Genomic DNA, 46155 nt, shown 5'->3' with positions numbered 1-46155 from the left:
AGTTTGAAAGGAACCGGCGTCTCCGTCAAATGTGCGAAAGAATTTGTACGTTATCGATCGACGACAAGGCGGCGGTGCTGGAAAAAGAGGTCCAAAGCCTCAAGGTCGGGTTCAAGCGCGAGAGATTTCTCTATTATTTCATTATTCAAGGCCTCGTTCTGGGCCTAATTGGCCCGTATGTTCCGGGCTATGTTTTTACTGCTATGATCGTTATTGCCCTGTTGTTTTCTATCGGGCTGGCTAAGTATCTCGATTTTCCGTGGATCGTGCTGCATTTGGAGAAGTGGGAGCAGCTTCTCTATGAGGCTGCCCAGAAGCGATTGCTAGGGAAGCAGCCCGAGGAACCGCAAAATGAGCCTATCGAAAATGGGAACGATCCGTCCTGATCGTTAGACCGGCAGCGCCCCGCGCCCGTCCCGCAGCACCAGCACCTTGTTCAGCATGGCGGTAAAGTCCGTGTCGGACTCCATGTCGATTTTCATCGCAACCGAACGTCGTGTTTGGGCTGCCTGCCGCCAGTGCCCGAGACCGTAGCAACGGCAGCTTCGTCCGCAAAGCGGTCAGACAAATGACAACCCCCTCATGGTGATCTATGAAGGGGAAATGCTGCGATCAGACGATCCCGCAGGCGCCCTCGGTCGCGTCGCCGGCGGCGGCGCGGAACAGCGCGAACATCTCGCGGCCCATGCCGTATTGATTGCCGGAAAGATCGGCCACGGCGGCTTCGCGGGCGTCGAAATCCTTGCCCTTGCACTCGATCACGCCATTCACCGCGTCGAGCCGGATCAGGTCGCCATCGCGGACGCGCGCCAGCGGCCCGCCCTTCGCCGCCTCGGGCGAGATATGGATCGCCGCCGGCACCTTGCCCGATGCCCCCGACATCCGCCCATCGGTGACAAGCGCCACCTTCAGCCCGCGATCCTGCAACACGGCGAGGATTGGGGTCAGCGAATGCAGTTCCGGCATCCCGTTCGCGGAGGGTCCCTGGAAGCGGACCACGACGATGGTGTCGTTGGTGAATTCGCCGGCCTTGAAGGCGGCCTTCACCTGTTCCTGATCGGTGAAGACGCGGGCCGGGGCTTCGACGATGTGACGCTCGGGCGCGACGGCGGAAATCTTGATGACACCGCGGCCCAGATTGCCCTGCAACTGCTTCAGCCCGCCAATCGGCGCGAACGGGTCCGAGGCCGGGCGCAGGATCTTGTCATTGAGCGAATCGCGCGGACCTTCCTCCCAGGTGACGCGGCCATCGCGCAGCTTCGGCTCGGTCATGTAGCGGTTCATGCCGCCGCCGGCGACGGTGCGCACATCCTCGTGCAGCAGGCCCGCTTCCAGCAGGTGCCTGACCATATAGCCAAGCCCGCCGGCGGCGTGGAAATGGTTCACATCGGCCAGCCCGTTCGGATAGACCCGCGCCATCAGCGGCACGGCGTCGGAAATGTCGTGGAAATCCTCGATATCGACCAGAACCCCCGCCGCCCGCGCCATGGCCGGCAGATGCAGCACGAGGTTGGTCGAGCCGCCGGTGGCCATCAGCCCGACAATGCCGTTGACGAAGGCGCGCTCGTCCAGGATCTCGCCCACCGGCAGATAGTCGTTGCCAAGCCGGGTGATCGCCGCCGCCCGTTCTGCCGCTGCCCCGGTCAGCGCATCGCGCATTTCCGTGTTCGGGTTCACGAAGCTGGAACCCGGCAGGTGCAGGCCCATGATCTCCATCAGCATCTGGTTGGAATTCGCGGTGCCGTAGAAGGTGCAGGTGCCGGGGCTGTGATAGGAGGCCATCTCGGCCTCCATCAGCTTGTCGCGCCCGACCTCGCCGGCGGCGAATTGCTGGCGCACCTTGGATTTCTCGTCATTGGGCAGGCCCGAAGGCATCGGCCCGGCCGGCACGAAGACCGAAGGCACATGGCCGAAGGTCGCCGCCGCGATCACCAGCCCCGGCACGATCTTGTCGCAGACGCCAAGGTAAAGCGCCGCATCGAAGGTGTCATGCGACATGGCGACGCCCGCCGCCAATGCGATCACGTCGCGCGAGAACAGCGACAGCTCCATCCCGGCGCGGCCCTGCGTGACCCCGTCGCACATGGCCGGCACCCCGCCCGCGACCTGCGCGGTGGCGCCTGCGCGCGCGGCGGCGGCGCGGATCAGGTCCGGGAAACGCTCATAGGGCTGATGGGCCGAGAGCATGTCGTTATAGGCGGTGACGATGCCGATATTGGGCTTGCGGCTCAGCGCCAGATCGTCCTTGTTATCCATTCCCGCATAGGCATGGGCCTGATTGCCGCAGGACAGATGCGCCCGGCGCGGGCCGTCCTCGGCCGCCCTGGCGATGCGGGTCAGGTAAGCCGAGCGCGTCTGCTGCGAGCGTTCGCGGATCCGGTCGGTCACACGGTCGATGGTCGCGTGCAGGGTCATGGCTGGCCTCCTCTGGCGGTCTTTCCTTTGTATACGTCGTTAGCGTTAACATTACAACCGGGCCGGGCCGCTCTTGTCGCAGGGCCGGGGGCGTGCCACATCGGGGCGACTGAAAGGATCCCCCATGAGCACGCTTCCCGTCATCCGCCTGCGCCCCAAGACCAAGCCGCAGGCCATACGCCACGGATTCCCCTGGGTTTTCGCCGATGAGGTGGTGACCGACCGCCGCACACGCGCCATTCAGCCGGGCAGCTTCGCGGTGCTGGAAGACCCCGAGCGGCGGCCCATGGCGCTCGTCACCGTGAACCCGAATTCGAAGATCATCGGTCGGGTCATGGACAGCGACCCCGAGGCGGTGATCGGCCCCGACTGGCTGCGCGCCCGGTTGATGCGGGCGCTGGCCTTGCGGAGCCGGCTTTACGACGCCCCCTTCTATCGGCTGGTCCATGCCGAGGCCGACGGGCTGCCCGGCCTGATTGTCGACCGTTTCGGCGATCACGCGGTGATCCAGCCTAATGCCGCCTGGGCCGATGCCATGGCGGGCGAGATCGCGACCGCCCTGCGTGAGGTGACCGGGGTTTCTACCGTGATCCTCAACGGACAGGGGCGCACGCGTGGGCTGGAGGGGTTGGACGAGCGGATGGAGGTCATTGCCGGCACCGCGCCAGACGCCCCGATCGAGGTGCCGATGAACGGTGCCATCTACATGGCCGACCTGATGGGCGGGCAGAAGACCGGGCTTTTCTATGACCAACGCCCGAATCACGCCTTCGCGCAGCGGCTGGCTTCGGGCCGGGTGCTGGATGTGTTCAGCCATGTCGGCGGCTTCGGCCTAGCCATGCTGGCGGCAGGGGCGGAACATGCGACCTGCATCGACGGGTCGGAACCGGCGCTGACACTCGCCCGCCAGGGGGCCGGGGCGATGGGGGTCGAGGGTAGGCTGGACACCATCCAGCAGGACGCCTTCGCCGCGCTTGAGGCGATGGGGGCCGAGGGCCGGCAGTTCGAGGTGGTGATCTGCGACCCGCCGGCCTTTGCGCCGTCGAAACCGGCGCTGGAGGCGGGCCTGCGCGCCTATGAGCGGGTGGCGAAGCTGGCCGCGCCGCTGGTGGCGCCCGGTGGCTATCTGGGGCTCTGCTCCTGCTCTCATGCCGCCGATCTGACCAGCTTCCGCAATGCCTCGGCGCGGGGCATCGGGCGCGGCGGACGGCGCGGGCAGCTGATCCATAACGGGCAGGCCGGGCCGGACCATCCGACCCTGCCGCAACTGGCCGAGAGCGGCTATCTCAAGGCGCTGTTCTTCCGGCTGGACGGATGATCGCGGTTCTGGACGCCAATGTCCTGTTCCCGACCGTGCTGCGCGAAATCCTGAGCGATGTCGCGGCGGCGGGGCTGTTCCGGCCGGTCTGGTCCGAACGTATCCTTGGCGAAGGGACCCGCGCGGCGGCGAAACTCGGCCCCCGCGATGCCGAGATCGCCGGGGCCGAGGCAGCGCTTCTGCGCCTGCGCTTCCCGGAAGCCGTCACGCCGGGCGACGAGGCCCGCGCCAAGGGCTTCGACCTGCCCGACCCGGCGGACCTGCATGTGCTGGCGGCGGCCTTGGAAACCGGGGCAGGGGTGATCGTCACCATGAACCTGCGCGATTTTCCGCCGCGCGCGCTGCCTGCCGGCATTCGCGCCCTTCATCCCGATGCCTTCCTGACCGATCTTTGGGCCCATCACCCCGATCCGGTCGCCGCCGCTGCCCGCGCGGCGCATGACAAGGCCAACGATCTCGGCACCGCCATCGCGTTGCGGGCGCTGATGAAACGTGCGCGGCTGCCCCGGCTTGGCCGCGCCCTGACCCGCTAGGAGTATCGCGGCTTGCTGATAACGCTAACATCGGATAGGGACTCCTCAAGCAAGGAGGTGCCCATGGTTGTCAGAACCATTCCCGTCGACGATTTCGACCTGGTCATTTTCGGCGCCACCGGCGACCTGGCCCATCGCAAGATTCTGCCCGGTCTCTATCGCCGTTTCCTCGCCGGTCAGATGCCGCCCGAGGCGCGCATCATCGGCGCTGCCCGCTCGGACCTGACCGATGAAGGCTTCCGCGAGGAAGTCCGCAAGGCCATCGACGAATTCGCCCCGAAGGTCGACCGCAGCCAGCTAGAGGCCTTTCTGGGCCAGCTCGGCTATGTCGCCATCGACGCCAAGGGCACCGGCGGCTGGGAGCAGTTGAAGGAACGGATGCGCCCCGGCGTGGTGCGGGCCTTCTATTTCTCGGTCGCGCCCTCGCTGTTCGGCGATCTGGCGCAGCGGCTCTCGGAATATGGCATCGCCGATACGGACAGCCGGATCGTGGTCGAAAAACCCTTTGGCCGCGACCTCGAATCGGCCCGCGCGCTGAACGACACGCTGGCACGGCATTTCGCCGAAAAGCAGATCTACCGGATCGACCATTATCTGGGCAAGGAAACCGTCCAGAACCTGATGGCGGTGCGCTTCGCCAATATCCTGTTCGAGCCGCTCTGGAACGCGCAATTCGTCGATCACGTCCAGATCACCGTGTCTGAAACTGTCGGTGTCGGCGGGCGCGGCAGCTATTACGACCAGTCCGGCGCCATGCGCGACATGGTCCAGAACCACCTGATGCAGCTTCTCTGCCTGACCGCGATGGAGCCGCCCTATCACTTCGATCCCGACGCCGTCCGCGACGAGAAGCTGAAGGTGATCCGTGCCCTGCAGCCGGTCGAGGAAAACGAGATCGTGCGTGGCCAGTATGAATCCGATGGCGATGCGCCGGACTATCTGGAAGATGCCGAAAACCCGGCCACCCGCACCGAAAGCTATGTCGCGCTGAAGGTGCGCATCTCGAACTGGCGCTGGCAGGGGACGCCCTTCTATCTGCGCACCGGCAAGAAGCTGCGCGCCCGCACCAGCGAGATCGTCATCACCTTCCGCGAGCCGCCGCATTCGATCTTCGATGAAAGCGGGCAGAAGCCGAACCAGTTGGTCATCCGCCTGCAACCGGACGAGGGCATGGACCTGACGGTGATGATCAAGGAACCCGGCCCCGGCGGGATGCGGCTGATGCAGGTGCCGCTGGACATGTCCTTCGCCGACGCGCTCGGTGACGAAAGCGCCGATATGCCGGACGCTTACGAGCGTTTGATCATGGATGTGATCCGGGGCAACCAGACGCTGTTCATGCGCGGCGACGAGGTCGAGGCCGCCTGGGCCTGGGCCGATCCGATCATCAAGTCCTGGGAAGAGGGCAAGAACCGCCCCGAACCCTACGACCCCGGTTCCTCCGGCCCCGAGGAGGCGCTGCGCCTCATGCATCGCGACAACCGCCGCTGGCGGGAGATCCGCTGATGTGCGCCGAGATCGTCACCTATCCCGACCGCGAATTGCTGGCCCTGTCGCTGGCCGATCGTATCGCCCAGGAATTGCGCCAGCAGCTTGAGGCCGTGGGGCCGGCAAGCCTGTGCGTGCCCGGGGGCTCGACGCCGGCACCGATGTTTCGGGCGCTGTCGGGCTTGCCGCTCGACTGGGCGAATATCACCCTGTTTCTGAACGACGAACGCTGGGTGCCGGCCAGCCATCCGCGCTCGAACTCGGCCATGCTGCGCGAGACCCTGATGAACGGGCCGGCGGCTTCGGCGGATTATCTGGACCTTTTTACCGGCGATCCGACGCCGGAAGGGGCCGCGCCCGCCCTGTCCGAGCGGCTGAAGCCGATCCTGCCGATTACCGTTCTGGTGCTGGGCATGGGCGACGACATGCACACGGCCAGCCTGTTTCCCAATGCGCGGGGGCTGGACAAGCTTCTGGCCCATGACGCGCCGCCGGTCATGGCAGCGGGGGGCGGGGCCGAGCCGCGCATCACCCTGACCGCGCCGGCCCTGCAATCGGCGCTGAACATCCATATCCTGATCACCGGCGCGCAGAAGCGCGCCGCGCTCGATGCCGCCATCGGGGCGAGCCCGCTCGACGCCCCGATTTCCATCTTCCTTCGTGACGCAACGGTGCATTATGCCGACTGACCTCGAACCGATCTGGACCCGCCTTCACAAGCTGCTTCCCTCGGGCGAGCGGCGCATCACCTCGCTGTTCGACGCCGATCCGAACCGGCCCAAGGATTTCAGCGTTCAGGCCGACGGGCTGATCTTCGATTATTCGAAGACCAATATCGATGCCGGTGCCCGCGCCGCGCTGCTGGACCTTGCCGCAGGCGTGGCCGAAAAACGCGAGGCGATGTTTTCAGGCGCGCGCATCAACGAGACCGAGGACCGTTCGGTCCTGCATACGGCGCTGCGCAACTCTGACAAGCCGCTGCTGGTCGAGGGCAAGGATATCAGCGCCGAGGTCTCGGCGACGCTGGACCGGATGGAGGCCTTCGCCAATGCCGTCCGCGATGGCAGCTTCAAGGGGCAGGGTGGCCGGATCACCGATGTGGTCAATATCGGCATCGGCGGCTCGGATCTCGGGCCGAAGATGGCCGCGATTGCGCTCTCGCCCTATCATGACGGGCCGAAGACGCATTTCGTGTCGAATGTGGACGGGGCCGATATCGCCGATGTGCTGGCCGGGCTGAACCCGGAAACGACGCTGGTGATCGTGGCCTCGAAGACCTTCACCACCATCGAGACGATGACCAATGCCCAGACGGCGATGGGCTGGATGAAGGCCACGGTCAGGGATGCCGGCGCGCAATTCGCGGCGCTGTCTTCGGCGACCGACAAGACCGCCGCCTGGGGCATCGACGGCGCCCGCGTCTTCGGCTTCGAGGACTGGGTCGGCGGGCGCTATTCCATGTGGGGACCGATCGGGTTGTCGCTGATGATCGCCATTGGCCCTGATAATTTCCGCGAGGTCCTGCGCGGCGGTGCCGCCATGGACGCGCATTTCCGCAGCGCGCCCCTGCAGCAGAACATGCCGGTCATGCTGGCCCTCGTCGGCATCTGGCACTATCAGGTGAACGGCTATCCGACCCGCGCCGTGCTGCCCTATGACAACCGGTTGTCGCGGCTGCCCGCCTATCTGCAGCAGCTGGAGATGGAATCGAACGGCAAGCGCGTGGCCATGGACGGATCGGACCTGACCGTTCCTTCCGGCCCCGTGGTCTGGGGAGAGCCCGGCACCAATGGTCAGCACGCCTTCTACCAGCTGATCCATCAGGGGATGCAGATCGTCCCCTGCGAGTTCATCGCCGCCGCGACGGGGCATGAGCCGAAGCTCGATCACCATCACAAGCTGCTTCTGGCCAATTGCCTCGCCCAGTCCGAGGCACTGATGCGTGGTCGCAGCCTAGATGTGGCGCGCGGGATGATGGCGAAGAAGGGGCTGACCGGCGCGGAACTGGAACGCCAGGCCCGCCACCGCGTCTTCCCCGGCAACCGGCCCTCGACCACGCTTCTGATCGAGCGGCTGACGCCCTTCGCGCTTGGCCAGATCGTGGCGCTTTACGAGCATCGCGTCTTCGTCGAAGGCGTGATCTTCGGCATCAACAGCTTCGATCAATGGGGGGTCGAGCTTGGCAAGGAGTTGGCGATCACGGTTGCGCCGCTTCTCGACGGCAAACCCTCGCCCGATCATGACCCCTCGACGCTGGCGCTCGCCGAGGACATCCTCAGGATGCGCGCGTCTTCGGTGTGACAAATACCTCGGGGTTGCCGGCTGACGCCATCGGTTCAAGTCAGCCGGCGACGGGCAGCGCCCCGGTCCTCAGATCGCCTTCGGGCGCATCCTCAGCCAGATCAGCGCCCCGCCCGCCAGCACCAGGAAGGGCACCATGGCCATGTTGACGGCGCTCCACCCGGCCTGTGCGTCCATCGCGCCCGAGCAGTTCATCAGCCCGCCCGATGACAGCGAGGCCAGGAAGACGCCGCCGAAGACCACCAGATCGTTGATCCCCTGCACCCGGCCGCGCTCCTCGGGGGCATGGGCGCGGGCCAGCATGGCGGTGGCGCCGATGAAGCCGAAGTTCCAGCCGAGACCCAGCAGGATCAGTGAAATATAGAAATTCCCCAGATCCACCCCGCTCAGCGCCACAGCGCCGGCGCCAGTCAGGATCAGCAGGCCAAGGCCGACAATGCGCTCGGCCCCGAAACGGTTGATCAGGTGGCCGGTGAAGAAGCTGGGGATGAACATCGCCAGCACATGCGAAAACACCACGTCGCCGGCCTGCGCCTGATCGAAGCCGCAGCCGACCATGGCCAAGGGTGTCGAGGTCATGACAAGATTCATCAGCGCATAGGAGACCATGGCGCAGATCATCGCGACGACGATGGCCGGGTTGCGCAGGATTTCGCGCGTGGGCCTGCCCTCAGGCGCCGCTCCGACAGCGCGCGGGGTCGGGCGCGGGATGTCCAGACCCATGAACAGCATCATGCCGATCAGGTTCAGCACCACGATGGCGCCATAGGTGTAAAGATGCGGGATCGCCGACAGCCCGTCGGTCAGCTTCAGCAGGCTCAGCGCCACGAAGGCCGAGGCCAGACCGCCGGCCATGACGAAGCTGATCGCGCGGGGCGCGAAAGCCTCGGGCGCGGTATCGGTTGCGGCGAAGCGATAGAAACCCTGCGCCGACATGTAGATCCCGGTCAGCAGCGAGCCGAGCAGGTAAAGTGTGAAACTGCCCTGATAAAGCGCCAGTGCCGCGATTCCGGCCCCACCCATCCCCGCCAGTGCCGCGATCTGGAAACCCGCGCGGCGGCCATGGCGCTGCATGAAGCCGGAAAGCGGTCGCGCGCTCAGCGCCGATCCCAGAACGATCATCGAGACCGGCAGCGTGGCGAAGCAGGGATTGGGCGATAGCATCAGCCCGGCCAGCCCGCCGATGGTGAAGATCATCGGCATCTGCGCGCCCATGATCGCCTGGGCCATGACCAGAACGATGACGTTGCGCCAGGCCCGGCGCATGGCGGGGCCAGCTGCCTCGGGCACACCGATGGTTTGTGTATCGGTCACATCAGCCCTTCCGGATCTGCGCCGCCTCGCGGGCACGGGCCTCGATCCCGGACCAGTCGCCCTCGGCCACCGCCTTGCCCGGCGCCACCCAGCTGGAACCGACGCAGATCACATTGGGCAGCGACAGGTAGTCATTGGCGTTTTCCGGCGTCACCCCGCCGGTCGGGCAGAAGGTCACATGCGGCAAGGGGCCTGCCAGCGCCTTCAGCGCCGGCGCCCCGCCCGAGGTCGAGGCGGGGAAGAATTTCAGCATGTCATAGCCGTATTCGTTGGCCTGCATGACTTCGGAGGCCGTCACCGCGCCGGGCAGCAGCGGCAGCGAGGCATCCTCGCAGGCGCGGATCAGCGTTTCGGTCGCGCCCGGCGCCACGGCGAAAGAGGCGCCGGCATCCTTGGCGCGGTAAACCTGTTCCGGGGTCAGCACGGTGCCGGCACCGACATGGCCGCCCGAGAGCTTCGCCATCAGCTTGATCGCGTCGAGCGCGGCCGGCGTGCGCAAGGTCACCTCCAGCACCGGCAGGCCGCCGGCGATCAGCGCCTCGCCCAGCTTTTCGGCCCGGGCGGCATCGTCGATGACCAGCACCGGGATGACCGGGGCAAGGGCGCACAGCTTGCGGGTATGTTCGGACTGGGTCTGCGGGATCATGGCCGGCACTCCTTCGGAAGGTGCCCAGAAACTGACCCGGATGGCGGTCTCATGCAACCCCGAAGCGGGCTATTTCAGCAACCCGGCCTCGCGATAGTAACGCTCGGCCCCCGGATGCAGGGGGATGGCGATCCCGTCGAGCGCATGTTCGCGCTGGATGCGCCGGCCGATAGGATGGCCGACCTGCAACTGGTGCATGGTATTGTCGTTCCAGAGCACGCGGGTCATGGCATGGATCAGGTCCTCGGGCTGCTCGGCGGAAGTTACCCAGAGCGCGCCGACGGTCAGGGTCGGGATTTCGGTCGCGATGCCGCGATAGGTGCCCTGCGGCACCGTGCCGCGCAGGAAGAAGGCGCCGGACCGGGTCAGGGTATCGGCCACCGCGCCGTCGATGGGCACCAGCGTCACATCGGCCTGCCCGGCCAGCTGGCTGATCGCCGGGGCCGGATAGCCGCCGACGAAGAAGAAAGCGTCGAGCTTGCCCTCTCGCAGGGCCACGGCGGCGCGGGTCGCGGGCAGGTGCATCAGGGTCAGGTCTTCGTCGGCGATGCCGGCGGCATCCAGCACAAGGCGCGCGTCGACCAGTGTGCCCGACCCCGGTTCGTCCAGCGAGACCCGCTTGCCGCGCAGATCGGACAGGTTCCGGATGCCGGCATCAGCGCGGGCGACGATATGCAGCGTCTCGGGATAAAGCGTGGCAATGGCGCGCAGGTTCTCGATCGGCGGCAGGCCGGCGAAGTTTCCGGTCCCGGTCTGCGCCCAGTGGGCGACATCGGCCTGGGCAAAGCCCGATTCCAGCCGCCCCCGACCGATCGATTCGACATTCTCGACCGATCCCGCCGTGGCGATGGCCGAGGCCAGCAGCCCCGGCACCCCGCAGGCCCCGCCTTCGGCACAGGGTGCGCCGCCCGGCGGGTTCGAGATCGCCGCCGCGATGATCCCGCCAATCGGGTAATAGGTCCCGGCGGTCGAGCCGTTGCCGATGCGGAAAAAGGTCAGCTCGGCCTCCTGCGATGCCGCGCCGCCCGCCGAGAGAAGCAGGGCCAGTGCGGCAAGCGGGGCGGCCAGCCGGCGCATCAGTTCTTCAGCCCCGTTTCCCGAAGCAGGCCCTTGCGCTTGGCCTCGTAATAATAGCCGCGCGCATACCATTGCACGGCCTCCTCCTGATTGCCGTCGGCAACGAGATAGGCGCCGCGCAGGTAGCGCCCGGCAAATTGCAGGTTGGTATCTGCATCCAGAAGCCCCTGCGGCGAACCCTGATAGCCCATGGTCCGCGCCGTCTGCGGCAGGATCTGCATCAGCCCGTAATAGGGGCCGTTGCGGGCATGGGCGCGATAATCCGATTCGCGCTGGATCACCCGATGCAGAAGCGAGGGCGGGATCTGGTGCTGAGCGGCCCAGTAATTGATCTTGCGCCGCATCTCCGGGGTTTCGCCCGGATGCAGCCCGCTGGTGCTGACCGTGGCCGGGAGGATTACTTCTTCGCGGGCGTCGCTGCCGCCACCACATGCGGCCAGCAGCAGAAGCCCCAGAAGGGCGGCACCGCGGCCAAGCATCCGCCCGGCCGCGCGAAGGCCGCAGCCGTCAGACATGAATGGCCCCGTCGCCAAGCGCCAAGGCCGCCTCGCGCACCGCTTCCGAGGTGGTCGGGTGGGCATGGCAGGTCAGGGCGATATCCTCGGCCGAGGCGCCGAATTCCATGGCGACACAGATCTCGTGGATCATCTCGCCGGCACTCGGGCCGATGATATGGGCGCCCAACACGCGGTCGGTCTCGGCATCGGCCACGATCTTCACGAAACCGTCGCCCTGGAACATCGCCTTGGCGCGGGCATTGCCGAGGAAGGGGAATTTCCCGACCTTGACCTTGCGCCCGGTTTCCTTCGCCGCCGCTTCGGTCAGACCGACGCTGGCCACTTCCGGCGTGGTGTAGATGACGCCGGGGATGACATCGTAATTGACGTGCCCGGCCTTGCCGGCGATCACCTCGGCCACGGCCATGCCCTCATCCTCGGCCTTGTGGGCCAGCATCGGGCCGGGGACCGCATCGCCGAGCGCGTAGATGCCGGGCACGTTGGTCGCCCAGTGCTTGTCCACCGCGACCTGTCCGCGATCGGTCAGCGCGACGCCGACCTTGTCGAGGCCGAGCCCGTCCAGATAGGGCCGCCGGCCGGTCGCCAGCAGCACCACCTCTGCCTCGACCGAATGTTCGCTGTCGTCCTTGCGCAGCTTGTAGGTCACCGTCGCCTTGCCGTTCTTGGCCGTGGCCGATTGCACGGCGGCACCGAGAACGAAGTCCAGCCCCTGCTTGGTCAGGGTCTTCTGCAACTGCTTCTGGATCTCGGCATCCATGCCGGGGGTGATGGCGTCGAGATATTCGATCACCGTCACCTTCGCGCCGAGCCGGGCATAGACGGAACCCAGTTCCAGCCCGATCACGCCGGCACCGATCACCACCATGCTGGCGGGAACCTTCGGCAGCACCAGGGCGCCGGTCGAATCGACGATCACGGCACCGGCATTGTCCACCTCGACGCCCTTCAGCGGCGTCGGCTCCGAGCCGGTGGCGATGACGATGTTCTTCGCGTCATAAGTCGTATCCCCGACCTTGACCTTGCCGGGCGCCTCGATCTGGCCCCAGCCCTTGATCCAGTCGATCTTGTTCTTCTTGAACAGGAACTCGATGCCCTTGGTATTGGTCTCGACGGTTTCGGCCTTGTAGCTTTGCGTCACCGTCCAGTCGACCGAGGGGACCTCGCCCATCAGGCCCATCTTCTCGAAATTGTGGCCGGCCTCGTGATACATGTGCGAGGCGTGCAGCAGTGCCTTGGACGGGATGCAACCGACATTCAGGCAGGTGCCGCCAAGCGTGGCGCGGCCTTCGACCACGGCGACCTTCTGGCCCAGCTGGGCGGCGCGGATGGCGCAGACATAGCCGCCGGGGCCGGCGCCGATCACGATGAGGTCATAGCTGGACATTCGGGTCTCCTTCAGAACTCGGCCGCCCCGTTCCGGCGGCATCTATCACGCCTGTGCATACACAAGCCGCGCGCCGTAATCACCCGGAAAAATGCGGATCGCAGCGTATATCCGCTGGCTAGAACAGTGCCGCGAGGATCATCGCCATGGTGGCGAGGAACCCCACCCCCCAGATGATCGAGCGCCAGGGCGTCCAGCCGAAGGCATAGGCCGGGACATATGCCGCGCGGGCCAGCAGGTGCAGCCAGGCCATGCCGGCGGTAAAGCCGCTGCTCTGGCCGGAGAGGCTGACCACGGTGACGGCGATGGTCAGGAAGATCAGCGATTCGAAATGGTTGTTCACCGCCCGCCTGAGCCGCCCTGTCAGGGGCGCGAATTCCGGCGTGGTATCGCGCGGCCCGGCATTCCATTTCGCGCCGACATCGCCATTCATCACCAACGCCGCTGCGCTGATCTGGACGGCTTGCAGCAGCGCGGCAAGCGCGAGAACCGTCAGCTCAGAGGTCATGTCTTACCCATGATCTGCGGGGTTTGCCGGCGCGGGGGATTGGGCCGCACCGGGTGGTCTCAGGCGGTTTCCAGCGCATGCGCATCTGCCGCCGACACTCCGGCCTGCGAATTGAACACGCCTGCGGCGCCGCTCAGATATTCGCGCGCCTTCTTGGCGTCATGGACCTCGAACAGCGCCCAGGCACTGGTGCCGCTTTCCCGCCAGAGCTGCAGCAGCGACAGGGAATTGTTGCCGCGATCCTCGGCATCGGCGTCGAAGGCCGACTTGAACTTGGCATAATCGGCAACGGTGTAATGAATGAGCATCTGCATGGCGATCAGTCCTTTAACATGGCGGTGCCGGTCAAGCCTGCATCCGCGGCCTTGGTTCGGGTCGAATCTCTGTGCTCGAAGATAGCCCGATAGCCCCCGGCAAGATCAATCCCATGCGTTAACGAAGGCCGCAGCGTTTCGGTTGCGTCTTCGCCTTCAAACATGCAGCAAAACGGCGAATGATCTGATAGAACAATCGGCCAGAGGAGGAGCATGATCATGACCGGCAAGATGATGTATCAGGAGCTGACGGTGAATTCGCTGATCGACCACGCGGCGCGCTTTCACGGCGGCACCGAGGTGGTCTCGGTCGAGACCACGGGCGAGGTCTCGCGCAGCAATTGGGCGGGGGTGGCGGAACATGCGCGCCGGCTGGCCTCGGCGCTGGATCGGCTGGGCGTGTCGCCCGGTGCGCGTGTCGGCACCATCGCCTGGAACAACCGCCGCCATCTGGAGATCTATTTCGGCGTGGCCGGCGGCGGGCGGGTGACCCATACGATCAACCCCCGCCTGACGCCCGAACAGGTCGCCTATATCGCCAATCATGCCGGGGACGAGGTGATCATGTTCGATGCCACCTTCCTGCCGCTGGTGGCCCCGATCCGCACCCATCTGGATACGGTGAAGCATCTGGTCATGCTCGGCCCCCGCGACGAAGTGGCGGCGCGGATCGAGGGGATGCTGTTCTATGACGAATTGCTGGAAACCGGCGACCCGGATCATCCCTGGCCCGAGATCGACGAGCGTGCGCCGGCGGCGATGTGCTATACCTCGGGCACGACCGGCAATCCCAAGGGGGTGCAGTATTCGCACCGCTCCATCGTGCTGCATTCCATCGGCGGCAACCAGCCGGACGGGCTGGCGCTGTCCGCGCGCGACAGCGTCATGCCGGTGGTGCCGATGTTTCATGTCAACGCCTGGGGGGTGCCCTATATCGCCGCTCAGGCCGGTTCGCGGCTGGTGCTGCCGGGGCCGAATCTGGACGGCGAAAGCCTGGCCCGGCTGATCGAGGCCGAGGGGGTGACGATCTCGCTCGGCGTGCCGACGATCTGGATGGGGCTGCTGGCGGGGCTGGAAAAGACCGGGGCCTCTGCCGACAGCATGACCCGCACCGTGGTTGGCGGCTCGGCCCTGCCGCCCTCGATGATCCCGGCCTTCCGCGACAGGTATGGGGTCGACCTGATCCATGCCTGGGGAATGACCGAGACCTCGCCGCTTGGCACGCTGAACCAGCTTCTGCAGAAGCACGAGCACCTGTCGCCTGACGAACAGGCCCGTATCCGGCTGGGGCAGGGGCGCCCGCCATGGGGGGTCGATCTGCGCATCGTCGACGAGGCCGGCACCGCCCTGCCGCATGACGGCCAGACCCAGGGCGCGCTGCAGATCCGTGGCCACTGGATCGTCGAAGGCTATTACGGTCACGACGAAAGCGCCCTGACCGGGGATGGCTGGTTCGATACCGGCGATGTGGCGACCATAGATGCCGACGGCTATATGGTGATCCGCGACCGCTCGAAGGATATCATCAAATCGGGTGGTGAATGGATTTCCACGGTCGAGCTGGAAAATATCGCCATCGCCCATCCGGGCATCGCCAATGCCGCCGCCATCGCCGCCTTCCACCCGAAATGGGACCAACGCCCGGTGCTGATCGCCGTGCGCGTGCCCGGCGGCGAACTCAGCGAGGCGGAACTGATCGAATTCTATGACGGCAAGGTCGCCAGATGGCAGGTGCCCGACCGGGTCATCTTCGTCGATGCCCTGCCGCTCGGCGCGACCGGCAAGGTGCTGAAGAACCGGCTGCGGGAAGAATATGGCGAGGTTCTGATCGAGACGAGCTGAAAGGTTCTGCCTTTTCGATGCAATGACTTCAGTCCGTCACCCTGCGCCGGATGCAGGGTGGCGGGGTCTCATATCTCACCGCACCAAAGCGCGCTTTGAAGAAGGCGCCCAAAAACCTGCTTGCGTCAGCGCTCGGCTTTCCATTAAATGTTACGATATAACATTACTTGGAGAGAGCCATGCCAGCCAAAGGCAAGCGTTTGCCGGTCACCGTCCTGTCGGGCTTCCTGGGGGCGGGAAAGACCACGCTTCTCAACGATGTGCTGAACAATCGCGAGGGCCGGCGTGTTGCGGTCATCGTCAATGACATGTCCGAGGTGAATATCGACGCCGATCTGGTGCGCGATGGGGGCGCCGATCTGTCCCATACCGAGGAAAAGCTGGTCGAGATGTCGAATGGCTGCATCTGCTGCACCCTGCGCGACGACCTGCTGGTCGAGGTTCGCCGCCTCGCGGATGAGGGGCGCTTCGACTATCTGCTGATCGAGGGCACGGGTATCGCCGAACCCCTGCCGGTCGCCGCCACCTTCGAGTTCCGCGATGAAAATGACGACAGTCTTTCCGATGTCGCCCGGCTGGATACGATGGTGACGGTGGTCGATACCGTCAATCTGCTCAAGGATTATTCCAGTCATGATTTCATTCGCGACCGGGGCGAATCCCTGGGCGAGGCGGATGACCGGACATTGGTCGATCTGCTGGTCGATCAGATCGAATTTGCCGATGTGGTGGTGCTGAACAAGATCAGCGATGCCGGACCGCAGAGGCTGGACGCGGCGCGGAAAATTGTCGCCGCGCTCAATCCCGACGCGAAGATCATCGAGACCGATTACGGGCAGGTGCCGCAGGATCGCATCTTCGATACCGGGCTGTTCGACTTCGACAAGGCGCATCTGCATCCGATGTGGGCGAAAGAGCTTTACGGTTTTGCCGATCATGTCCCCGAGACCGAGGAATACGGCGTCTCCTCTTTCGTCTACCGGGCGCGGCGGCCGTTCCATCCGCAGAAGGTCCATGACATCCTGAATGGCCCGCTGCCGGGTGTGATCCGTGCCAAGGGACATTTCTGGATTGCCACGCGTCCCGAATGGCTGGCAGAGTTCTCGCTGGCCGGGGCGCTCAGCAGCGTCAAGCCGATGGGCATGTGGTGGGCGACGGTGCCGCAAGAGCGTTGGCCAGATCATCCGCAGGCCCGCGCCTATCTGGAGCAGCATTGGCAAGAGCCTTTCGGCGACCGGCGTCAGGAACTGGTCTTCATCGGCGCGGGCATGGACAGGGCGGCGATCACCGCCGCGCTCGATTCGGCGCTGATCGGAGATGAGTCCGCCTTCATGCCGCAGCAATGGGCCAATTTGCCGGACCCGTTCCCCGGTTGGCGGCGGGCCGCGTGATGTTGCAGCGGCGAGACCAGGCTGCTGCAGGTCATCGACGTTGCGGAGATGGCGGATTGAGGGGCGCGGTCGGGATGCAGGCCAATGGCCGCACGACGCTGCCCCGCCGTCATCGCGAAAGCGATCCCATGGCCGCCTATGACCGTTTGCCGTCAGAGCTTCGCGGCTGGCTCGCGCAGGCGGTGTTGCCCTGGTCGGCGCGATCAGCGCTTCGGGTCTGGCGCCGGGCGCTTCACCGCTGCGATGGTGACATGGTCGAAGCGCATCGTCACTTGCAACGGATCGAACGAAAGCAGTTGATGCGGGATACGCTGCGGGTCTGGGGCGAACATCACCCAGAGGCGATAGGACCGGTGTCCGATCGCGGTTGACCGGGTGCGCGAACCTCAGTCCCGGCGAAGCCCCCTTGCACCTCGCGCCGGGCAATGTGACCAATCATCGTAAGACGTTTCTGAGGGGGGCATGATGAAGGCCATCGTTTTCGATATCGGCAATGTTCTGATCGACTGGGATCCGGTGCCGCCGTTTCTCGATGCGCTCGGCAGCGAGGCGGCGGTGCGCGACTTCCTCGCCCGGGTCGATTTCAATAGCCGCAACCTGCGCGCCGATGGCGGGGCGCGTTTTGCCGATCTGGCGGCGGAACTGCCAGATCCCGAGGATCGCGCGCTTCTGGGGCTTTATCTCAGCAATTTCGCCGTCAGCCTTGTTAGGGCTGTCGAGGGGACCTGGACGCTGCTTGGCCGCTTGCGCGATGCCGGCCATCCGATCCATGCCATCACCAACTGGTCGGCCGAGACCTGGCCCGCAGGCGTGCGCGCCCATCCCCGGCTGGGAGAGGTCTTCGGCACCGTCATCGTCTCGGGCGAGGTCGGGATGTTGAAACCCGATCCGGCGATCTTCCGGCTGTTCTGCGCGCGCGCCGGGCTGGCCGCGCAGGATTGCCTGTTCATCGACGACAAGCCCGAGAATTGCGCCGGGGCCGAAAGCATCGGCATGGCGGCGGTGCACTTCACCTCGCCCGCGGCGCTTGAGGCCGATCTGCAACGTCACGGTTTGTTGTGAGGCGGGCGATTCAACCAGTGGGGGCGGCCGGTCCGGTCGCAACCTGTCAACAGACTGGATCGACATAGTTTTGTCATATAACCTTTTGAGAATCGTCATGATCCGGCCCTAACCCTGCCGCGATGCAACCGGCCTGCCTGGCCACAACGTGGAGCTTATGATGCCCTCGACCTCTCGCATGACCCTTCGTATCCTGTCCCTCGGCTGCGCGCTGCCGGCGCTGGTCGCAGGCGCGGCGCTTGCCGAACCCAGTCAGGAGTTGATCGACGCCGCCAAGGCCGAAGGCCAGTTGACCACCATCGCGCTGCCGCATGACTGGTGCGGCTATGGCGACGTGATCGCGGGCTTCAAGGCGAAATATCCTGAAATCACCGTCAACGAACTCAACCCCGATGCCGGTTCCGCCGATGAGCTGGAGGCGATCCGCGCCAACAAGGACAATACCGGCCCGCAGGCGCCCGATGTGATCGACGTGGGCCTGTCCTTCGGTCCGCAGGCCAAGGATGAAGGGCTGATCCAAGCCTACAAGGTCTCGACCTGGGACTCGATCCCCGAGGATGCCAAGGATGCCGACGGCTATTGGTATGGCGATTATTACGGGGTCATGGCCTTCGGCGTGAACACCGACCTGATCGACACCATGCCGACCAGCTGGAAGGACCTGACGAAGCCCGAATATGCCAATGCCTTCGCGCTTGCCGGCGATCCGCGCGCCTCGGCGCAGGCGATCATCTCGGTCATGGCGGCGGGCATCGCCAATGGCGGCGAGCCGGGCGAGGCCTCGGGCCAGAAGGGCATGGAACTGATGGCCGAGGTCAACAAGGCCGGCAATTTCGTGCCCGTCATCGGCAAGTCGGCGACCATCGCACAGGGGGCCACGCCCATCGTCACCGCCTGGGACTATAACCTTCTGTCCTGGCGCGACGGGCTGAACGGCAACCCCCCGGTCGAGGTGATCATCCCCTCGGACGGCGTGGTCGCCGGTGTCTATGTGCAGGCGATCTCGGCCTATGCGCCGCATCCGAACGCGGCGAAGCTGTGGATGGAATATCTCTATTCCGACGAGGGGCAGCTTGGCTGGCTGAAGGGCTATTGCCACCCGATCCGCTTCAACGATCTGGTTCAGGCCGGCAAGGTCCCGCAGGAGATGCTGGACGCGCTGCCCGAGGCCTCGGCCTATGAACAGGCGATCTTCCCCTCGCTGGAGCAGCAGGAGGCCAACAAGAAGGTCGTGACCGAGGGCTGGGACAGCGTCGTCGGCGCCGCTGTCGCAGAGTAAACCGGTTCCGGCCCCGTCCCGTCGGGCGGGGCCATCCCTTTGGTGCGAGGGCGCATGAAGCAGATCGGCTGGAACTGGCTGGGCGTGGTGCCCTTCTTCGCCTTCGCGCTGCTGTTTCTGGTATTGCCGACGATGAATATCGTCATCGGTGCCTTCCAGAACCCGGAAGGGCAGTTCACCCTCCAAAATTTGGCCGGACTGAGCTCGCCCCGGATCGTCGACAGTTTCACGATCTCGATCAAGATCTCGCTGGCAAGCGCCATTCTGGGCTGCCTGATCGGCTTTGCCATGGCGGCGGCGGTGGTCTTCGGCGGTTTGCCGGGTTGGGTGCGCGGTCCGCTGATGACGTTTTCGGGCGTGGCCTCGAATTTCGCCGGCGTGCCGCTGGCCTTTGCCTTCATCGCCACGCTCGGCCGGGTCGGGCTGGTGACAATGCTGCTGAAACAATGGTTTGGCATCAATATCTATGCGCTCGGTTTCAACCTTCTGTCCTTCTGGGGGCTGACGCTGACCTATCTGTTCTTCCAGATCCCGCTGATGGTGCTGATCATCACCCCGGCGCTTGACGGGCTGAAGCGCGAATGGCGCGAGGCGGCCGAGGTGCTGGGCGCCTCGACCTGGCAATATTGGCGCATGGTCGCGCTGCCGATCCTGTTCCCGTCGCTGCTGGGAACTTTCGCGCTGCTTTTCGCCAACAGCTTCGGTGCGGTCGCCACGGCCTATGCGCTGACCGGATCGTCGCTGTCCATCGTGCCGATCATGCTGTTCGCGCAGATCCGGGGCGATGTGCTGCAGGACCCGCATCTGGGCTATGCCATGGCCTTCGGCATGATCGTCGTGACCGGCATCGCCAATCTGGCCTATGTCATCATGCGCACCCGGGCCGAGCGGTGGATGCGATGAGACGCGTCTGGGCCTGGGGGGCCATCTTCCTTGGCGGGCTCTATTTCCTGCTGCCGCTGATCGGCACGGTGGAATTCTCGCTGAGGATGCGGCGGGGCGAGTATTCGCTGGACGCCTATGCCTCGGTCCTGGCCGATCCGGCCTTCCGGCAGACCTTCGGCTATTCGGTGGTGATGGCGGTCCTGACCATTGTGCTGGGCGTGCTGATCGTCGTGCCCACGGCCTATTGGGTGCGGCTGCGCCTGCCACGGCTGCGCCCGGTGATCGAGTTCATCACCCTTTTGCCGCTGGTCATTCCGGCCATCGTCGTGGTTTTCGGCTATATCCGGCTTTACAACACCTCGTCGCTGCTGCCGCTGACCGGAACGGCTGCGGGCACCAATCTGCTGCTGCTCTGCGGCTATGCCATGCTGGCGCTGCCCTATATGTATCGCGCCGTCGATACCGGGCTGTCGACGCTCGACGTGCGGTCCCTGACCGAGGCGGCGCAGGCGCTCGGTGCCGGCTGGGTGCGCATCATCGGCCAGTTGATCCTGCCCAATGTCATCGGCGCGGTGATGTCGGGCGCGTTTCTGTCCTTCGCCATCGTCATCGGCGAATTCACCATGGCGGCGTTGCTGAACCGGCCCGCCTTCGGCCCCTATATGCAGCTTCTCGGCGCCAACCGCGCCTATGAGCCCGCAGCCCTTGCCGTCATCGCCTTTGCCGTCACCTGGGGCTGCATGGGGCTGATGCAACTCCTCTCGCGCCTGATGGGTGTCAGAAAGACCGTGACATGAGCTTCCTCGACCTCGACCACCTGCAGAAATCCTTCGGCGCGACCAAGGTCGTCCACGACTTCGACCTGCATGTCGAGAAGGGCGAATTCGTGTCCTTCCTTGGCCCCTCGGGCTGCGGCAAGACCACGGTGCTGCGCATGGTCGCGGGGTTCGAGACGCCGAGCACCGGGCGGATCCTGATCGACGGGCAGGACGTGACCGGGCTTTCGCCCAACAGGCGGCGGATCGGCATGGTGTTTCAGGCCTATGCGCTGTTTCCGAACATGAATGTGCGCGACAATGTGGGCTTCGGGCTGAGGATCGCGCGCCTGTCCCGGGCCGAGCGTGACGCCCGCGTGTCGGAAATGCTGGCCCTGATCAAGCTGGAACAGCTGGGCGACCGCTATCCCTATCAGCTTTCCGGCGGCCAGCAGCAGCGCGTGGCACTGGCGCGCGCGCTGGCGCCGCGCCCGAACCTGCTGCTGCTGGACGAGCCGCTTTCAGCGCTGGATGCCAAGGTGCGCGTGGCCCTGCGCGACGATATCCGCGCCATTCAGCGCGAGCTGGGCATCACCGCGATCTTCGTCACCCACGATCAGGAGGAGGCGCTGTCGATTTCCGACCGCGTCGTCGTCATGCATCAGGGCCGCGCCGATCAGATCGGCACCCCGGCCGAGATCTATAACCGCCCGGCGACCCGTTTCGTCGCCGGTTTCGTCGGTCAGTTGAACATGTTCGACGCGGTGCTGCGCGAGGATGCGGCGCTGGAATTCGCCGGTCAGCGGTTCGCGCCGGCCGCGCGCCGGGTGCTGTCGCCCGATGGCACGCCGACGGGTCCCGTCACAGTCGCCCTGCGCCCCGAGGCGCTGTCGCTGACCCCCCGGCGCGAGGGCGACGCCGCCATCGAGGGCCGGGTGATCAATTACGATTTCCTCGGCTCGGTCGTTCGCGTCCGGGTCGAGGTCGCCGGCCAGCCGGTATCCATCGACATGTTCAACAGCCCCGATGCGGAACTGCCCCGGCCCGGCAGCACCGCGCCGCTTTACTTCTCGGCCGAGGAAATGCTGGTCCTGCCGAAATAGGGCGGGCGGTCAGCCCCAGTCCATCACCACCTTGCCGGCCTCGCCCGAGCGCATGGCGGCGAAGCCCGCCTCGAAATCGTCGATGGGCAGGCGGTGGGTGATCAGCGGCGTCAGGTCGAGGCCGGATTGCACGAAGGCGATCATCTTGTACCAGGTCTCGTACATCTCGCGGCCATAGATGCCCTTCAGATGCAGCATCTTGAAGATGACCTTGTTCCAGTCGATCTCGAAGCCGGTCGGCGCGATGCCCAGAATGGCGATCTTGCCGCCATTGTTCATCAGATCGATCATCTGCCGGAAGGCGGGGGCGGCCCCCGACATTTCCAGCCCGATATCGAACCCCTCGGTCATGCCCAGCCGGGCCATGACCGCCGAAAGATCCTCGGTTCTGGTGTCGATGGCATGTTCGAGGCCCATCCTGCGGGCCAGGTCCAGCCGGACCGGGTTGATATCGGTAATGACCACCTTGCGCGCGCCCGCCCGCTGCGCGACCAGAGCGCCCATGATCCCGATCGGGCCGGCGCCGGTGACCAGCACATCCTCGCCCACGCAATCGAAGGACAGGGCGGTGTGAACGGCATTGCCGAAAGGGTCGAAGATGGCGGCGATCTCGTCGGGGACATCTTCGGGGATCGGCACGACATTGCTTTCCGGCAGGCACAGATATTCCGCGAAAGAGCCGGCGCGATGGACGCCCACGCCAAGCGTGTTGCGGCACAGATGACCCCGGCCGGCACGGCAGTTGCGGCAGGCGCCGCAGGTGATATGCCCCTCGCCCGAGACCCGCTGACCGGGGCGGAAGCGGGTCACGGCGCTGCCGGTATCGGCGATCACGCCGGAAAACTCATGTCCCGTCACCAGCGGCACCGGCACCGTCTTCGCCGCCCAGGCGTCCCAGTTCCAGATATGGACATCGGTGCCGCAGATGGCGCTTTTGCCGACCTTGATCAGAACCTCGTTCGGGCCGGGTTCGGGCACCGGCACCTGTTCCATCCACAGCCCCGGCTCGGCGCGGGCCTTGACCAGGGCCTTCATCATATTGCTGCTCATGCGATCACCTTCAATTCGCGGCCGGTTTCGATGAAGGCGGCGATGGCCGCCGACAGGTCGTCATCGGAATGCGCCGCCGACATCTGGGTGCGGATGCGCGCCTGTCCGCGCGGCACCACCGGGAAGGAGAAGGCGGTGACATAGACGCCCTTTTCCATCATCCGGGCCGCGAAATCCCCGGCCAGATGGGCGTCGCCCAGCATCACCGGAATGATCGGATGGCCGGCCCCGGCCAGCGTGAAGCCCGCAGCCCCCATCTCGGCGCGGAAGCGGGCAGCAATGCCATCCAGCCGCGCTCGCAGTCCGTCGCCCGCCTCGATCAGGTCGAGCGCGGTCAGCGAGGCCGCAGCGATGACCGGCGCCAGCGTGTTCGAGAAAAGATAGGGGCGCGCGCGCTGCCGCAGCATCTCGATCACCGGGGCAGGGCCGGCGACATAGCCGCCCGAGGCGCCGCCAAGCGCTTTGCCGAGCGTCCCGGTCAGGATCTGCACCCGGTCTGCCACCCCGTGCAGGGCAGGGGTGCCGCGCCCGCCCGGCCCGGTCAGCCCGACCGCGTGACTGTCATCGACGACGACCGTGGCATCGTGCCGCTCGGCCAGATCGCAGATCGCCGGCAGATTGGCGATGACCCCATCCATGGAAAAGACGCCATCGGTGACGACGACCCGGTTGCGCGCGCCCTTGGCCTCGATCAGCCGCGCCTCAAGCTCGGCCATGTCGTTATTCGCATAGCGATAGCGCGCCGCCTTGCACAGCCGGACCCCGTCGATGATCGAGGCATGGTTCAGCGCGTCGGATATGATCGCATCCTCCGGCCCCAGAATGGTCTCGAACAGCCCGGTATTGGCGTCGAAACAGCTGGAAAACAGGATCGCGTCCTCGGTCCCCAGGAAGGCGGCGATGCGGGTTTCCAGCGCCTTGTGTTCTTCCTGGGTGCCGCAGATGAAGCGGACCGAGGCCATGCCATAGCCATAGCGATCCAGCCCGGCATGGCCGGCGGCGATCAGGTCGGGATGGTTGGCGAGGCCCAGATAATTATTGGCGCAGAAGTTCAGCACCTTGCGCCCCGGTGCCACCTCGATCCGGCCGGCCTGCATCGAAGTGATGACGCGTTCGGATTTGAACAGCCCGTCGGCACGGATCTGGTCCAGCTCGCTAGAGAGGCGTTCGGTCAGGCTCATGTCTTCCTCCGCAGATATGCGCTTGTCCTGCCCTTCTACTGCAAGGCGAAGGTTTCGGCCAAGGACATTGCGCCGCATATCGGGGGCAGGGTGCTGGACGCAGCGGGCGGCGACAGGCTAAGGCTGTCGCAGAGCAGGCGATCCGCCACGGGCAGGGGCGTCAGGGATTTCAGCAAGAGGCCGGGGCAGGGCATGACACAGCAGGTGTATCACGCAGCGCGCATTTTCGACGGCGAGACCTGGCACGAGGATGCGGCCCTGCTGGTCGAGGGGGGGCGGGTCGCGGCGGTCCTGCCTGCCGCTGACGCCCCCGCCGGTGAGTGCGTCGACGGCTGGATCGTCCCCGGCTTCATCGACCTGCAGGTCAATGGCGGCGGGGGCGTGCTTCTGAACAACGACCCCACGGCAGAAGGCATGGCCACGATCTGCCGGGCGCATCTGTCGCTTGGCACCACCGCGATCATGGCGACGCTGATCACCGACCGGCCCGAGATGACGGCGGCGGCCATCGCTGCGGCGCGTGCCGCTGTGGGCCAGCCCGGCCTGCTCGGCCTGCATCTGGAAGGCCCGCATCTGGCGCTTTCGCGCAAGGGCACCCATGATCCGGCGCTGATCCGGCCGATGAGCGCGGCGGACCTCGCCGTTCTGACCGAGGCCGCGTCGCAACTGGATCACATGATCTGCACCGTCGCGCCGGAATCGGTGACGCCTGCGCAGATCGCCGCGCTGGCGGGGGCCGGCATCACCGTCAGCCTCGGTCACACCGATTGCACTCTGGTTGAGGCCCGCGCCGCCTTCGATGCCGGTGCCCGCATGGTTACCCATCTTTACAATGCCATGAGCCAATTGGCCCATCGCCAGCCCGGTCTTGTCGGGGCGGCGCTGGATGACGGGCGGGTCTGGCCGGGCCTGATCGCCGACGGTTTCCATGTCGATGACGCGGCCCTGGGCGTAGCCCTGCGGGGCAAGGCGGGACCGGCGCGGATCTTCCTCGTCTCGGATGCGATGTCGACCATCGGCACCGATCTGCCCGGCTTCACCCTGAACGGGCGGCAGATCCATCGCCAGGGTGGCCGGCTGACGCTGGCCGATGGCACCCTTGCCGGTGCCGATATCGCCCAGATCGACGCCGTGCGTCATGTGCACCGGAAGCTGGGCCTGTCGCTGGATGAGGCATTGCGGCTCGCGGCACTTTATCCCGCGCAGGCGATGGGTCTGGGCGATATGGGCCATCTGCAACCCGGCGCGCGGGCCGATTTTCTGGCCATGACGCCCGATATTACCGCTGGCCGGGTCTGGCTGGCCGGTCAGCCCGTGGCCTGAGCGGGGGCCTAGAGAGCGACCGGCGAAATCAACGGCTTCCCGGCAAAGAAGGCCGTCAGGTTATCCAGCGCGAGTTGTGCCATGGCGCGCCGCGCCTCCTCGGTGCCCGAGGCGTGATGCGGCGACAGCGTCACATTGGGCAGCGCCGTCAGGCGCGGATCGGGATCGGGTTCCGAGGCATAGACATCCAGTGCCGCCGCCCCGAGCGCCCCGCTTTCCAGCGCCGCGATCAGCGCCGGCTCATCCACGACAGAACCGCGCGCGATATTGACCAGAAGTCCGTCCGGCCCAAGCGCCTCCATCACCGGGGCAGAGATCAGCCCCGCCGTGTCCGGCCCGCCAGCCACGGTCACGATCAGCACATCTGAATCGCGGGCCAACTCGATCAGGTCCGGCTGATGGCTCCAGTCGACCGGCTTGGGCCGGCGGTTCCAGTAACCGATCCGCATGTTGAAAGCCTGCGCCCGCAGGCCCACCGCCTGACCGAGCGAGCCCAGCCCGACAATCCCCAACCGCTTGCCCGAGACCGAGCGTTGCAGCGGAAACATTCCCTTCGCCGCCCAGTCCCCGTTGCGGACATAGGCTTCGCCTGCCACGAAAGATCGCTGCGCGGCCAGAATCAGCAGGATCGCCATATCGGCCACATCGTCGCGCAGGGCGGGCGAGGTATTGGACAGTGCGATCCCCCGCGCCGCGAATTCACCGACCGGCAGCGCGTCGTAACCGGCGGTCGCGCAACTGACCATGGCCAGTTGCGGCATGGCACCCAGCATCGCCCCGCTCATGGTCACATTGCCACTGGTCAGAAGCGCCCGGCACCTCGCCCCCTTTTCGGCGATGAAGTCTTCGGCATCCTCGGCCTTGTCGGCGCGCAGCAGCGTGAAGGCCGCCTCTGCCATTGCCATCGCGTCGCGCCTGATGGGGCTGAGAACCATGACCTCGGGCTTCTGCATCGCCATCTCCTGTAGGGCTGAAGCTGTCAGCGATTGTTGGCTTTCCGCCAGGCTTCGAATTCGGGCAAGAATTCGTCTTTGGTGCGCGGGTAAAGCCCGATGATCGGGGTGCCGGCCTTGACCTTCTCGATCACGAAATCCTCGTAGGCGGTCATCTGGACGGCCTCCTCGGCGCAGTCGTCGGCAATATCGGCCGGGATCACGATGACGCAATCGGCATCGCCGACGATGATATCGCCCGGAAAAACCGGCGCATCGCCGCAGCCGATGGGTTCATTGAGCGCGATCGCCTCGTTATTGGTCAGGTTCGTCGGGCTGGAGGGGCGGGTGTGATAGGCCGGCATCTCCAGTTCGGCAATCGTCGCGGCATCGCGGAAGCCGCCATCGGTGACGACACCGGCACCGCCGCGCATCATCAGCCGGGTGATCAGGATATCCCCGGCCGAGGCCGCCATGGCCTGCTTGCGGCTGTCCATGACCAGCACCGCGCCCTCCGGGCAGGTCTCGATGGCGACGCGCTGCGGGTGTTTCGGATCGGCGAAGACGCTCATCGGGTTGCGGTCCTCGCGCGCCGGGATATAGCGCAGGGTGAAGGCCGGGCCGACCATGTTCCTGCCCTTCCAGCCGAGGGGGTGGACCCCCTGGATGACCTGGTTGCGCAAGCCGCGCTTGAACAGCACGCTGCACAGCGTCGCGACCGAGACGCCCATCAGCTTTTCACGGGTGGCTTCGTTCATCTTCGGGCTCCTTATTGCAGATCGTCGGGCAAGACGCCCTCGGGGATGTTCTGGAAACAGACGGGGCGCAGGAAGCGGCGGATCGACAGGGTGCCAACGCTGGTCGCGCCGAAGTTGGTCGAGGCCGGATAGGGGCCGCCATGGACCATGGTATCGGCGACCTCGACCCCGGTCGGGAAGCCGTTGGCCAGCACCCGGCCCGCCTTGCGTTCGAGGATCGGCAGCAGTTTTCGCGCCTCGGTGGCGTCGCCCGCGTCCATGTGGATGGTCGCGGTCAGCTGGCCCTCGAAGCCTTTCGCGAGCATCTCCATCTCGTCGGTGCCGCTGACCCGGATCACCAGACCCAAGGGCCCGAAGACCTCCTCGCCCAGAGCATGATCCTGCAGATAGCTGGCGGCATCGGTCTCATAGAGGTTCGGATTGGCCTCGCGGCCCGCGCTTTCGGTGCTGAGAAGGGGCGTGACGCTGTTGCGGGTCTCGAATCGGTCCTGCCCGTCGCGATAGGCCTTGGCGATCCCATCGGTCAGCATGACCTGCGGGCCGACGGCTTCCAGCCCGGCCTTGGCGGCAGCGACAAAGGCGTCGCCCGCCGGGCCGGTTGCCACGACGGCGATGCCGGGATTGGTGCAGAACTGGCCCGCGCCCATGGTCAGGCTGCCGGCCCAGCCCTTGCCGATCTCCTCGCCCCGGGCTTTGGCAGCCTCGGGCAGAACGAACATCGGGTTGACCGAGCCAAGCTCGCCGAAGAAGGGGATCGGCTCGGGGCGCGCGGCGCAAAGGTCGAACAGCGCCCGGCCCCCGCCCAATGATCCGGTGAAGCCCACAGCCTTGATCAACGGATGCTGGACGAGTGCGGTGCCGACATCGCGCCGCCCGCCCTGGATCAGCGAGAAGACGCCCTTCGGCATCCCGGTCTTTTCCACCGCCGCCTTGATGGCTTCGGCGACGATCTCGCCGGTGCCGGGATGGGCGCTATGGCCCTTCACCACCACCGGGCAACCGGCGGCGAGGGCTGCGGCTGTATCCCCGCCTGCGGTCGAAAACGCCAGCGGGAAGTTCGAGGCGCCGAAGACCGCGACCGGCCCGATCGGGCGCTGGATCATGCGCAGATCCGGGCGCGGCAGGGGCTGGCGGTCGGGCAAAGCCGCGTCGTGACGGCGGTCGAGGTAATCGCCCTTGCGGATATGATCCGCGAAAAGGCGAAGCTGGCCGGTGGTCCGCCCACGCTCGCCCTGAAGTCGGGCCTCGGGGAGGCCGGTTTCCTGGGAGCCGATCTCGGTGATCGCCTCGGCGCGGGCCTCGATCTCATCGGCGATGGCGTCGAGGAAGGCGGCGCGTTCCTCGCGCGAGGTATAGGCATAGGTCCAGAAGGCCTCTTCCGCCGCTTCGCAGGCGGCGTTCACCAGATCGACCGTGCCGACAGAGAAGTCATGCGCCGGGCCATGCGCGGGCTCCGACGAAAAGCTCCGGTCCGATGCGACCCAGTCGCCAGCGATCAGGTGCTTGCCATGGGGGGTGAAGGGCATGTCTGCCTCCCTTGTTCAGAAAATGTCAGGCTCGCCGGCAGCTTTGCCGAAGTCGCGTTCGAGATAGTCGAAATCGCAACCCTTGTCAGCCTGGGTCACATGGCGAGAGAACATATAGCCCCAGCCGCGTTCGAATTTCGGCTCGGGCGGGGTCCATGCGGCGCGGCGACGTTCGATTTCCGCCTCGTCGACCAGCATGTCGAGCCGGCGGTTCGGCAGGTCCAGCCGCACCGTGTCGCCGGTTTTCAGCAGGGCCAGCGGTCCGCCGACGAAGCTTTCCGGCGCCACATGCAGCACGCAGGCGCCATATGACGTGCCCGACATCCGCGCGTCCGAAATCCGCAGCATGTCGCGATGGCCCTGCTTGATCAGCGCCTTCGGGATCGGCAGCATCCCCCATTCCGGGAAGCCCGGCCCGCCCAGGGGACCGGCATTGCGCAGCACCATCACCGTGTCGGGCGTGACCTGCAGGTTCTCGTCGTCGACGGCCTTCTTCATCTCGGGATAGCTGTCGAAAACCAGCGCCGGGCCCTCATGGACCCAGTATTTCGGATCGCAGGCGGCGGGCTTGATGACCGCGCCATCGGGACACAGGTTCCCGCGCAGCACCGCCAGCGAGCCCTCGTGATAGACCGGGTTCGACAGCGGCCGGATCACGTCGTCATTATAGACGGTGGCCCCCTCGATCCCCTCGCCCATGGTCTTGCCGGCGACAGTCAGCGCCGAGAGGTCCAGCTTTTCGGCCAGCTGCACCATCAGCGCGCGCAGACCGCCGGCATAGTAGAAATCCTCCATCAGGTAATCCTTGCCGGAGGGGCGGACATTGCAGATCATCGGCACTTCGCGACCGAGCGCGTCAAGATCGTCCAGCGTCAGATCGACGCCTGCGCGCCGCGCCATGGCGATCAGGTGGACGACGGCATTGGTCGAACAGCCCGTGGCCATGCCGACAAGGGCGGCGTTGCGCACGGCGGCGGGCGTCACGATCTTCTCGGGCGTCAGATCCTCCCAGACCATTTCCACGATCCGCCGCCCGCAATCGGCGCCCATGCGCTGATGGGCGGAATCGGCGGCGGGGATGGACGAGGCGCCGGGCAGCGACAGGCCCATCGCCTCGGTGATCGAGGTCATGGTGCTGGCCGTGCCCATGGTCATGCAGGTGCCGGCGGAACGGGCGATGCCGCCCTGCACGCCCAGCCATTCCTCGTCGCCGATATTGCCGGCGCGGCGTTCGTCCCAGTATTTCCACGCATCCGAACCCGAGCCGAGGATCTTGCCCGCGTAATGGCCGCGCAGCATCGGGCCGGCGGGCAGGAAGATCATCGGCACGCCCGCCGTGATCGCGCCCATCACCAGCCCCGGCGTGGTCTTGTCGCAGCCGCCCATCAGGACGACGCCGTCCAGCGGATGGGCGCGGATCTGTTCTTCCGTCTCCATCGCCAACATGTTGCGATACAGCATCGAGGTCGGCTTGTTGAAGCTTTCATCGACCGACAGTGCCGGCATCTCAACCGGCAGGCCGCCGGCCTGCAGGATGCCGCGCTTCACGTCCTTGATGCGTTCCGGGAAATGGCTGTGGCAGGAGTTCAGTTCCGACCAGGTGTTCAGGATGCCGATGATCGGCTTGCCCATGAAATCGGCCTCGGAATAGCCGAGCTGCATCATCCGCGAGCGGTGGCCGAAGCTGCGCAGATCGTCCGGCGCGAACCAGCGCGCGCTGCGCAGCTTGTCCGGCGTGATTCCCCCATCCCTGGCCATCGCTATCCTCCCTCCGCAATACACTCACCCTTCATGTATGCGTATTCATTTCAGCCTGTCAACGCAATATTGCCGCATTTGCCAAATTTTATGGCGATTGAATGAGTTATTGACAGCGCGGTCCGAATCATGTTGATAGTTGATGTATGCGCATACATTGCGTGTTCCGGTGCCGTGGAGGGCGCCGGTCATGTCGATCAGGCGGCCGCGCATCGGCCGAAGGGAGGAAAAGATGAAACTGACCCGCAGAGTGATCCTGTCGGCGGCCGTGGCGGCCGCGATGCTGGCCCAGCCCCTTGTCGCGGCGGCCCAGGACCTGCCGCGCAATGTGCGGCTGGTGATCGGCTCCGGCTCGACCGGGGGCGACACCTATCAGGCGGCCTCGCTGGTGGCCGATGCGCTGGCGAAGCAGCTTGGCGTGAACATCAAGGTCGATGCCGTCGGCGCGTCCGAGGCGTTCAAGGCGGTCGGGCGCGACAAGCGCGGCACCACCATCATGCTGCATCACGACCAGTCCTATCTGGCCAGCCTTTACGGCGTCGCCGGCAGCCCGGACCCGTTCGAGGGCTTCGTGGTCGGCCCGACGCTGGCGATCAACCCCGGCAATGCCTATCTGGTCGCGAAGAACTCGCCCTATCAGACCATGGCGGATGTGCTGAAGGCCGCCGAGGACGGCCAGAAGGTTCGCGTCGCCATCCAGCCGGGCGGGGTGTCGGAAATCGGCTTCTCGGCGCTGAAAAGTGCCGCGCGCGCGACCGCCCCGGGTTCCGAGGAAAACATCGTCGCGGTGAATACCGGCGATCAGGCCGACAAGAACCAGGCCATGTTCGACGGGCTGGCCGACATGATCAACGGCTCGATCCAGGCGAACGAGCAATTCGCCGAACTGCCCGACGACGACCAGAAGGCCATGCGCTTCATCTGGATCACCGCCACGCCCGAGGCGCTCGAACAGGGCCCCGAGGCCGGCGTCGGCAACATGACCCGCGCCGACATGCTGAAATATGCCTCGCCCGAGACCAGGGTGCCGCGCCCGAATGGCGAGGACTTCACCTTCGACAAGGAATTCTTCCTGATCTACAACAAGGACATGGACCCGGCCCAGATGGAGACCGTCGATGCCGCCCTGGCCCAGGTGTTCCAGCAGGACGAGCTGAAGAACCGGCTTCTGGAAGCCTTCTTCATCCCCGATTACCGCCCGCTGGCCGAGGCTTCCGCGCATCTGAAGGAAAAGCGCGACGCCTATGCCGAGATCATCGGCAACCTGACCGCGCAATAGGCGCGGGATATCGCGGGGCTGCACGCAAGCGGCCCCGCGACCTCGCGATACGGACCACCATTTTCAAAGGGGGTGCCCCATGGCAGACCTGCTCGCGGTGTCCATCGATTTCGAGACATCCCACCTGCTCTTTCCGAAGCTTATCGGCTCGATCCTGGCGCTGCTGGGGCTGGCGATCCTGATCACCCATCGCCGCGCCATCGCCCATTCCGGCGCCATGTGGGCGCAGACCTTCGCCGGCATGGACAAGCTGCGCTTCTTCGGCACGCTGATCCTGACGGTGATCTATTTCCTGCTGATGGTGCCGGTGGGGGACCGCTGGCCGAATACCGGCCTTGGCTTCCTGATCTGCTCGATCCCCTTCGTGGCGGCGATCAGCATCCTTTACATGCATGAACGCGACGCCCGCAGCCTGGTCCCGGTGCTGATCGTCGCGGTGGCCGCCCCGACGCTGGTCTGGTGGCTGTTCACCTATGTCTTCGCGCTGACCCTGCCCTGAAGGAGCCGCGACCATGTTCGAATTCATCACCCCGATGTATGTCTTCCTGATCTTCTCCGGCACGCTGGTCGGGATCATCTTCGGCGCCATTCCCGGCATGACCGCGACCATGGCGGTCGCCGTCTGCCTGCCGCTGACCTATTCGCTGGGGCTCGACAACGGGCTGGCGCTGCTGCTCGGGCTTTATGTCGGCGGCATCTCGGGCGGGCTGGTGCCGGCGATCCTCTTGGGCATCCCCGGCACGCCCTCCTCGATCACCACGACCTTCGACGGCTATCCGATGGCGCAGCGCGGCGAGGGCGAGAAGGCCCTGCGCATCGGCATCGTCGCCTCGCTGGTCGGCGGGCTGATCTCGCTTGCCGCGCTGTTCTTCTTCGCCCCGGCGCTGGCGGAATTCGCCATCAAGTTCTCCTATGTCGAGAAATTCCTGATCATCCTCTTCGCGCTGACCGTCATGGCCGCCCTGTCCGAGGACATGCTGATGGGCATCTTCTCGGGCTTTCTGGGCATCTTCATCAGCCTGATCGGCGTCTATGACGTGACCAATGGCGGCAATGGCGAATTCCGCCTGATCCCGCCCGGCACCGAATACTGGCTGGAGGGCGGGTTTTCGCTGCTGCCGGTGCTGATCGGGCTGTTCGGGCTGGCGACCATCCTTGAAGCCGCCGAGGCCGGGATGCCGAAGGGCCAGTCGCTCAAGGATATCGAGGTCGGCGCCCATTCCCGCTTCAGCAGGTCGGTCTTCAAGGGGCAGATCGGCAATCTCGTGCGCTCCTCGGGCATCGGCACCTTCGTCGGCATCCTGCCCGGCGTCGGCGGCTCGGCGGCCTCGATCCTGTCCTATACCGCGACCAAGACCGCCTCGAAGAACCCGGAAAGCTTCGGCAAGGGCAATCCGGCGGGGATCATGGCCTCGGAATCCGGCAATAACGGGCTGACCGGGGGGGCGATGGTGCCGCTTCTGTCGCTGGGGATCCCGGGCGACGCGACCACGGCGCTGCTGATCGGGGCCTTCACGCTGCAGGGCATCCAGGTCGGGCCGCTGTTCATCGGCAACAATCCGGGGACCTGGAGCTCCATCGTCATCGCCATGCTGATCGCCAATATCGCCATGTTCGCGATCATGTATTTCGCCATCCGCTGGCTGGCCATGGTGGTGGCGATCCCCAAGCACATCCTGTTCCCGGTCATCCTGATGATGTGCGTGATCGGCGCCTATACGATCAATTACGGCATCATGTTCGATGTCTGGACGCTGCTGATCTTCGGCGTCGCCGGCTGGCTGTTCACCAAGATCGGCATCGAGGTCGCGCCCTTCATCATCGGCTTCATCCTTGGCCCGGCGGCCGAGATCTATTTCGTCAAAAGCCTGGAAAGCTTCGGCACGCTGTCGATCTTCTTCACCAAAAGCTGGATCGCGGTGCTGCTCTGGGTGCTGATCGCGGGATCGGTGGCGGGGTCGGTCATGCTGGCGCGCCGCAAGGCCGCGATGAAAGAGGCCGAGGGCTGATCGCGCTTGCGCGGTCCCGCCCGGCCCGCCATATCTCGGGCCATGACCACGCGTGATCCAGACCCGAAGCCCCGCCCCCTGCCGAAAAAGCCGGGGGCGGTCACCATGACCACGGTCGGGCGCATGGCGGGCGTGTCGCAGGTCACCGTCTCAAGGGCGCTGTCGGACCCGTCCAAGGTCTCGCCCGAGACGCTGAAGCGCATCCACGAGGCGATCGAGGCGACCGGCTTCGTGCCCAATGCGCTGGCAGGCGCGCTTGCCTCGCGGCGCAGCAACCTGATCACGGCGCTGGTGCCCTCGATCACCAATATCGTCTATTCCAGCCTGCTGCACGGATTTGCCGAGATCATGCGCCAGCATGGCTATCAGATCATGGTGTCGGAGATCGGCTTCGACGCCGCGCGCGAGCAGGAGATGATCGCGACCCATCTTGCCCGGCGTCCCGACGGGATCCTGCTGACCGGCATCCATCACAGCCCCGAGGCGCGGCGGATGCTGATCGGCGCCGCCATCCCGGTGGTCGAGGTCTGGGACGTGACCGAGACCCCCATCGACTGCTGCATCGGCTTTTCCCATCACGAGGTCGGCCGCGCCGGGGCCGAATTCGCGCTCGACGCCGGCTACCGCCGCGCCGCTACCGTCACCGCCGGCGATCTTCGCGCGCAGCGCCGCCGCGATGCCTTCATCGCGCGCTACCAGTCCCGGGATTCCGGTCCTGTCGCGCGGATCGACTTCCCCCCCGGCACCGCCACGCTGGGGCAGGGCCGCGACGCGCTTGCCCGGCTGATCGACGAGCACGGCTTCACGGGCGGGGTGATCTTCTGCAGTTCCGACCAGTTCGCCCATGGCATCCTGACGGAGGCAATATCGCGCGGCCTTTCCGTCCCGCAGGACATCGCCGTGATCGGCTTCGGCGATCAGGCCTTCGCCGAACACACCTTCCCGCCCCTGACCACCATCCGCGTCGACCGCGACGCCCTTGGCCGCGAGGCCGCGAATGCGCTGCTGGCCCGCTTCGATGGCGGTGCCGAGGGGCCGGGCACCATCGACCTCGGCTTCACGCTGATCCGGCGGGGATCGGCCTGAACATGCGAAAGGATCCCACATGACCCAAACCATCATGGCCTTCGGCGACAGCCTGACCTGGGGCACGGATGTCGAGAATGACAGCCGCCATGCCTTCGAGGATCGCTGGCCCTCGGTTCTCGCGGCGGGGCTGGGCGATGGCTGTCGGGTCATTGCCGAGGGGCTTGGCGGGCGGACGACCGCCTTCGACGATCACACCGCCCCCTGCGAGCGGAATGGCGCGAAGGTGCTGCCGATGCTGCTCGGCTCGCATTCGCCGCTGGATCTGGTCGTCATCATGCTGGGCACGAATGACCTGAAATCCTTCATCAGCCCGACCATTCACGGCCCGGTCGCCGGCATGACCCGGCTGATCCAGATCGTCCGCAGCTATCCCTATGCGCGGGGCAGCGCGGTGCCGCAGATCCTGATCGTCGCGCCGCCGCATTGCGTGGAACTGGACAGTGGCGAGGCGCCGATGTCCGGGCGCGAACTGGCGGTGTCGCGGGAATTCGCCCCCGCCTATGCGGCGCTTGCGGCAGAAACCGGCTGCGGCTTCTTCGATGCGGCAACGGTGGCCCGGCCCTCGGGTCTGGACGGGGTGCATCTGGACGCGGCCAATACCCGCGCCATCGGGCAGGCGCTGATCGGGCCGGTGCGGCAGATGCTGGGCTAGATCGCCAGCCGAGGCTCTGGCAGGCCCTTCACGCCCGGGCGCAGCGCCATCAGCGCGCCGGCATCGGGGCTGTCATCCGTCTCGCCAAGCGAGGTGACGTAAAGCACATCCAGATCCGGCCCGCCGAAGCAGCATTTCGTCGGCTTCTTCACCGGCATCTCGATCACCCGGACGACCTCGCCCGCCGGAGAGATGCGCAGCAATTGCCCGCCGTCGATGGCCGCACTCCAGTAAAACCCCTCGGCATCGACGCAGCCGCCATCTGGACGACCCAGGCGGCCCGCCGTGTCGAAGAAGACGCGCCGGTTCGACACTTCGCCCTGCTTCAGATCGAAGGCCCAGACCTTGCGCACATCTTTCCAGCTGTCCGAGAGGTAAAGCGTCCCGCCATCCGGGCTGACCGCCAGCCCGTTCGAGACATGCAGCCCCTCCAAGAGCCGCGTCACCCGCCCGTCCGGGTCCAGCCGGTAAAGCGCGCCGCCGGGCACCCCGTCCGGCGCAGATTTCATGGTCCCGAAATAGAAGCGCCCGTCGCGACCCATCGCGCCGTCATTCGGGCGGTTTTCCGGGCGGTCGGCCTCGAAACTCGTCAGAGGTGCCAGCGCGCCGGTTTCCGGTGTGAAGCGGAACAGCCCGTCGGCAAGCGCAAGGACCAGATCGGGCCCTTCGGTCAGGGCGATGCAGGCCACCGCGCGGCCCATCGGCCAGACCCTGTCCTCGCCGGTCGCCGGCGCGAAGCGATGCAACGCGCCCGCCGCGATATCCACCCACCACAGAACCTGCGCGCGGTCGCACCAGACCGGCGATTCACCGATCCCTGCACCCGCTGCCAGAACCACCTCGACCTGCATCGCATCCCCTCCCCTCAATTGACAACTTCCCCGGTGTCATGCTTACAATTTGACAAATCCAGACATGGCCGCCGATGAACACGCCCACCGATATCGCCGTTTCCGCCACGCCGCTGCGCAAGCGGCGCCTCGCGGATGAGATCTATGCCCAGATCCTGCTGCAGCTTTCGACCGGACAATACCGGATCGGCGCCCGCCTGCCGACCGAGAAGGAGCTTTCGGCCAGCTTCGACGTTTCCCGCCCGGTGGTGCGCGAGGCCTTGCAGCATCTTCAGAATGACGGGCTGATCGACGCGCGGCGCGGATCGGGCACCTTCGTGCGCCGGCTGCCGCCGCATGAGATGGCCCATTACACCGAAGATGCCCGGATCGCGCAATACATGCGCGCCTACGAGGTCCGGCGCGGGCTGGAGGTCGAGGCCGCGCGGCTGGCGGCCCTGCGCATCAATCAGGCGCATCGCCGCCGCATCGGCCAGGCGCTGAGCGTGATGGAAGAGACCATGCGCGGCGGCGAAGACGGGCTGGAAGCCGACTTCCTGTTCCATCTGGAAATCGCGCGGGCGACGGAAAACGACCTGTTCGAAAAGCAGCTTCTGTTCCTGCGCCCCGACATGATGGGGACGATGCGCATCGCCTCGACCATCACCGTCAAGCGGTCGAGCGACCGCAAGGAACGCGTGCTGCAGGAACATCGCGACATCTTTCAGGCGATCAGCGCCGGCGATGCCGAACTGGCGAAGCTCTATATGCAATATCACCTCACCAGCGTGCGCAACCGGATCATCGACGACGCGAATTAATCGCGGCTCAGGGGGGCGTCGGCGAAGCTGCCACCCTGAAAGCGGTAATCGGTTTCGTCGACGGGTTCGGCCATGAAATCGGCGGGGCGGTCCTGCGGCGCGTAACCCAGGCGGCGGGCATTGGCATTGTCCCAGAAACTGCCCGGGTTGTCCGAGATGCCATAGACCACCTCGAAGCGGTAATCGGCGGTCAGGCCGGTCTCGATCAGGCGGATGAAATCGGCATGGGACTGGAAGGTCTGCAGGTGGCGCTTCGCGCTTACAACCTCGAAGCAGGAGCCGATGCGCATGCAGAACCCCCGCACCGGGGTCTTGGCGGCGTAAAGCGCGGCAAGCTGTTCCCCGAAGGCCTTGGTCAGACCGTAACGGCTGTCGGGGCAAGGCGGGGCGCTGTGATCGACGGTCCGATCGACCGGATACATGCCGACCGCGTGGTTCGAACTGGCAAACAGGACCCGGTCCACCCCATGCGCCACAGCCGCATCCCAGAGATGCGCGGTGGCCGCGATATTGGCGGGGATCAGCGCTTCCCATGTGCCTTCGGTCGGGATGCCGGACAGGTGGATGATCGCGTCCATGCCCTCGGCCAGGTCGAAGGCGACCTCGCGGCTGCTGATCGGGGTCTGGATCGCCTCGACCCCCTCGACGGCGGGGATGGGCCGGATATCGGCCAGCCGCAGATGCCTGATCTGGCCGGCGCGCAGCCGGTCGCTCAGCGCGCGGGCGGTGACCTGTCCCAGATTGCCCGCCGCTCCGGTGATCAGGATCGACTGTGGAAACGCCTTGTTGTCGGTCATCATTTCCTCCCCCAACGATTCGTATCCTTCCGCCCGATTATAGAGTTTTTGAAAGTAATTCTAATTAACAACTTTTCCAATATTGAAGTGAAGGTCTAACTAATGAACGGCGTGTGTCTTGGCGCGAAGTCAGACGGGCGGCATGATTTGTTACGTATTTGCAATGTATTGCACGGGATTTCCATTCTGAGTGTATTCCGCGCAACATCAAGATGTAATTTATATTGTCAAATATGATTGACATCTCACCCGCCCTTCCTACACTTCCCGAAAGGCTGGGGAGTAAGGCCTTTTCGACAACGGCAGAGGAGTGACGGATGCCCATGTTCTGGAAACTTGACCGTATGGCCATACCGGCCTCGGTCTCGGTGCTGGGTCTTGCCGTCGCGGCAGAGGCCCGCGACCAGCGCGGCTGGAACCTGCATGTGCCGGATTATCCCGGCTCGATCGCGATGGATGCTGGTGACCTATGTGCCGCAGATTTCGCTGTGGCTGCCCAATCTGCTGCTGGGGGACTGAATGAAGATCTCGGGTATCACGCTGACGCCGATCCAGACGCATCGGCGCACAGGTTCCATCAGTTCGCACCTGATCCTGCAGATGCATACCGATGAAGGGGTGACGGGTCTGGGCGAGATTTCGGATCTCGACATGTACCGTATGTACATGCCCGATATCGAGGCCGTGCGCATGGGAATCGAAAAGGTCGTGCTGGGCCGCGACCCTTTCGCGATCGAGGCGATGCATCGCGAGATGGCGAATTACCTGCATAACTACTTCGCCTCGGCGCCCAGCTATCCGCCCTTCACGCCCGGCTCGCAGATCGCGGCGGGCATCGACATGGCGTGCTATGACATCATGGGCAAGGCGCTGGATGTGCCGGCCTGCGACCTGTTCGGCGGCCGCGTGCGCGACGGGATCGAGATCTGCTATCCGCTGTTCCAGGTGAAGGCCGAGGCCGATTACGAACGCAATCTCGGCTATATTCAGGAGCTTCTGGATCAGGGGATTTCCCGCTTCCGTTATTATGTCGGGGTCGATTTCGACAAGGACGAGAAATTCCTGACCGCTTTGCGCGACCGTTTCGGGCAACGCGTCATCCTCAAGGCGCTGGATTTCCAGGCCCGCCATTACTGGAAGGACGTGCTGCGCGCCTATGAGTGCCTGAAGCCCTTCGGCTTCGAGGTGATCGAAAGCGTCAGCTGGCGCGAGGATCTGGCCGGCATGGCCGAGATCCGCCGCCGGGTCGAGGCCGATGTCTGCGAACATGCCTCATCCGCCGCGCAGGCGATGGCGCTGATCCGGGCGGGCGCGGTCGACATCTTCAACATCACGGTGAATTCGGGCGGCATCCTGCCGGCGAAGAAGCTGGCGCATCTGGCCGAACTCGCCGGGATCAAGGCGCTGATCGGAACCACGCAGGAGCTTTCCATCGGCACTTCGGCGCAGGCGCATCTGGGGGTGTCGATGGCCGAACTGTCCGCCGCCTCGGACCCGGTCGGGCCGCTGCTTTACGTCGAGGATATCGTGAAAAAGCGCATCCGTTTCGAGGGCAACCGCATCGTTTTGCCCGAAGGCCCCGGCCTTGGCATGGAACTGGACGAGGACGCGCTGGAAGCCCTGCGCGCGCCGCTGGTGGAATGGGACCGGGCCGCGCATGGCGCGGGCTATGTCTCGGATTGATTGGAGAAGATGATGACATTGACACTCGATGAAGCCCTGACCGGCATTTCCGGCATTCTGGTGACCCCTTACGGCGACGATGGAGAGATCGCGCCCGACCGGCTGGTCCCGATCATCGACCGCGCGCTTGGGGCCGGGCTGCACATGCCGGTTGTGAACGGCAATACCGGCGAATTCTACGCGCTCACCACGGACGAGGCCTGCGCCATGGCCGGGGCCGTCTGCGACATGGTCGGGGGCCGGGCGCCGGTGCTGGCCGGCGTCGGGCGCGGCATCCGCGACGCGGTGCGGCTGGCCCGGGCCAGTGCCGATGCCGGGGCCGCGGCGCTGATGATCCACCAGCCGCCGGACCCGTTCACCGCCCCGCGCGGCGTGGTCGATTACCTCAAGGCCATCGCCGATGCCTCGGGCGGGCTGCCGATGATGCTCTATCTGCGCAACGACGCGGTGGGCACGAAATCCATCGAGGCCTTCTGTTCCGCCCCCGGCGTCAAGGGCGTCAAATGGGCGACGCCGAACCCGATGCGCCTGGCCGAGGCGAAAGAGGCCTGCGATCCGGATATCGTCTGGGTTGGCGGGCTGGCCGAGGTCTGGGCGCCCAGCTTCTATGCGGTGGGCGCGCGCGGCTTCACCTCGGGGCTGATCAATCTCTGGCCGGAACGCTCGCTCGCGATCCATGCCGCGCTGGAGGCCGGGGATTACGCCCGCGCCAATGCCCTGATCGCCGGGATGCGCGCCTTCGAGGATATCCGCGCCGAGGAAATGAACGGCACCAATGTCACCGGCGTCAAGGCCGCGCTGCAGGCAATGGGCGACGATTGCGGCCCGACGCGCCCGCCTTCGGCCTGGCCGCTGACCGAGGCGCAGCAGGCGAAGATGCGCGGTTTTCTCAAGGCCAACGGGTTGATCTGAGCCATCGGATTGCCGCATTGCGAACGCACATGGGCCGTCGCTCCATACGGATGGCGGCCTGTGCGCCTGTTCCCGTTTCAAAACACATGCTATAGCCCCGCCGGTCGATCCTGGCCGGCTCTCGCGATATCGTGAGATGGTGACGTGGCGATAGCCTGCGCCATCAGGGAACCGTCCTGTCGCCTTCGCAGTTGAAGCGGCAACGGTTCTGCCCATCCCGCGCCGTTCAGAGCATCCGCGCAGGTTCTCGCCTGCCAGTTGAATGCGGCAGCATTTTGGCAGCTGCGACGACGAACAGAGGTATGTTTATGTCATTAACATAAATTCTGTAGTAACCGGGGGCACAGGCACGCGGCGCGATTCGCCGTCAGCAATGGATCAAGACGAGCATGACCGATCACGACACGGGCCGCGTCCCGCTGAAATTCGAGACCGACAAGGGGGCCTCGCGCTCGATCTGGATCGCGCTTCTGTTGCTGTTGCTGGTCGTGGGCTGGATGGCGAGCAGTATTTTTCTGGCCCCGCCCGCGCCCGAAGACAGCGCCGCAGCCGAGATCCTGCCGCCCCGCGTATTGGTGCGCGAATCCCATGCCGGGCCGGTGACGCTGAATTTCCGCGCCGAGGGTCAGGCCCAGCCCGACCGGGATACTGCGGTGCGGGTCGAGACCTCGGGCACGGTGATCGAGGTGCTGGCCGAGAAGGGCACCGATATCGAGGCCGGCTGGGTGATCGCGCATCTTTCCTCGGACCATGCCGAGGCGACGCTGGAACAGGCGCGCGAGGAACTGGTGCGGGCGCAGCGCGAATTCGACAATGCCAGCCAGTTGCGCGAACGCGGCGTGGCCACCAGCGACCGCGTCAGCGAGGCGCGCGCCGATCTGGCCTCGGCCCAGGCGCAGGTGACGGCAGCCGAGGTGGCGCTCGATGATCTGACCGTGCTGGCACCTTTCTCGGGCCGGATCGAGACCCTGCCGATCAATGAAGGCGAATTTGTCGCCGCGGGCGAGGAAGTCGCGCGGCTGGTCGATAACGATCCGCTGACCGTCACCATTCAGGTGCCGCAGCAATCGCTGAACCGGATCAGGACCGGGCAGATGGCCAAGGTCCAGTTCATCACCGGCCAGGAACGCGACGGCGTGGTCAGCTTCGTCGGCACCGCCGCCGAGGCCGCGACCCGCACCTTTCTGGCCGAGATCGAGATCGACAACCCCGATGGGGCGATCCCGGCGGGCATCTCGGCCGAGATCACCATTCCCACCGGCGAGGAACAGGCGCATTTCATCGAACCCTCCATCGTCTCGCTGGACCCCGAGGGCAATATCGGCGTCAAGATCGAGGAAGACGGCATCGTCCGCTTCGTCCCGATCGAGGTCGCCGATGCCCAGCAGGGCGGGTTCTGGGCCACCGGCCTGCCCGAAACGGCACGGATCGTCACCATCGGTCAGGGTTTCGTCCGCGATGGCGAGGCCGTGCGCGCGCAGCTGGAAAGCGAGGTTGCGGGTGCCGGCGAGGCTGCGGCCGAGGCCGCTGAGTCGGATATCGACACATCGGCGATGACGGCCAATGATGTGCCTGGCAGTGCCGAAATGTCCTCGAATCTGGGACCGGGCCAGTGAACCAGATCATCGACGCCGCCTTTCAGCGCAGCCGGGCGGTCATCATCACGCTGATCCTGGTGCTGCTGGTCGGCACCATCGCCTATGTCTCGATCCCGAAAGAGGCGAATCCGGAAGTGCCGCTGCCGCTGGTTTATGTCGTGACCACGCTGGACGGGATCAGTCCCTCGGATTCCGAGCGTCTGCTGGTCGAACCGATGGAGACCGAGTTCGGCAATATCGAGGGGGTCGAGTTGATGACGGCCACCGCGACCGAGGGCTATGCCGGCATCCTGATCGAATTCGCCGCCGGCGGCGATATCGACGAGGCATTGGACAAGGTTCGCGAGGCGGCCGATACGGCGCAGAACGAACTGCCTGCCGATGCGACCGAAATTTCCGTGGTCGAGATCAATACCGCGCTTTTCCCGATCATCACCGTGGTCCTGTCCGGCCCGGTGCCCGAGCGCACGCTGAACCAATTGGCCGAACAGGCACAGGACGCGTTCGAGGCCATTCCGGGCGTGCTCGAAGCCGATATCGGCGGCGAGCGCGACGAATTTCTGGAAGTGCTGATCGACCCGACGATCTTTCAGACCTACAATCTCGAATTCAGCACGCTGATCTCGCAACTGACGCGCAACAACCAGCTGATCGCGGCAGGTGCCATCGAATCCGGCGGCGGTCGCATGGTGCTGAAGGTGCCCGGCCTGATCGAGGATGTGGCCGATGTCATGGCCATGCCGGTCAAGGTCAATGGCGATACGGTCGTGACCTTCGCCGATGTGGCGACGGTGCGGCGCACCTTCGAGGACCCGACCGGCTATGCCCGCATCGACGGCCAGCCGGCCCTGTCGCTGGAGATCAAGAAGCGCTCAGGCGCCAATATCATCGACACCGTGGCGGCGGTGAAACAGGCAGTCGAGGCGATGCGCGCCGATTGGCCCGAAAGCGTCGACGTGGCCTATCTGCAGGACCAGAGCACCGAGGTCGACACCCTGCTGACCAGTCTGGAAAACAACGTACTGGTGGCGATCTTTCTGGTCATGATCGTCATCGTGATCGCGCTTGGCCTGCGTTCGGCGGTGCTGGTCGGTTTGTCGATTCCGGGCGCTTTCATGGCCGGGGTCGCGGTGATCTGGGCCATGGGCTATACGATGAATATCGTCGTGCTGTTCGCGCTGATCCTGGTCGTGGGGATGCTGGTCGATGGTGCCATCGTCACCGCCGAGCTTGCCGACCGCCGCCTTCAGGAAGGGGATGCGCCGAAACGGGCCTATTCCTTCGCCGCCAAGCGCATGGCCTGGCCGATCATCTCCTCGACGCTGACGACGCTCAGCGTGTTCTTCCCGCTGCTTTTCTGGCCCGGCATCATCGGCGGTTTCATGAAATACCTGCCGATCACCGTGCTGATGACGCTGACGGCGTCGCTGTTCACGGCGCTGATCTTCATTCCCGTGGTCGGTGGCGCCATCGGTCGCGCCCGGCCGCGCACGGCGAATGAGAAGATGGCGCTTCATGCCTCCGAATACGGCGATCCGCGCCGCGCGCCCGGCGCGACCGGGCTTTACGTGAAGGTGCTGGAACAGGCGATCCTGCGACCCTGGACGGTGGTGGTTCTGGCACTGGCGCTGCTGATCGGCTCGTTCACGCTGTACGGTCAGTTCGGGCGCGGGCTCAGCTTCTTTCCCGATGTCGAGCCGGAATTCATGCAGGTCCAGATCCGCACCAAGGACAATCTTTCGATCTACGAACGCGACGATCTGGTGCGTCAGGTCGAGGCGCGCATTCTCGGCATGGATGGGATCGAGCGGGTCTATGCGCGCTCCAATCTCGGCAGCACCGGCAGCGATGACGAGGATATCGCCGGCACCATCCAACTCGACCTGGAAGACTGGGATACCCGCGCCACCGCCAAGGATATCGGAGAGACGATCCGCGCGAATGTCGACGACATCCCCGGCATCGAAATCCAGATCGAGATCGCCGCCGGTGGCCCGCCCGAGGGCAAGCCGGTCAATCTGCGCGTCACCGCCCGCACGCTGGACAGCCAGAATGCGGCGGTCGATCAGGTGCTGGGCATCATGCAGGAAATCGGCGGCTTCGTCGATGTGACCGACGACAGGCCGCTTGCGGGCGTCGAGATCGCCATCAATGTGAACCGCGCCGAGGCGGCGCGCTTCGGGGCCGATGTCAGCCTGCTGGGGCAGGCGGTGCAATTGCTGACCCAGGGCATCACCGTGACCGATTACCGCCCCACCGATGCCGAGGGCGAGATGGATATCCGCGTCCGCTTCCCTGCCGAGGCGCGGTCCTTGGGAGAGTTGGCTAATTTGCGGGTGCCGACAACCTCGGGGCTGGTGCCGATCTCGAACTTCGTCTCCTTCGCTCCGGCCGAGCGGGTGGGGGTGATCCACCATATCAACGAGCGCCGTGTCATCAGTGTCGAGGCCAATGTCGGCCCCGGCCTGCTGGTCAACGATCAGGTGGTGAAGCTGCAACAGGCGCTGGCATCGGCAGATCTGCCCGAGGGAACCACCTATGAATTCGCCGGCGAGGCCGAGGACCAGACCGAAGCCATGACCTTCCTCATCAGCGCCTTTTTCGCCGCCGTGGTGCTGATGTTCATGATCCTGCTTCTGCAGTTCAACAGCTTCTATCAGGCCTTCGTGGTGATGAGCGCGATCATCTTCTCCATCGCCGGGGTGCTGCTGGGGCTGGTGGTGACCGGGCGTCCCTTCGGCATCGTCATGGGCGGGGTCGGGGTGATCGCCCTGGCCGGGATCGTGGTGAACAACAATATCGTGCTGATCGACGCCTATAACGATTTCCGCAAGCAGGGCATGGTCCCGCTGGAGGCTGCGTTGCGCACCGGGGCGCAGCGTCTGCGCCCGGTCTTTCTGACCTCGATCACCACCGCGCTTGGCCTGATGCCGATGGTGATCGGGCTGGATATCGACTTTGTCGATCGCAGCATCGAATATGGCGCGCCCTCGACCCAGTACTGGACCGAGCTGTCTTCGGCCATTGCCGGCGGGCTGGTCATAGCCACGGTGCTGACCCTGATCGTCACCCCGGCCATGCTGATGCTGCGCGACAACCGTGCATCAAAGCGCCGGTCGGCCGAGCCTGCCGGCGCTGCGCCCGGCGGGGCTGTCACCGGCTGAGCGTGCCGGCCACCTGCAAAGGGCCGGGCGGGTAGCAAGCTTTCGCATGTCACGAGAGAAAATTATTTACTCATGCAGGCGATTTCGTCCATGTCATCGCTGGATTTCGCCATTTGACAGCAGTATTGTGAAAATGAATTACCTAGGAGCGCCGCCATGACCGACCCCCGCCTGATCCGCTTTGATACCGCCGATGCGCAGGCCGGCGGCACCCGTCGCCCCTTTGCCAAGGCCGTGCGCGCGGGCGATTATGTGCATGTCTCGGGCCAGGTGCCGACCGTGGACGGAGAGGTCGTGCAGGGCGGCATCGTCGCCCAGACCGAACAGGTGATCGAGAATATCAAATCCGTGCTGGCGCTTGCCGGATGCGGGCTGGAAGATGTCATCAAGGTCAATTGCTGGCTCGACGATCCGCGCGATTTCACCAGCTTCAACGCGGTGTTTGAGAAGCATTTCATCGACCATCCGCCGGCCCGCTCGACCGTGCAGTCGCGGCTGATGATCGACGCCAAGATCGAGATCGACGCCCTCGCCTGGAAACCCCTGTGAAGGTCCTGATCCATCCGACGCCGGAACTCGCCGTCGCCCGCGCCGCCGGGCTGATCGCGGCGCGGCTTGAGGCGCAGCCAGCGACGGTGCTGGGTCTTGCCACCGGCGGCA

At 65.4% G+C, this 46155-nt stretch carries 45 protein-coding genes (1 of these 45 cut by a window edge); 28 read left to right on the top strand and 17 right to left on the bottom strand.

The genetic code is table 11. The features are described 5' to 3' along the window. Nucleotides 1–386 (top strand): hypothetical protein (locus Q0330_RS07855; protein WP_299476941.1); only part of this gene is annotated, 386 nt, incomplete at its 5' end. Nucleotides 387–612: 226 nt separating this feature from the next. On the opposite strand, the gene edd is transcribed toward Q0330_RS07855, so the two are convergent. After that, on the bottom strand, nucleotides 613–2415 hold the full coding sequence (edd, locus tag Q0330_RS07850; RefSeq protein WP_299476939.1) for a phosphogluconate dehydratase: 1803 nt from the start codon (nucleotides 2413–2415) through the stop codon (nucleotides 613–615). A 124-nt stretch (nucleotides 2416–2539) separates the two neighbouring features. Between edd and Q0330_RS07845 the strand changes: the two genes are divergently transcribed. The 5 genes from Q0330_RS07845 to pgi all read left to right on the top strand — a co-directional run bounded on the left by Q0330_RS07845 (nucleotide 2540) and on the right by pgi (nucleotide 8055). After that, nucleotides 2540–3733 carry an RSP_2647 family RNA methyltransferase gene (locus tag Q0330_RS07845; RefSeq protein WP_299476936.1) on the top strand — a complete coding sequence of 398 codons (1194 nt, stop codon included), beginning with the start codon at nucleotides 2540–2542 and terminating at the stop codon, nucleotides 3731–3733. Further along, entirely contained in the window at nucleotides 3730–4266 is a 537-nt protein-coding gene (locus tag Q0330_RS07840) for an RSP_2648 family PIN domain-containing protein (RefSeq protein ID WP_299476933.1), read from the top strand. The genes Q0330_RS07845 and Q0330_RS07840 overlap by 4 nt, the downstream gene beginning before the upstream one ends. Nucleotides 4267–4329: 63 nt before the next feature. Further along, nucleotides 4330–5772: a glucose-6-phosphate dehydrogenase gene (gene zwf, locus Q0330_RS07835; protein WP_299476930.1), complete on the top strand. Its 1443-nt coding sequence runs from the start codon at nucleotides 4330–4332 to the stop codon at nucleotides 5770–5772. Then, complete coding sequence (gene pgl / locus Q0330_RS07830) at nucleotides 5772–6443, top strand: 6-phosphogluconolactonase (RefSeq protein ID WP_299476927.1); 672 nt, start codon at nucleotides 5772–5774, stop codon at nucleotides 6441–6443. Before zwf ends, pgl begins: the two co-directional genes overlap by 1 nt. After that, a complete protein-coding gene (gene pgi / locus Q0330_RS07825) occupies nucleotides 6433–8055 on the top strand; it encodes a glucose-6-phosphate isomerase (RefSeq protein WP_299476924.1) in 1623 nt (540 codons plus the stop codon). Before pgl ends, pgi begins: the two co-directional genes overlap by 11 nt. Before the next feature lie 69 nt (nucleotides 8056–8124). Here pgi and Q0330_RS07820 read toward each other — a convergent pair whose 3' ends face one another. The 8 genes from Q0330_RS07820 to Q0330_RS07785 form a co-directional block, all read right to left on the bottom strand. Further along, entirely contained in the window at nucleotides 8125–9321 is a 1197-nt protein-coding gene (locus Q0330_RS07820; protein ID WP_299476956.1) for an MFS transporter, read from the bottom strand. 49 nt (nucleotides 9322–9370) lie between these two features. Further along, nucleotides 9371–10015: a bifunctional 4-hydroxy-2-oxoglutarate aldolase/2-dehydro-3-deoxy-phosphogluconate aldolase gene (locus Q0330_RS07815; RefSeq protein ID WP_299476922.1), complete on the bottom strand. Its 645-nt coding sequence runs from the start codon at nucleotides 10013–10015 to the stop codon at nucleotides 9371–9373. A gap of 69 nt (nucleotides 10016–10084) precedes the next feature. Then, a complete protein-coding gene (locus tag Q0330_RS07810) occupies nucleotides 10085–11092 on the bottom strand; it encodes a TAXI family TRAP transporter solute-binding subunit (protein WP_299476919.1) in 1008 nt (335 codons plus the stop codon). Beyond that, complete coding sequence (locus tag Q0330_RS07805; RefSeq protein WP_299476917.1) at nucleotides 11092–11607, bottom strand: lytic transglycosylase domain-containing protein; 516 nt, start codon at nucleotides 11605–11607, stop codon at nucleotides 11092–11094. The genes Q0330_RS07810 and Q0330_RS07805 overlap by 1 nt, the downstream gene beginning before the upstream one ends. Beyond that, nucleotides 11600–12994: a dihydrolipoyl dehydrogenase gene (lpdA, locus tag Q0330_RS07800; RefSeq protein WP_299476915.1), complete on the bottom strand. Its 1395-nt coding sequence runs from the start codon at nucleotides 12992–12994 to the stop codon at nucleotides 11600–11602. Before lpdA ends, Q0330_RS07805 begins: the two co-directional genes overlap by 8 nt. A 118-nt stretch (nucleotides 12995–13112) precedes the next feature. Further along, the gene (locus tag Q0330_RS07795) at nucleotides 13113–13502 is read right to left on the bottom strand and encodes an MAPEG family protein (protein ID WP_299476913.1); all 390 of its coding nucleotides are present in this window, start codon (nucleotides 13500–13502) and stop codon (nucleotides 13113–13115) included. Nucleotides 13503–13561: 59 nt separating this feature from the next. After that, nucleotides 13562–13816, bottom strand: coding sequence for a hypothetical protein (locus Q0330_RS07790; RefSeq protein ID WP_299476911.1), 255 nt, complete (start codon nucleotides 13814–13816; stop codon nucleotides 13562–13564). A 5-nt stretch (nucleotides 13817–13821) separates the two neighbouring features. Beyond that, nucleotides 13822–14037, bottom strand: a complete 216-nt coding sequence (locus Q0330_RS07785; protein WP_299476909.1) for a hypothetical protein — start codon at nucleotides 14035–14037, stop codon at nucleotides 13822–13824. Here Q0330_RS07785 and Q0330_RS07780 point away from each other — a divergent pair. The 8 genes from Q0330_RS07780 (at nucleotide 14036) to Q0330_RS07745 (ending at nucleotide 22133) form a co-directional block, all read left to right on the top strand. Continuing rightward, entirely contained in the window at nucleotides 14036–15658 is a 1623-nt protein-coding gene (locus tag Q0330_RS07780) for a long-chain-fatty-acid--CoA ligase (RefSeq protein WP_299476907.1), read from the top strand. The genes Q0330_RS07785 and Q0330_RS07780 overlap by 2 nt on opposite strands. Before the next feature lie 179 nt (nucleotides 15659–15837). Next, entirely contained in the window at nucleotides 15838–17049 is a 1212-nt protein-coding gene (zigA, locus tag Q0330_RS07775; protein ID WP_299476904.1) for a zinc metallochaperone GTPase ZigA, read from the top strand. Between the two features lie 56 nt (nucleotides 17050–17105). Continuing rightward, nucleotides 17106–17420 (top strand): DUF6525 family protein, encoded by a 315-nt coding sequence (locus Q0330_RS07770; protein ID WP_299476902.1) that lies wholly within the window; start codon nucleotides 17106–17108, stop codon nucleotides 17418–17420. A 94-nt stretch (nucleotides 17421–17514) separates the two neighbouring features. After that, nucleotides 17515–18111 carry an HAD family phosphatase gene (locus Q0330_RS07765; RefSeq protein WP_299476899.1) on the top strand — a complete coding sequence of 199 codons (597 nt, stop codon included), beginning with the start codon at nucleotides 17515–17517 and terminating at the stop codon, nucleotides 18109–18111. A gap of 178 nt (nucleotides 18112–18289) precedes the next feature. Beyond that, on the top strand, nucleotides 18290–19390 hold the full coding sequence (locus Q0330_RS07760) for an ABC transporter substrate-binding protein (RefSeq protein ID WP_299476897.1): 1101 nt from the start codon (nucleotides 18290–18292) through the stop codon (nucleotides 19388–19390). A 54-nt stretch (nucleotides 19391–19444) separates the two neighbouring features. Continuing rightward, nucleotides 19445–20293: an ABC transporter permease subunit gene (locus Q0330_RS07755; RefSeq protein ID WP_299476895.1), complete on the top strand. Its 849-nt coding sequence runs from the start codon at nucleotides 19445–19447 to the stop codon at nucleotides 20291–20293. Then, the gene (locus Q0330_RS07750) at nucleotides 20290–21072 is read left to right on the top strand and encodes an ABC transporter permease (RefSeq protein ID WP_299476893.1); all 783 of its coding nucleotides are present in this window, start codon (nucleotides 20290–20292) and stop codon (nucleotides 21070–21072) included. Before Q0330_RS07755 ends, Q0330_RS07750 begins: the two co-directional genes overlap by 4 nt. Then, a complete protein-coding gene (locus Q0330_RS07745; RefSeq protein WP_299476890.1) occupies nucleotides 21069–22133 on the top strand; it encodes an ABC transporter ATP-binding protein in 1065 nt (354 codons plus the stop codon). The genes Q0330_RS07750 and Q0330_RS07745 overlap by 4 nt, the downstream gene beginning before the upstream one ends. Before the next feature lie 9 nt (nucleotides 22134–22142). Here the strand turns inward: Q0330_RS07745 and tdh are convergent, their stop codons facing one another. Both tdh and Q0330_RS07735 read right to left on the bottom strand, forming a co-directional pair. Then, nucleotides 22143–23168 (bottom strand): L-threonine 3-dehydrogenase, encoded by a 1026-nt coding sequence (gene tdh, locus Q0330_RS07740; protein WP_299476953.1) that lies wholly within the window; start codon nucleotides 23166–23168, stop codon nucleotides 22143–22145. A gap of 11 nt (nucleotides 23169–23179) precedes the next feature. After that, nucleotides 23180–24364 carry a glycine C-acetyltransferase gene (locus Q0330_RS07735; protein ID WP_299476886.1) on the bottom strand — a complete coding sequence of 395 codons (1185 nt, stop codon included), beginning with the start codon at nucleotides 24362–24364 and terminating at the stop codon, nucleotides 23180–23182. 192 nt (nucleotides 24365–24556) lie between these two features. Between Q0330_RS07735 and nagA the strand changes: the two genes are divergently transcribed. After that, nucleotides 24557–25687 carry an N-acetylglucosamine-6-phosphate deacetylase gene (gene nagA / locus Q0330_RS07730; RefSeq protein WP_299476883.1) on the top strand — a complete coding sequence of 377 codons (1131 nt, stop codon included), beginning with the start codon at nucleotides 24557–24559 and terminating at the stop codon, nucleotides 25685–25687. A gap of 8 nt (nucleotides 25688–25695) precedes the next feature. Here nagA and Q0330_RS07725 read toward each other — a convergent pair whose 3' ends face one another. Genes Q0330_RS07725 through araD form a run of 4 tightly spaced genes read right to left on the bottom strand, consistent with a single transcriptional unit; the run spans nucleotide 25696 to nucleotide 30661 of the window. Further along, nucleotides 25696–26640 carry a 2-hydroxyacid dehydrogenase gene (locus Q0330_RS07725; protein ID WP_299476880.1) on the bottom strand — a complete coding sequence of 315 codons (945 nt, stop codon included), beginning with the start codon at nucleotides 26638–26640 and terminating at the stop codon, nucleotides 25696–25698. Between the two features lie 26 nt (nucleotides 26641–26666). Beyond that, nucleotides 26667–27377: a ribonuclease activity regulator RraA gene (locus Q0330_RS07720; RefSeq protein ID WP_299476877.1), complete on the bottom strand. Its 711-nt coding sequence runs from the start codon at nucleotides 27375–27377 to the stop codon at nucleotides 26667–26669. A gap of 11 nt (nucleotides 27378–27388) precedes the next feature. Next, the gene (locus Q0330_RS07715; RefSeq protein WP_299476874.1) at nucleotides 27389–28903 is read right to left on the bottom strand and encodes an aldehyde dehydrogenase (NADP(+)); all 1515 of its coding nucleotides are present in this window, start codon (nucleotides 28901–28903) and stop codon (nucleotides 27389–27391) included. A gap of 15 nt (nucleotides 28904–28918) precedes the next feature. After that, nucleotides 28919–30661 carry an L-arabinonate dehydratase gene (gene araD, locus Q0330_RS07710; RefSeq protein ID WP_299476871.1) on the bottom strand — a complete coding sequence of 581 codons (1743 nt, stop codon included), beginning with the start codon at nucleotides 30659–30661 and terminating at the stop codon, nucleotides 28919–28921. A gap of 232 nt (nucleotides 30662–30893) precedes the next feature. Here araD and Q0330_RS07705 point away from each other — a divergent pair, with 232 nt between their 5' ends. The 5 genes from Q0330_RS07705 to Q0330_RS07685 all read left to right on the top strand — a co-directional run bounded on the left by Q0330_RS07705 (nucleotide 30894) and on the right by Q0330_RS07685 (nucleotide 35690). After that, entirely contained in the window at nucleotides 30894–31940 is a 1047-nt protein-coding gene (locus tag Q0330_RS07705; protein WP_299476868.1) for a hypothetical protein, read from the top strand. 79 nt (nucleotides 31941–32019) lie between these two features. Further along, a complete protein-coding gene (locus tag Q0330_RS07700; protein WP_299476865.1) occupies nucleotides 32020–32439 on the top strand; it encodes a tripartite tricarboxylate transporter TctB family protein in 420 nt (139 codons plus the stop codon). A 13-nt stretch (nucleotides 32440–32452) separates the two neighbouring features. Further along, a complete protein-coding gene (locus tag Q0330_RS07695) occupies nucleotides 32453–33949 on the top strand; it encodes a tripartite tricarboxylate transporter permease (RefSeq protein ID WP_299476863.1) in 1497 nt (498 codons plus the stop codon). Nucleotides 33950–33991: 42 nt separating this feature from the next. Then, nucleotides 33992–35035: a LacI family DNA-binding transcriptional regulator gene (locus Q0330_RS07690; protein ID WP_299476860.1), complete on the top strand. Its 1044-nt coding sequence runs from the start codon at nucleotides 33992–33994 to the stop codon at nucleotides 35033–35035. Nucleotides 35036–35054: 19 nt separating this feature from the next. Next, on the top strand, nucleotides 35055–35690 hold the full coding sequence (locus Q0330_RS07685; RefSeq protein ID WP_299476857.1) for an SGNH/GDSL hydrolase family protein: 636 nt from the start codon (nucleotides 35055–35057) through the stop codon (nucleotides 35688–35690). Here the strand turns inward: Q0330_RS07685 and Q0330_RS07680 are convergent. Beyond that, on the bottom strand, nucleotides 35687–36541 hold the full coding sequence (locus Q0330_RS07680; RefSeq protein ID WP_299476854.1) for an SMP-30/gluconolactonase/LRE family protein: 855 nt from the start codon (nucleotides 36539–36541) through the stop codon (nucleotides 35687–35689). The genes Q0330_RS07685 and Q0330_RS07680 overlap by 4 nt on opposite strands. A 74-nt stretch (nucleotides 36542–36615) precedes the next feature. Between Q0330_RS07680 and Q0330_RS07675 the strand changes: the two genes are divergently transcribed. Continuing rightward, nucleotides 36616–37341: a FadR/GntR family transcriptional regulator gene (locus tag Q0330_RS07675; RefSeq protein WP_299476852.1), complete on the top strand. Its 726-nt coding sequence runs from the start codon at nucleotides 36616–36618 to the stop codon at nucleotides 37339–37341. Here Q0330_RS07675 and Q0330_RS07670 read toward each other — a convergent pair. Beyond that, nucleotides 37338–38138, bottom strand: coding sequence for an NAD(P)-dependent oxidoreductase (locus tag Q0330_RS07670; protein WP_299476849.1), 801 nt, complete (start codon nucleotides 38136–38138; stop codon nucleotides 37338–37340). The two genes, Q0330_RS07675 and Q0330_RS07670, sit on opposite strands and share 4 nt — an antisense overlap. 323 nt (nucleotides 38139–38461) lie before the next feature. Between Q0330_RS07670 and Q0330_RS07665 the strand changes: the two genes are divergently transcribed. From Q0330_RS07665 to nagB, 7 genes are all read left to right on the top strand, one after another. Further along, nucleotides 38462–38752, top strand: a complete 291-nt coding sequence (locus Q0330_RS07665) for a hypothetical protein (RefSeq protein WP_299476846.1) — start codon at nucleotides 38462–38464, stop codon at nucleotides 38750–38752. Further along, nucleotides 38658–39821 carry an enolase C-terminal domain-like protein gene (locus Q0330_RS07660; protein ID WP_299476844.1) on the top strand — a complete coding sequence of 388 codons (1164 nt, stop codon included), beginning with the start codon at nucleotides 38658–38660 and terminating at the stop codon, nucleotides 39819–39821. The genes Q0330_RS07665 and Q0330_RS07660 overlap by 95 nt, the downstream gene beginning before the upstream one ends. A 12-nt stretch (nucleotides 39822–39833) precedes the next feature. Further along, the gene (locus tag Q0330_RS07655) at nucleotides 39834–40733 is read left to right on the top strand and encodes a dihydrodipicolinate synthase family protein (RefSeq protein WP_299476842.1); all 900 of its coding nucleotides are present in this window, start codon (nucleotides 39834–39836) and stop codon (nucleotides 40731–40733) included. A 389-nt stretch (nucleotides 40734–41122) separates the two neighbouring features. Further along, on the top strand, nucleotides 41123–42349 hold the full coding sequence (locus Q0330_RS07650; RefSeq protein ID WP_299476839.1) for an efflux RND transporter periplasmic adaptor subunit: 1227 nt from the start codon (nucleotides 41123–41125) through the stop codon (nucleotides 42347–42349). Next, the gene (locus Q0330_RS07645) at nucleotides 42346–45495 is read left to right on the top strand and encodes an efflux RND transporter permease subunit (protein WP_299476837.1); all 3150 of its coding nucleotides are present in this window, start codon (nucleotides 42346–42348) and stop codon (nucleotides 45493–45495) included. Before Q0330_RS07650 ends, Q0330_RS07645 begins: the two co-directional genes overlap by 4 nt. 156 nt (nucleotides 45496–45651) lie before the next feature. Beyond that, the gene (locus tag Q0330_RS07640) at nucleotides 45652–46044 is read left to right on the top strand and encodes a Rid family hydrolase (protein WP_299476833.1); all 393 of its coding nucleotides are present in this window, start codon (nucleotides 45652–45654) and stop codon (nucleotides 46042–46044) included. After that, nucleotides 46041–46155: the start of a glucosamine-6-phosphate deaminase gene (gene nagB / locus Q0330_RS07635; RefSeq protein WP_299476830.1), read on the top strand. Its footprint extends 665 nt past the window's final position; the window shows 115 of its 780 coding nt (coding positions 1–115); the start codon lies at nucleotides 46041–46043; the stop codon falls past the right edge of the window. Before Q0330_RS07640 ends, nagB begins: the two co-directional genes overlap by 4 nt.

Origin of the sequence: uncultured Paracoccus sp. (assembly GCF_937873615.1) — a bacterium.
Classification (GTDB): domain Bacteria; phylum Pseudomonadota; class Alphaproteobacteria; order Rhodobacterales; family Rhodobacteraceae; genus Paracoccus.
This window is presented reverse-complemented; position numbering and strand designations above follow the sequence as displayed.

What these genes read in the sequence shown, in the direction of transcription:
- edd (WP_299476939.1), bottom strand. Translation starts at nt 2,415, where the DNA reads ATGACCCTGCACGCGACCATCGACCGTGTGACCGACCGGATCCGCGAA.
- Q0330_RS07845 (WP_299476936.1), top strand. Translation starts at nt 2,540, where the DNA reads ATGAGCACGCTTCCCGTCATCCGCCTGCGCCCCAAGACCAAGCCGCAG.
- Q0330_RS07840 (WP_299476933.1), top strand. Translation starts at nt 3,730, where the DNA reads ATGATCGCGGTTCTGGACGCCAATGTCCTGTTCCCGACCGTGCTGCGC.
- zwf (WP_299476930.1), top strand. Translation starts at nt 4,330, where the DNA reads ATGGTTGTCAGAACCATTCCCGTCGACGATTTCGACCTGGTCATTTTC.
- pgl (WP_299476927.1), top strand. Translation starts at nt 5,772, where the DNA reads ATGTGCGCCGAGATCGTCACCTATCCCGACCGCGAATTGCTGGCCCTG.
- pgi (WP_299476924.1), top strand. Translation starts at nt 6,433, where the DNA reads ATGCCGACTGACCTCGAACCGATCTGGACCCGCCTTCACAAGCTGCTT.
- Q0330_RS07820 (WP_299476956.1), bottom strand. Translation starts at nt 9,321, where the DNA reads ATGCGCCGGGCCTGGCGCAACGTCATCGTTCTGGTCATGGCCCAGGCG.
- Q0330_RS07815 (WP_299476922.1), bottom strand. Translation starts at nt 10,015, where the DNA reads ATGATCCCGCAGACCCAGTCCGAACATACCCGCAAGCTGTGCGCCCTT.
- Q0330_RS07810 (WP_299476919.1), bottom strand. Translation starts at nt 11,092, where the DNA reads ATGCGCCGGCTGGCCGCCCCGCTTGCCGCACTGGCCCTGCTTCTCTCG.
- Q0330_RS07805 (WP_299476917.1), bottom strand. Translation starts at nt 11,607, where the DNA reads ATGTCTGACGGCTGCGGCCTTCGCGCGGCCGGGCGGATGCTTGGCCGC.
- lpdA (WP_299476915.1), bottom strand. Translation starts at nt 12,994, where the DNA reads ATGTCCAGCTATGACCTCATCGTGATCGGCGCCGGCCCCGGCGGCTAT.
- Q0330_RS07795 (WP_299476913.1), bottom strand. Translation starts at nt 13,502, where the DNA reads ATGACCTCTGAGCTGACGGTTCTCGCGCTTGCCGCGCTGCTGCAAGCC.
- Q0330_RS07790 (WP_299476911.1), bottom strand. Translation starts at nt 13,816, where the DNA reads ATGCAGATGCTCATTCATTACACCGTTGCCGATTATGCCAAGTTCAAG.
- Q0330_RS07780 (WP_299476907.1), top strand. Translation starts at nt 14,036, where the DNA reads ATGACCGGCAAGATGATGTATCAGGAGCTGACGGTGAATTCGCTGATC.
- Q0330_RS07785 (WP_299476909.1), bottom strand. Translation starts at nt 14,037, where the DNA reads ATGATCATGCTCCTCCTCTGGCCGATTGTTCTATCAGATCATTCGCCG.
- zigA (WP_299476904.1), top strand. Translation starts at nt 15,838, where the DNA reads ATGCCAGCCAAAGGCAAGCGTTTGCCGGTCACCGTCCTGTCGGGCTTC.
- Q0330_RS07765 (WP_299476899.1), top strand. Translation starts at nt 17,515, where the DNA reads ATGAAGGCCATCGTTTTCGATATCGGCAATGTTCTGATCGACTGGGAT.
- Q0330_RS07760 (WP_299476897.1), top strand. Translation starts at nt 18,290, where the DNA reads ATGACCCTTCGTATCCTGTCCCTCGGCTGCGCGCTGCCGGCGCTGGTC.
- Q0330_RS07755 (WP_299476895.1), top strand. Translation starts at nt 19,445, where the DNA reads ATGAAGCAGATCGGCTGGAACTGGCTGGGCGTGGTGCCCTTCTTCGCC.
- Q0330_RS07750 (WP_299476893.1), top strand. Translation starts at nt 20,290, where the DNA reads ATGAGACGCGTCTGGGCCTGGGGGGCCATCTTCCTTGGCGGGCTCTAT.
- Q0330_RS07745 (WP_299476890.1), top strand. Translation starts at nt 21,069, where the DNA reads ATGAGCTTCCTCGACCTCGACCACCTGCAGAAATCCTTCGGCGCGACC.
- tdh (WP_299476953.1), bottom strand. Translation starts at nt 23,168, where the DNA reads ATGAAGGCCCTGGTCAAGGCCCGCGCCGAGCCGGGGCTGTGGATGGAA.
- Q0330_RS07735 (WP_299476886.1), bottom strand. Translation starts at nt 24,364, where the DNA reads ATGAGCCTGACCGAACGCCTCTCTAGCGAGCTGGACCAGATCCGTGCC.
- nagA (WP_299476883.1), top strand. Translation starts at nt 24,557, where the DNA reads ATGACACAGCAGGTGTATCACGCAGCGCGCATTTTCGACGGCGAGACC.
- Q0330_RS07725 (WP_299476880.1), bottom strand. Translation starts at nt 26,640, where the DNA reads ATGCAGAAGCCCGAGGTCATGGTTCTCAGCCCCATCAGGCGCGACGCG.
- Q0330_RS07720 (WP_299476877.1), bottom strand. Translation starts at nt 27,377, where the DNA reads ATGAACGAAGCCACCCGTGAAAAGCTGATGGGCGTCTCGGTCGCGACG.
- Q0330_RS07715 (WP_299476874.1), bottom strand. Translation starts at nt 28,903, where the DNA reads ATGCCCTTCACCCCCCATGGCAAGCACCTGATCGCTGGCGACTGGGTC.
- araD (WP_299476871.1), bottom strand. Translation starts at nt 30,661, where the DNA reads ATGGCCAGGGATGGGGGAATCACGCCGGACAAGCTGCGCAGCGCGCGC.
- Q0330_RS07705 (WP_299476868.1), top strand. Translation starts at nt 30,894, where the DNA reads ATGAAACTGACCCGCAGAGTGATCCTGTCGGCGGCCGTGGCGGCCGCG.
- Q0330_RS07700 (WP_299476865.1), top strand. Translation starts at nt 32,020, where the DNA reads ATGGCAGACCTGCTCGCGGTGTCCATCGATTTCGAGACATCCCACCTG.
- Q0330_RS07695 (WP_299476863.1), top strand. Translation starts at nt 32,453, where the DNA reads ATGTTCGAATTCATCACCCCGATGTATGTCTTCCTGATCTTCTCCGGC.
- Q0330_RS07690 (WP_299476860.1), top strand. Translation starts at nt 33,992, where the DNA reads ATGACCACGCGTGATCCAGACCCGAAGCCCCGCCCCCTGCCGAAAAAG.
- Q0330_RS07685 (WP_299476857.1), top strand. Translation starts at nt 35,055, where the DNA reads ATGACCCAAACCATCATGGCCTTCGGCGACAGCCTGACCTGGGGCACG.
- Q0330_RS07680 (WP_299476854.1), bottom strand. Translation starts at nt 36,541, where the DNA reads ATGCAGGTCGAGGTGGTTCTGGCAGCGGGTGCAGGGATCGGTGAATCG.
- Q0330_RS07675 (WP_299476852.1), top strand. Translation starts at nt 36,616, where the DNA reads ATGAACACGCCCACCGATATCGCCGTTTCCGCCACGCCGCTGCGCAAG.
- Q0330_RS07670 (WP_299476849.1), bottom strand. Translation starts at nt 38,138, where the DNA reads ATGACCGACAACAAGGCGTTTCCACAGTCGATCCTGATCACCGGAGCG.
- Q0330_RS07665 (WP_299476846.1), top strand. Translation starts at nt 38,462, where the DNA reads ATGTTCTGGAAACTTGACCGTATGGCCATACCGGCCTCGGTCTCGGTG.
- Q0330_RS07660 (WP_299476844.1), top strand. Translation starts at nt 38,658, where the DNA reads ATGAAGATCTCGGGTATCACGCTGACGCCGATCCAGACGCATCGGCGC.
- Q0330_RS07655 (WP_299476842.1), top strand. Translation starts at nt 39,834, where the DNA reads ATGACATTGACACTCGATGAAGCCCTGACCGGCATTTCCGGCATTCTG.
- Q0330_RS07650 (WP_299476839.1), top strand. Translation starts at nt 41,123, where the DNA reads ATGACCGATCACGACACGGGCCGCGTCCCGCTGAAATTCGAGACCGAC.
- Q0330_RS07640 (WP_299476833.1), top strand. Translation starts at nt 45,652, where the DNA reads ATGACCGACCCCCGCCTGATCCGCTTTGATACCGCCGATGCGCAGGCC.